Source organism: Lysobacter sp. TY2-98 (genome assembly GCF_003367355.1).
In the GTDB taxonomy this organism is placed as follows: Bacteria; Pseudomonadota; Gammaproteobacteria; order Xanthomonadales; family Xanthomonadaceae; genus Cognatilysobacter.
On the sequence record NZ_CP031413.1, the window covers coordinates 1,588,609 to 1,644,599 of the forward strand.

The window sequence follows — 55,991 nt, forward strand, 5'->3', positions numbered from 1 at the left end:
CCTCTACGCGGCGAAGATCTACTACGAACTGCTACCGACGCAGATCGACGCGCTCGCACCCGGCCTCGCCAACCTCACCCGCCAGGTGATGACGGAGATGCCGAACCTGATGCCCATCTTCACCAGCATCGGCTGCAAGCGCGAGAGCGGCAGCCAGCGGGTGACGTTCCTGCATCGTGGCCCGATGGCGGTATCCGCGCTGGGCCCGCTGATGAATCGCCTCGGCATCGGCCATCAGCTGCCGAGCCTGATGCGCATCGTCGGTGTCGCGCTCGGTGGTCGCTTCGAACTGCCGCCCGGCGGTGTGCTGGTGGGCGTGCGGGAAACGCCGGACGGCGCGGAGCTCAAGCTCGAGGTGCTGCTCGCGGCCATCCCCGACCTGCCGTCGCGCTTCCTCGACCTGCTGAAGCTCGGGCTCTCGGAACGTCCGCGGCAACTCGCGGCGCTCACGCGCTGGCTCGATGCGTTCGGCATGGACACGGGCGACGAAGGCCACTTCTCGGTGCTCAGCATCCGCGTCAATCCAATTTCGCCCGCACGCATCAGCCTGTACGTGCGGCCGATCGAGTTCGAGATGCGCGACGCCCTCGAAGACGCCCGCGCGATCCAGTAGCCCGCTGCACGCACGTACCGCGACGTTCCACCGCACGCCGATCCATCCGGAGCCCGCCATGTCCACCGTCCGTGCACCGCTGTTTCCACCCGGTTCGCGCACCTACACGCCGCCACCCGCCACCGATGCGCGGACGCCGGTGCGACAGGCCGTGCGCAACCTGCTGGAAGCGACGCCGGCGTTCCGCCAGCTTTCGCCCGACGCGCAGCGCAACCTCGCGCAGGGCATGGTGCGCATCGGCGAAGAGCTGGTCGCACCGCGAGGCGACGTCGCGCGACCCAGCGCTCAGGTGCGCGCGCTCGCGGGCGAGGAACCACCGGCGACACCGAAGTTCGATGCGCAAGGCGCGCGCGAAGGTGCGGCCGTCGCAGGCGCGCTGTTGCAGCAGGTGAATTTTCCCGACTTCTGCGCCGGCCTCATCAATGGCGTCTTCCATTCGATCGTGCAGACCTCGATCGAGCAGATGGAGGCCTACGCCAAGCTCGTGGCGGACGTGTCGAAGAGCCTCAACGATTTCCGCGACGAGAACACCACGCAGAACCAGGGTCGCGACCACCTGGTGCAGAACTTCCCCGATATCTTCCAGCTGCAGACCGGCGGCGATGATCCGTTCTCGTTCGGCTCCGGCTCGTTCGCCGACGCGCCCACCCCGCCCCAGCCGCGCGTGGTCTTGCGCGAGGACATCGACCAGGCCGCCGCCGTCACGCGCATCAACCAGTCGCTTCCGCTGGAGAAGCCGATCGACCACATCGACGACGAACTCGTCGAAGCCCTGCTCGTCCCGGCCGCGCGCACGCAGATCGCCAGCGGACGCCAGCAGCTGCTCGCGACGATGGTGATGCTCGGCATCAACCGCATCGTCGTCACTGACGGCGAACTCACCGCCAAGGTGATGTACGACTTCCAGGCGCGCGACAACTTCCAGTTCCAGCACACCGCGCAGTCGTTCGACTACGGGGACGCCACCGTCACCACCGAGCAGGTCGCCAACGGCGCGATCATGCGCAGCGGCCCGACGCAGACGATGATGCGCATGCCCGATGGCCGCGTCGTCGAACAGCGCCGCGATGCCAGCTTCTACACCAAGGGCGACTACAAGAGCGTCAGCCAGCCGCTGATCTCGATGCAGTCGGTGACGCAGACGCAGGGCGACGCGCAGCTCACCGCCAAGGCGTCGCTGGCCGGCACGATGAAGGTGAAGTTCAAGAGCGACTACGTGCCGCTCGACAAGCTCGCCAATCCCGAGTCGATCGCCGCGATCCAGATGAATGCGCAGCCCGGGATGGTCAAGACGCTGGCCGGACGACCTGCGCCCGCGCAGACGCCGTCACCTGCGTCCGCTGCCGCACCCACGCCCGCCCCCGCCGTCTGATTCCTGTCCCGGAGCCCGCCCATGTCCGCCGTCGCGCAACGCCTTCCCAGCAGCGAACCCGGCTGGCTCAGCGACGCCACGCTCGACGTCGTTCGCCCGCACGTGCGTCGCCTTCTGCAGTCCTCGCCCGGCTTCCGGGCGCTGCCGCCGAATGAGCAACAGGAAATCGCGCGCAACATGGTGCGCGTCGCCTCGTACATGGCGAACCCCGACGACCTTGCGCGCCAGGAACTCGGACCGCGTGGCGGCGTGCTCGCACGCGAAGCGCCGTCCGCCACCGCGATGCCGGTTTCGCGCGCGCAGGGCGTGACCACGCGCGCGCTCGACGCGGTCGAGAATGCAAAGAACAAGGCGTCCGACAAGATTGGCACGGCGGCCGGCGCGGATTTCGTCGACGCGTCAACCAGCAAGCTCGGCGCGAATGCGAAGAAGCTGATGGAGGCCGTGGATTTTCCGAAATTCGTTGGCGGGCTCATCCAGAACGTGTTCCAGGCGATCGTCGACGCCACCATCCAGCAGATGCGCGCTTATGCCGAGCTGCTGAAGTCGGTGTCGCAGTCGGTCGACGAGTTCGCGCAGGACAACATCAGCATGGACAACGCGCGCGACTACGTCGCCGGCAAGTTCCCCGATGCGATGCGCGTGCAGAAGAACCCCGACGGTGGCGGCAACATGCTGGCGATGAACGACGTCGAGGACATGGACGCGACGATGGCACGCATCAACGCCGAACTCGGCCTCGCGCAGCCGGTGGACGACATTTCCGACGCCGAGCAGGAAGCGCGTTTCGTGCAGGCCGCGCGCCTGCAGATGGCGCGCAGTCGGCAGCAGTTGCTGTCGTCAATGGTCATCCTCGGCATCAACCGCATCGTCGTCACCGACGGCCAGATCAACGCCAAGGTCGTGTTCGACTTCCGCGCCAGCGACGAGATGATGCGCGATGCACAGGCCGGCCTGACCGACACGCAGTCGAGCTACAACCGCAACAAGAGCGCGGCGGGCGTGCATTTCGGCTGGGGCGCCGCGGGCTCGGTGAACGAGAACGTGCAGCGGCACATGACCACGGTGTCGTCGTCTGTGGACGAGACGTCCGAGTCCAAGCAGGACATGAAGGCCAAGCTCACCGGCGAAGTGCGGGTGAACTTCAAGAGCGACTACTTCCCGATGGAGAAACTCGCATCGCCCGCGATGATCGCGGCGATCCAGGGCAATTCGACACCGGTCGACCCCAACCTCCCGCCGCCGCGCGCGGGCGCCAACGCCGGCACCGCGACCACACCGGCCTGACGCCCGTCATGCGCCTCGCCCCGCCTCCGCCCGACGTCCGCCTGCCGTGGCGACCGGCGCACGCCGGACTGTTGCGCGCCCTCGCCTTCGCGACCGCGCAGGTGGCAGGCCACGAGCGCGCCGTTTCTCTTGCGCTTTCCGCCGATGCCCCCGGCGCCATCGATCTGCCCGAAGGCGCACCGAACGCCATGGACGCCGCGCAGCTGCGCGCGGCGGGGCCGTTGTATTTCGCCGCCGAACTCGAGGCCGCGGGCCTGCTGCGCTGCGGGGAACTCGTCGCCGGCCTGTTCGCGAGCGGCGCGATCACGCAGCCGCTCGGGCCGGTCGCGCAGTCGATCAACACCTTCTGGCGCGGCCGCCGCGATCGCCTGCAGCCCGGTGAACGCGAGGCGATCTTCAATCGCGTCGTGGAACAGCCGCACTTCGATCGCCTGATGATGGCGCTGTGCCGCGCGATCGTTGCGCAGGCCGACAATGCGGACGACCGCGGCGTGCGACCCGACCTGCGCGAACAGACGGGACTCGCCGTCGCTGCGCAATCGCTCGCCGAATTCCTCGCGCAGCGCATCGACGCCATGGCCTCGATCGCAGTGCGCGACGTCATCGACACGATCAACGCCGCGATCGGCTTCCTGCGCGACCGCATGCTGCAGTCCGCGTTCGGCACGCATTCGCTGTGGGCGCTGATCGCGACGGCCTCCAGCAGCGATGGCATGACACCGGGCAGCGCCACGACCGTGCAGAGCCATGCAGACCGCGGCCGCGCCGGCCAGGCCGTGCTCGCGTGGCTTGCGTCGAACTACCAGAGCAGGAACGTCACGCTCGATCCGCGCGCGCCGGCGGACGCCGACCTGATCATGTCCGCGCAGCGCTGGCTCGACGCCACGCCGTTGCAGCCCACGCAGGCGACGCCCGCCCTCACGCCGTCGCTGCCCATCGCCGCCTGAGGCCGCGCCATGCACGCGGCCACGCCCACTCGACGCCCTCCGCCGCCGCCAACGTCGACACGTGAGACGGCAGGAGCGATGGCTGTAACGCCGCCCGCCGCGCACGATCCGCCGCCCAGCTGGATCCGCGGCGCTGTACGTGACGTGCTGGAAAAGGCGCCCGGCTATCACGCACTGCATGAAGACGACCGTCGGTCGCTGGCGCACGCGATGGTGCGCGTGTCGTCGCTCGCCGCGCGGCTGATCGAGGAAGAAGGCGATGCGCATGCGGCCACCGCGCCACCGCGTAACGCGCCGCTCGCGCGTGCGCAGTCGCAACCGGACTTCGGCGCCTCGGCCGACCGCATCGCCGGCACAACGCAGAACGTCCTCAACGCGGTCTCGTTTCCCCGTTTCGTCACCGACCTCATCAATGGCGTGTTCCGCGCCATGCTCGATTCCAACCAGACGCAGATGCAGCAGTACGTCAACCTGCTCAACGCGGTGTCGGCATCGGCCGAGGGCTTCGAAGGCGCGCAGTTCGGGCTGATGCGCGTGCGTCAGTGGCTGGCGGACCACTTCCCCGAGGCCATCGAATACGAAGCCCCCGACGTCGAACCCGGCGAAGCCCCGGACCCCGACGAGATCGCCAATGCACGCCTTCGCCTGCGCAGCGGTGCGTCGATGCCGACGCCGGACATCATCCGCGCCACGCTCGGCATGGCGCCGGAAGATCCGCTGGAGGCGAGCAATCCGGAGCAGCTCGTCCCGATCGCGCGACGTTTCCTTGCGCGGCAACGCCAGCAGATGTTGGCGACCATGGTGATGATGGGCATGCAGCGCATCGTGATCGACAGCGGCAAGATCAACGCCGCGATGCGCTTCCACATCGATACGCGCAGTGCCGCGAACCAGGACCAGGGCAGCCAGACCAGCATCCAGAACCGCATCAAGGGCGGTGGCAGCTTCGGTTTCGGGCCGTGGGGCGCGAGCGCGGAGGTCGAGAACACGATCGGCTATGTCTCGACGCAGCGTTCGCAGTCGACCGAGGAAATGAACACCGATCTCGACCTGAATTCGTCGGTGGAACTGAACTTCCGCAGCGACTATCTGCCACTCAACCAGATGGCGAACCAGGCGCAGGCCGAGCGCATTCGCAACAGCACGATTAATCCCGCGGCAACGGTGGTCGAAGATCCGGCGGCCGCGCGCGCGACCCGTCAGGCCGCGCAGCGTGCGGCGGAAGAAGCGCGACGCGCGGCGACACCGATCGCGATGCCGACCACGCCTGCCGCGCCCTCACCATCGACGTCGACACCGGCGACGACCGCGCCTCCCAGCGCACCCGCCACCGGGGGCGCGACGTCGACAGCGCCCGGCGCGACCACGACAGCGCCCTCGACATCCGGAACCACGACCTCGACACCTTCGACGTCGGGCTCGGGGACGACGACAACGCCCTCGGCACCGGGCACAACGCCACCGCGACCGCCCGCGACGTCGGGAACAGGCGGCACGACGACGACGCCCAGCGGCTCGTCGACAGCCACTGCGCCCGCGGTCGCGCCCGGCACGGCCCCGCCTCCCACGTCGACGACGGCGCCATCCGCACCACCGTCCACCACGAGCGTCACCGCGCCGGCGCCGGCGCCGACATCGGGCAGCGCAGTGGGCACGCAGGTCGGTGCGACGGTCGGCGGCGCGGCAGGCACCGCGGCGGGTGGCGCGGTGGGTGGCGCAATCGGCGCTGCGGCGGGTGGCGTGGGCGCGGTGGTGGGTGCGCCGGTCGGCGCCGCGATCGGCGGTGCGGTGGGCACCGCCGCCGGCGGGCTGCTCGGCGGTGCGATCGGCGGTGCCATCGAATCGGGCCTGAGCGGAAGCTCAGGGACGCACTGAGCGGCCCGCAAGTACGCCTTCGCGCCGGCTCAACGCAAACGTGCGATCTAGGCCTGTACGCCGGGCATCGCCGGCGTTTGCGTCAGGCATCCCAGTGGAAATCGCATCACCACCTCGGTGCCCTGACTCGTGCCCGGGCTGTCGATGCGCACGTCGCCGCCGTGCAACTGCAGGATGCTGGAGACAAGACTCAGCCCCAGCCCGAGCCCCGCAACGCTTCGCGCCGGCTCGTACGAGGGTTTGAAGAACGGCTCGAACAGGTGCGGCAGCGAGTCACGTGCAATGCCGATGCCGGTGTCGCGCACCGTCAGCCATGCGTTCTGGTCACGCACTTCCAGATGCACGTCGATGCGGCCGTCCGGCGGCGTGCAGCGGATGCTGTTGTCGAGCACGTGCGTGAGGGCTTGGCTGACACGACGCGCTTCCCCCCAGATGTCGACCGCCGTGTCCGGCACCGACATGCCCAGCGTGATCTCCGCCAGTTCCGCTTCCGATGCGCGCCGGCGGACCACGTCGGCGACCATCCCGCGCAGATCCAGCAGGCGCGGGTGCAACTTGGCCTGGCCGGTAAGTAGCTGGCTGCCGTCCACGAGGTTTTCGATCAGGCGCGCCTGGCGATCCAGCTGCTCGGAGATGACTTCGGTCATGCGTGCGTCCAGCGCCGGATCGCGTGCTTGCCGGCGCAGATGCAACGACGTGCGCATCGGCCCCAGCGTCTCGCCAAGTTCGTTCGCCAGGCTGCTGAGGAACGCGTCCTTGCGCTCGCTGCTGCGCTTCAGTTCCTGCAGCAGCTGGACGTTCGCCAGCGCCAGCGCGGCCGAATCGGCGAGCGCACGCAGCGCTGCCATTTCCAGCGTCGTCGCCTCGTGTTCCGTCGCCCAGTAGACACCGAGCGCACCTTCCGGCTTGTCGCGGACGATGGGTGTCATCGCCATTGCGCGCACGAACGTCGCTTCGTACAAGGGCAGCGGAATGCGCGGGTCCTGGCGGATGTCCGGAATGATCACCGGCTCACCGGTGGTGATGCACCAACCGGAAATGCAGCTGTCGAGCGCGAAGTCCTGCCCTTTCCACAACGCACCGATCGCGTCTTCCTCGAGATACCGGCAGCGACCGCCATCGCGCATGACGACGGTGACACCGTCCGCGCCGATGAGGTCGCGCGTCGACCGCGCAAGGATGGAAACGATGCTCTGCGCGTCGGTGCATCCTGCCAAACGCTGGACGATGCCAACGAGGGAAAACTCCGAACTGACAATGCCTGTCACACTCACGTTGCGTTCGCCCCCGGCCAAGGACGCGGCATTTATACCCACTCGAGTGTCGCTCGATCGTGAGGGCGCGGTAGGGAACTGTTCATGCATCACGGAACTGCGACCTCGGCACGTGATGGGTGCGAAAGCAGCTCGAGAATGCGCTGCAGCTCCGCGAAATCAGCAGGCTTGCTCATGTGGAAGTCGAATCCCGCCTCGCGCGTACGCGCCTGGTCCGACAGCTGGCTCCATCCGGTGAGTGCGATCAGGCGGGGTCGCGCGTCGACGGCGAGTTCACGGATGCGGCGCGCTACTTCGTAGCCGTCCATGCCGGGCATGCCGATGTCGAGGAACACCGCGGTCGGGCGGTAGCTCTCGACCGCGCGCAGCGCGCTGCGTCCGTCAAACACGACGCGATTGTCGATCTCCAGCGTCTCCAGCAGCAGCCCGAGTGTCTCCGCCGAATCACGGTTGTCGTCGACGACGAGGATGCGCAACGATCGCGAATAGGCGCCGACCGCGCGCGCCGGCTCCGGTCCGCCTTCAGTCCACGCGCCGACCTGCGCGACGGGCAGCCGCACCTCGAACGTCGAGCCGGCCCCCTCACCTTCGCTGCGCGCGGTCACCGAGCCGTCGTGCAGTTGCACGAGCCGCTTCACGAGCGCGAGGCCGATGCCGAGCCCGTCATTGACCTGGCCGGGTTCGCGTGGTCCCTGCACGAACAGGTCGAACACACGCGGCAGCACGTCCGCCTCGATACCCAGCCCCGTGTCCTTCACCTCCACCACCGCATCAGCGCCATCGCGATGCACGCGTACTACGATGCGCGCATGCGGTCCCGAATATTTCGCCGCATTGTTCAGCAGGTTGCTGAAGACCTGCGTCATCCGAACGCGGTCGGCATCGACGATCATTCCGCGCGGCTCGATCGTGACGCTGACCTCGTGGCCCGCCTGCACCATCAGCGGCCGGCTCAGTTCCAGCGCCGATTCGATCAGCGCGTCCAGCATCACCGGGGCGCGGCGCATTTCCATGGTGCCGCGGGTCAGGCGCGCGACATCGACGAGATCTTCGACCAGCCGGACCATGTGGTCGGTCTGTCGCTGCATGATGTCGAGCAGTTGCTGCTCCGTCGGGCCGCCGAGCCCGAGCTGCCGAAGCATGTGTAGGGCGTTGCGGATGGGCGCGAGCGGGTTGCGCAGCTCGTGTCCGAGCATGGCGAGGAATTCGTCCTTGCGTTCCGCCGCCATGGCCTGCTCGTGACCGGCGCGTTCGAGTGCACTCAATTGCGAACAGATCTGATACTGGCGTTCGCGCGCTCGCAACGCGGCGCGCGCTGCGCTGGTGAGCGTGGCGATGCGCATCGGACGATCGATCAGCGTTGCGTTGCCGAGGCTCTCGAGCACTGCACCGATCTCGCCCGACTCCACGCCCGCGCGAGCGACGATCAGGATCGGCAGATCCGACCACGCGGGCTGTTGCTCCAGGGCCGTCCTCAACGCGCCGAGCGCGCCGAGCGACAGCCACTCCTCGCCGACCATCACCGCACCCGAGCGCAACAGTGCGGACGGGTCGAGGTCGGCCAGGCTCGAGCACCGGCGGGTGACAACGCCGGCGCGATTGAGGATGCGCGCGGTCAGCTCCGTGTCGCGCGGCGTCGGCAGCAGCAAACTGAGGTGCATGCCTCCGACGGCGGCCGAACCGGCGTTCATGGGGCAGGCCCGCCCGCGGGCGCGCGCTCCTGCGGAACGCCCGTGAGGACGCCGCGGAATTCGCTCAGCGGTTCGCCGATGGTGAAGCCGGACGCCGTGATCTTCATCGGCCGGATCGTGCGTTCGTGGCTGCCCGTCCGCTTCTTCAACACCGAGATCGCCTGCCGCACCTCGCCGATGGCCTCGAAGTAGCGCAGCAGCACGACCGAATCGGCGAGGTAGCTGACATCGACCGTACTCGTCATCGAGCCGATCAACCCGAGCTGGGCGCTCACCATCAGCGTGATCACGTCCTTCGCGCCGAGGTAGGCGAGCAACTCGTGCATCTGCAGCATCATGTGCTGCTCGTCGGGCATCGCGTTGAAGTAGCCATTGAGGCTGTCGAACACGATGACGCGCGCGCCCTGCTCCTCCACCGCGCGACGGATCAGCTGCGTGAATTCGCCCGGCGTGAGTTCGGCCGGATCGACCGCCCGGAGTTGGACAAGGCCGCTTTCGATGTAGGACTCCAGCGCCATGCCCATGCCGGCTGCACGCGTGAGCAGCGACTGCTCGCTTTCGTCGAACGCGAAGATCGCGGCGTGTTCGCCGCGCTGCGCCGCCGTGATCGCCACCAGCGTGGACAGCGACGACTTGCCCGTTCCCGCCGCGCCCACCAGCAGCGTGCTGGTGCCGCGATCGATCCCGCCACCGAGCAGCAGATCGAATTGAGCGGAGCCGGTCCCGACGGATTCCTTCTTGCCGAGGCGCCGGAAGTGCGCGGCCACCAGACGCGGGAACACACGCAGGCCGCCCGTTTCGATGCGGTAGTCGTGATAGCCGCCGACGGCGCGCCGTCCGCGGTACTTGCTGACGCGCACGCGATGCCGGTCGCCACCGAACTCGGCCGCAGCCGCCGACAGGTTCACGACGCCGTGCACGATGGTATGGACCTGCAGGCCGTGATCGGCGGTGCCGCTGTGGTCGAGCAGCAACGTCGTGCACTGGCTTCCCGCCAGCGCCTGCTTGAGCGACAGCACGTGACGCCGGTAGCGAAGCGCGGAGCCCGACAGCAGGCGCAATTCGGCCAGCGAGTCGAACACCAGGCGTTGCGGGCGCGTCTCGGCGACGCGCTTGAGGATGCGCTGCGTGGTTTCGGCCAGCTCGATCTCGGACGGATGGAACATCGTGTACGGCGCATCGCCGTCCAGATGTTCGTTCCCTTCGAGCATCTCGAAAATGTCGATGCCATCCAGCGACCACCCGTGCGACGCCGCCATTTCGTGCAGCTCGTCCACGGTTTCGGAGAGCGTGACGTAGAGCACGCGCTCGCCCTGGCGCAGGCCTTCGAGCAGGAACTGGATGGCCAAGGTGGTCTTGCCCGCACCGGGCGCGCCTTCGACCAGATAGAGACGGTTGGGCGTGAAGCCGCCGGACAGGACGGCATCGAGGCCGGGCACGCCCGAGCCGATCGCGCGTGGGACGACAGAAGAACGATTCATGAACGGTTTCACCAGCGAGACGGGCGAGCCAGCGACCGTGACCCCGCATGCACGACCGCTTGCGAAGAATCCCCTGCGAAGCGACCGCAGACCCCGCAGAAGCGGTCGGGTCGTAACAGGGCGGCTCAGTATCCGCGCCGCCTCCGTAACGGAGAAAGCGTCGGAAGCGTGGCTTCCATAAATTCTCCGTAACATTTCCTTGACGTATTGCGAGCATGGAGGGCGCGATGAAGAATTCGTCATTCCTTCGTTTCGCAGGCCCGACGTCTATGCGCATGCAGCGTTCGCGTGCGGTGTCGGGCGGGCTCGCACGCGCGTCCCAGCCCGTCCTGGTGATCGCCACGCTGGCCGCCCCGTTCGCCGTGTTCTTCTTCGACAGGCTGGAGCCCGCCAGCGTGCTTCGACCGGACGCGGTGGCCGCGTTGTATCTGCTCGGCATCGCATCGATCGGAACATCCGGATCGAGCCTGCATGCACTGGCCGCGGCACTGCTGAGCTTCGTGCTGTACGAGTTCGGCGCCGCCGAAGCCACGTCTACAGCGATAGCGCTCTCGTCCGGCGACTTCGTGGTGCTCGCCGCGTTCGTGGCGTCCGCCGCGATCGTGGCGTGGGTGGCGGCCGGGCGCACGCGCCAGGTTGCGTCCCTCACCGCACGGCAGGCCCACGGGACGCTCCGCCACGAGCTGTCCGAGCGCCTGGCCGAACACCACGACGAGGGCTCGGTCGCGCGTTCGGCGCTCGCGTTTCTCGAGCGGACATTCGAGAGCGAGATCGTCATGTGGCTCGGGGAGCGCGCCTTCCATTCCGGTGCCGGCACGCGCGTACCCCATCCGCCGTCCTATCTCGGCACGCCGGCTTTCGACGGCAAGTGGCTGTGGATTCCGCTCAATGGCGTCGACGGCCAGCTCGGTGCGGTCGCGCTCCAGCGCGGTCCGGATCATTCCTCCTTCGACGACGAGCTCGTGCATTCGCTGAGTGCCGACATCGCGCATTCGGTCGTGCGTGCGCGGCTGACCGGTGAGTTGCACCAGGAGCGCGTGGCCAACGAATCCGAACGCCTGTGCACCGCGCTGCTGGCCTCGGTCTCGCACGACCTGCGCACACCGCTCACCACCATCATGGGCGCCGCGGAAAGCCTGCGTACCTTCGGCGAGACGCTGCCGACGCAGGACCGTGGCGACCTCCTGTCGACCATCGAGGCGGAGGGTCGCCGGCTCGACCGCTACATCCAGAATCTCGTCGATGTCACGCGCATCGGCGACGGAAACCTGGCGATGGACGTTGCGACATCGACGGTCGACGAGATGATCGCGTCCGCGGTCGCGCGCCTGCGTCGCTACGACCCGGAGGTGCGGCTCGACGTGCACATCGATTCGGACGTGCCGCAGGTGCGCGTGCATGCGGCGCTGGTCGAACAGGCGATCTTCAACGTGCTCCACAACGCATCGAAGTTCTCGCCGCCGGGGCATCCGATCGTCGTGCACGCGGGATTGGACGACCACGTCGCGGTGGTGATCGAAGTCGTCGATGCAGGCCCCGGCATTCCGCATGCGGAGCGCGAACGCGTATTCGACATGTTCTACTCGGCGGACCGTGGCGACCCCGCACGCGCCGGCACCGGACTCGGCCTCGCGATCAGCCAGAGCATCGTGCGTGCGCATGGCGGTGAAGTGAGCGCGCACGCGGGCGGCGACGGCGTCGGCACGCGCATGCGCCTCGTGCTGCCGCTGGTGCCGGTGGGATGCGAGCCGTGCCACTGAAGTCCGAGGCGCTGGCGCCGACGACGCCTGCCCGCATCCTCGTCGTCGAAGACGAGCCGCAGATGCGGAAGTTCCTCGACATCAGCCTGCGCGCGCAGGGCTACGACGTCGTGCTGGCCGGCCTCGGCCGCGAGGGCGTCGAAAGCCTCGCGCTGCACGGCGCCGATATCGTCGTGCTCGACATGCACCTGCCGGACGGGGACGGTCGCCACCTGATCGGCGAGATCCGGCAATGGTCGGACGTGCCCGTGATCGTGCTGAGCGTGACCGATGACGAAGCCACGAAGGTCGAAGCGCTCGATGCCGGCGCGAACGACTACGTGACCAAGCCTTTCGGCGTGCAGGAGCTGCTGGCCCGTATCCGCGCACTCCTGCGGCTGCCGCAGCCCTCGACCACGCGTGCACCGGTGTTCGACGACGGCCTGCTGCACGTCGATCTCGCGCGCCGGCTCGTCACCGTGGGCGGCGTGCCCGTCCAGCTCACGCGCAAGGAATATGCGTTGCTGTCGATGCTGATCCAGCACGCCGGGCGCGTCGTCACCCAGAAGCAGCTTCTCAAGGAGCTCTGGGGGCCGAGCTACGAGAACGACACCCACTACCTGCGCATCCTGGCCGGCCGCCTGCGGAACAAGCTGGGCGACGACGCGATGGCGCCGCGCTGGATCGCGACCGAGCCGCGCGTCGGCTTGCGCTTTATTCCGGGCTGACGTCGGCCCGAGGGTGGCGCGCCGACGGCGACGCCACCCGACCGGCGACTTGGGTACGATCGAGCCCGCGCGATGGCGCATGGCTCGGGAACCTGCGGCCATCCGGTTCCCAATCGCCGGCGCCCGCAATGGATGGCCTGCCCGCTCCCGGAGCGCACACTCGTCGCGGGGTCGCAATGAACAACGTCGGACGGCTGGAGCCCTGCCCCTGCGGAAGCGGTCGACGCTTCAAGCACTGCCATGGCGCGCTCGGGGCGACCGACGTCGAGACCGTCGAGATCCCGCCGGCGCAACTCGAGAACCGCATCCGCGAACACGCGCTCGAATCCTTCGAGCTGCAGCGCCAGCAGGGCCGCACGCGTCCGATCATTTCGACCGTCGTCGACGGATCGCGTCACGTGTTCGTCGGCAACCGCGTCTTCCGCGGCCCGTGGACCACATTCACCACATTCCTCATCGATTACTTCAAGGACACGTTCGGCATCGACTGGGGCAATCGCCAGCTCACGCTGCCGGTGCATGCGCGCCATCCGGTGCTGCAGTGGATGGACGCGCTGCACGAACAGGTCGCCAAGCATCGCGGCAGCAATGACCGACACGTGTTCTCCGTGCCCGATGTCGGCTGCCTGCGCGCGATCCGCAACCTCGCGTATGACCTCTTCCTGATCGAACACCGCATCCGGCCCGATCAGGGGCAGCGCGCTTTCGACGATCTGCTCGATCGCCTCCGCGATCCCGACCGGTTCGACGCGGCCCGTCACGAAGCACGCGTCGCCGCCATGCTGCTGCGCGCCGGGTTCAGCGTGCTGTGGGAAGACGATGCCGCGCCGGACCGAGCCAGTCATCGCGGCGGATTCACGGCGACCTATCCCACAACGGGCCGTCCGTTCCGCATCGACTGGGCGGTCGGCGAGCACAAGCACGGTGGCGATGCGCTGGCGCTCGGCGATGTTCTCGCCGCGTCACTGCAGCAACCCGTCCCGCTTGAACGCGTTGTCGTCCTCGATCTGAATCATGCGGATGCGCCGGGCGTGCGCAAGGAGGACTGGCAGTCTCGCGCCGTCGAGCAGTTGCACGCGCTCGAACAGGACAGGTCGTACGCCGATCTCCCCGCGGCACTGGTCGTCCTGCTCAATGCGCCCGATCGCCACGCGCTCGACGAGTTGATCCCGGACCCGGGCATGGTGGTCGAGGGTTTCAGGATGGACCGGTTCAGGGTTGGCGATCGCGTCGCGCTTGCGCGCGAGGACGACCGCGCGATCGAAATGGAGCGCCTGCTGCAATCCCTTGGCGAATACGGATTCGTGCCCGTCACCTTCGACGGTTCGGTCGCGGGACTCGACGAATCAAGACGTCTGCTGTTCGGTGAGTTCTACGAGCTCCACGAGGCCAGCGGCGTGCTCGAGGAAGCCATTGTTGACGACGGCGAGTGCCACGCCATCGGCTTCGTGCGGACCGAAGCCGGCAACCTGCGCGCGTTGCGGGTCGCGCTCAGCGATCAGGAAATGTGGGCATGGCGCCGCCAGCCCGAATCCTTCTTCGGAATCCTGCATCGGCCGGATCGGCGCGCGCGAAAGCCGCTCGATCTCTATGAATTCCTGTACGCGATCTATCGCAGCGCGCCTAAGGACAAGCTGCTCGCGCTGATGACCGACCAGCCGGACACCGAGCGCCTGCGTGCGATGGATCAAGCGCACCTGGCCAAGCTCTACTGCTTCCGCGTCGCAGCGGAAATCGGCAACTCGCCGGATTCACCCGAGATGCCCGCATGGCTGCGGCACCTGCTCCCGCTCCAGCGTGACGATACGGACAGCGCCCCCGAGTAGCGGCCCCGGTCGTCTCAACCAGGAATCCGCCAGCGACTGCACTCCGAAGCCGTCGAGCTCACTCGACGGCTCCCAAGCCGGCTCAGATCACCACACCTCGCAGCGATCCGCCTGCGGACGCACCATCGCGTCGCCTTCCTTGCACTGGAACGCCTGGCGGAACTCCGGCAGGTTCGACAGCGGGCCGTTCACGCGGTACTTCGCGACCGGATGGGGGTCGCCCTGGATCATCGTGCGCTGCGTTTCCGGACGCGTTTCATCCCCGCGCCACTGGCCCCACGCGATGAAGAACTGCTGCTCGGGCGTGTAGCCGTCGATGGTCGGCTCCGGGCCCTTGCCCTCGCGCGACTTCAAGTACGCGCGATACGCGATCTTGGCGCCCGCGAGATCGCCGATCGACTCGCCCAGCACCAGCTTGCCGTTGTGGTGCAGCCCGGGCGCGATGAAGGTGTTGTCGAACTGCTTGACCACGCACTGGCCCTTCTCGGCGAATTGCGTGTTGTCCTTCGCCGTCCACCAGTTCTGCAGGCGGCCCTGCGCGTCGAACTGCGCGCCCTGGTCGTCGAAGCCGTGGCTGATCTCGTGGCCGATGACGACGCCGATGGCACCGTAGTTCACCGCATCGGTGGCGGTCACGTCGAAGGCCGGCGGCTGCAGGATGCCGGCTGGGAACACGATCTCGTTGAGCAACGGGTTGTAGTAGGCGTTCGACGTCGGCGGCGTCATGCCCCAGCGTGCGCGGTCGACCGGCTTGCCGATCTGGGCGCGATCGTCGTTGACGTTCCAGCGCATCGCGGCTTCGCGCGCGCTCCAGTACGAGTCGCGCGACACGCGCACGCCGTCGTAGGTCTTCCACTTGTCCGGATAGCCGATCTTGGGATTGAAGGTCGACAGCTTCTCCAGCGCCTTCGCCTTGGTTTCCGGGCTCATCCATTCGAGGCCGCCGATGGTGTCGTGCATGGCGAGCAGGATGTTCTTGACCATGTCCTGCATGCGCGCCTTGGCTTCCGGCGGGAAGTACTTCTCGACGTAAGCATGGCCGAGCGCATCACCGAGCACGGCGTCGGTGTCTTCCGCGCAGCGTTTCCAGCGCGGCTTCATCTCGGTCGCGCCGCTCAGGTACTTGCCGTAGAACGCGAACTGCTCGGCCACGAAGGGCTTGGGCAGCGTGTCCGATACGCCGGCCAGCGCCTGCCAGCGCAGATACGTCCGCCACTGCGCGATCGGCGTCGTCGCAAGCTCGTGGTTGAACTGCTGCACGAACTTGGGCTGGGTGACGTTGAGGTCGGCGCGCGGCATATGCGCGGCGTCGAAATACGCGGCCCAGTTGAACGCCGGCGCCAGCTTCTGCAGCTGGGCGAACGTCATCGTGTGGTCCTGCTGCTTCGGATCGCGCAGGGCGACGTTGTCCAGGGACGCCTCGGCGAGGCGCTTTTCGAACGCGAACACCGTGGCCGCATCGGCCTTGGCGGCGGCGGGTGTTTCGCCCGCCAGCACGAACATGTTGGCGACGTGCTCGAGATATTTCGCGCGCGCTTCGACGAAACGCGCGTCGGGCTTGAGGTAGTAGTCGCGATCCGGCAGGCCGATGCCGGCAGCGCCGATCTGCGCGACGACTTGCGTCGGGTTGTGCAGGTCCTGACCGGAATTGAGCGCGAAGGGTGCGGGGATGCCGAGGTCGTTGAGATGGCCGATCGTGCGCTGCAGGTCGGCGGTCGTCTTGATCGATGCGACTTCGTCGAGCAACGCCTTCGCCGGCGCGAGGCCGCGCTGGTCGATGCGGCTCTCGTCCATGCAGGCGGCGTAGTAGTCGCCCGACAACTGTTGCGCACTGCCCTGCGGCCAGTCGGTCTTCGCCGACACCTCGGTGAGGATGTCGCGCACGTGTTCCTTGTTGACCTCGCCCGACTGCCAGCGGCGGCTCCAGCGGTCCATGTAGTCGGGGATCGGATTCTCCTTGCGCCAGGTGCCGTTGGCGTACTCGAAGAAGTCGGTGCAGGCGTCGGCGCTGCGATTCACGTCCTGCGGCAGGATGCCGTGCAGCGGCCCCGCGGAAGCGATGCCGGCGGCGAGAAGCAGGGCGAGCGTCAGGCGGGAGCGTTGCATGGGCGCGATGTCCGTTCGGGCGAGTGCGCCGAGCATGGCCGCCGCGCAAGCCTGCTGCCTATGCCGGAGGTCCCGAACACGGCGGCGCGCGTGACCTTCTGACGAGCGGTCCACGTGCGATCCGAATACGTCGCGCGCTTGGGCGCCGCGTGGAAGCCGTCCTGCGGCAGCCTTGCGCGCGGTGACCTTGAGTACGCTATCGCCGACGCCGCCTGCGTCCCCCCTGCCCTGTCCCGAGGCTCGCCTTGGTCGTCCCCCTTCGTGTCCGGCTGTTCGTCATCGGCGTGGCCTCGATGCTGCTCGTCGGCATCATTGGCCTTGCGCTGATCCGCTGGAGCTTCGCGGGCGGTGCGAGGCAGCCGCTCGACTACGAGACGGACGAGGTCAACGCGATCGTCGCGGTGCTGTCGGCCACTTTCGATGCGGCCGGCGGATGGAAAGCGCTTCCCGCGACGTCGGCAGCGCGCGACGCCTGGTGGCGGGCGACCATCGCGCGTGCCGTTGAAACGTCCCCCACGCCGCCCGGACGTGCGACCTCGACGCTCGCCGATCGCGCCGCGCTGACCGATGCGTCCGGCCGGCTGCTGGCCGGTACGCAGCCCGGGGCACCGCTGGTGATGCTCGCATCGATCGACCGTCGCACGTGGACGATTCCCTCGCGCCACGGCATCGCGGGCCATCTCACGGTCGCCCTGCCGCGGAACCCCGACGATGCATTGACCATCGCCGTGCTCATGCAGAAGCAGCGTCATCTCACCGTGCTGGCGCTGATCGGAATCGCGTTGTCCGCGCTGGCGGCAGGCATGGTCGCGACGAGCCTACGCCGTCCGATCCATGCGCTGCTCGAAGGTGCGCGTCGGCTGGGACGGAGTGAGTTCGACACCCAGATCGACGCACGGCGTCGCGATGAATTCGGCCAACTTGCGCGTTCGTTCAACGAACTTGGCGCGCGGCTCAAGGCGAATGCGGGATCCCGCCGGCAATGGATTGCGGATACCTCGCATGAACTGCGAACACCTTTGGCCGTGCTGAAGGCGCAGCTCGAGGCGATGCAGGACGGCATCCGCCCCTTGTCGCAGGCGAGCCTGGCATCGATGGAGGCGCAGATCGCCTCGCTGCAGTCGCTGGTGGGTGACCTCGATCAACTCTCGCGCGGCGACACCGGCGCGTTGCATCTGGAACGCGAGCCGCTCGATCCGTGGACGATCGCGAAAACCACCTGGGACGATTTCGCGGAACGCATGCGCGAGCGTGGCCTGGATGCGCGGATCGTGCCTCCGACCTCGCCTGCAGTCGCCGTCGCCGACCCCGCGCGCCTCCGTCAGGTGATACGCAATCTTGTCGAGAACAGCGCGCGCTACACCGCGACAGGTGGCAGCGTCACCATGACCGGCGATGTCGAGGCGAGCCACTTTCGCTTGCACATAGACGACAGCGCGCCCGGCGTGCCCGCGACCGATCTGCCGCGCCTCGGCGAGCGCTTCTTCCGCGTCGACGCATCACGCAGCCGCGAACATGGCGGCAGTGGGCTGGGTCTCGCGCTCGCACGGCAGATCGTCGAAGCCCACGGCGGCCGCCTCGAATTTTCCGCCTCGCCGCTGGGCGGACTGCGCGCAACCCTGTCCCTGCCGCTGGTACCGACATGAGCGCGACCGTGCTGATCATCGAGGACGAGATCGAACTCGCCCGCATCGTGGCCGACTACGCACGCGCGGCGGGACACCAGGCTATCGCTGTCCACGACGGCCGCGAGGCACGCGATCGGCTGCCGACGTTGCGGCCCGACGTCATCGTCCTCGACCTGATGCTGCCGGGTGCCGACGGGCTGCAGCTGTGTCGCGAGATCCGTGCGGCTTCGGACGTGCCGATCATCATGACGACCGCGAAGGTAGAGGAAGTCGACCGCGTCATCGGCCTCGAATCCGGCGCCGATGATTACGTGTGCAAGCCCTACAGTCCTCGCGAGCTGATGGCTCGCGTCGGCGCGCAATTGCGCCGGTATCGCGGCGCGGCCGGGACATCCAATGCGATCGTCGTCGACGCGTCGACGCGGACGGTTCGCGTGCACGGAACGCCACTCGACCTGACGCCCACCGAGTTCGCCCTCTTCGCCGCGATGACGCGTCGTCCCGGCGTCATCTTCAGTCGCGCGCAACTGCTCGACGCGGTCGGTCGCGACAACCTCGACGTGACCGAGCGCGCGGTCGACAGCCACATCAAGAACCTGCGTCGCAAGCTTGCTGCGCTGTCGGCCGGCGATGATGTGATCCAGTCGGTCTACGGCGCGGGCTACCGCGTCGAGTTCTGACGCTCCATCGTTCCTCCACAATCGTGGCCGAGCCTGCGTACGTCGAATCACGACGAACGGAGACTCCACATGACCACGATGAAGCGCCGCACCGCCGCGATCGCCCGGCTCTGCGCCCTCGGCCTCACCCTGTCCAGCGTGGCCTGCGCGGCTTCGTCGGGGCCAGCGATGGACGCACGCACGCAACAAGCGGTGATCGCGAGCGCGATCGCCCAGCTCGACCGCGCGTACGTTTTCCCCGAGACCGCGAAGACGATGGGCGCCGATCTGCGCGCACGCCTGCAACGCAAGGAGTTCGAGGGTCTCGACGGCGATGGGCTCGCCGAAGCGATGACGAAGGCGTTGCGGTCCGTCAGCCATGACGGACATCTGGAAGTCCGCTACATCGTCGACGCGCCGTCGCCCGGCGCCGCACCGAACCCCGCATCGAAGGCGGGTGACGGCGAGCTCGTGCAGCAGCGCCGCCTCAATTTCGGCATGGCACATGTCGAGCGCCTCAAAGGCAACCTCGGCTACATCGATGTGCATCAGTTCGGTCGCCCGAACGGTGCGGCACCGCGTATCAGCGCCGCGATGGGATTTCTCGCCGACACCGACGCACTCATCATCGACCTACGCAAATGCGGCGGCGGCGACCCGGAGACGGTGATGGCGTTCGCCAGCTATCTCTACGACCGTCCGACGCACCTCAACGACGTCTACTGGCGCGACGAGAACCGATTGGAAACACGCTGGACGCAGGCGACCGTCCCCGGCAAGCGCTACGGCGCGTCGCGACCCGTGTTCCTGCTGACCAGCCGCGATACGTTCTCGGGCTGCGAGGATCTCGCCTACGCGATGAAGAACAACCGGCGCGCGGTCGTCGTCGGAGAAACGACCGGCGGTGGCGCGCACGCGGGCGGGCCGCAACCGCTGGCGGACCACTTCATGATGTTCGTGCCGACCGGCCGCCCCATCAATCCGGTGACGCACGGCGACTGGGAAGGTGTCGGTGTCGCGCCGGACGTCGCGGTGTCGGCGGATTCCGCGCTCGACGTGGCGCAGATGGCCGCGCTGAAGACGCTGGCCGCGAAGGAGACCGATGCAGAGTGGAAGGTGAAGCTCGAGGAGCGGATCAGCGAATTGAAGTAGACCGCGTCGTGGGCGACACCCGGCCGAACTGCAGTCGGCCGGGTGCGTTTTTTTGGTTGCGACGCGCGCCGCTCAGTGCTTCGTGTGCGAAGGCGCGACCCGGTCCAGAAGCCGCTTGGGCGCCTTGTTGCGCCACGCCGCGCGGATCAGGTGTTCGACCGCCTCGGGACGCGCTTCCTCCAACGCGACACGCAGGCCCACGACCCGCCTTCCCCACGCCAAGGGTTCGAGGCCGTCGGGATACATCGTCAGCGCCGTGAGACGCTCCTGCTCGTCGACGAATGCATGGATGTGCGTTCCACCGGGCGGCAGCGTGATGAAGAGCTTGCCGTTGACGCGGAACGACCCGAAGTCGAAATGTGGCATTTCGACGACCTCGGGAAGCGCAAGTGCAATGTCGCGCACGGCCTGCGTATCGAACGCGCGACGCTTGCGCCGGGAGGTCGACTGCACTTTCGAAGCAGCGCGGTCGCCCGATGCACGCGTGCTCATGACGTCGGCACCACGACGCGACCGGCGACCTCGCGATGCACACGCAGCATCGCGTCGACGCTGCGATCGACGTCCTCGGCCGTCGTCGCCCAGTTCGATACCGAAATGCGCAGGGCGGCGAGCCCATGCCAGGTGGTGCCACTCGCCCAGCAGGTGCCGTCGTCCTGCACACCGGCAATGACCGCGCGCGTGGTGGCGTCGTCGTCGCCAAACCGCACGAGCACCTGGTTGAGGACGACGTCATTGAGGACGCGCACGCCTGGCGCGTCGCCGAGCTGCTTGGCGAAGCGTCGCGCATGGGCGCAGCAGCGTTCGACCAGGTCGCCGACGCCAGCGCGACCTAGCGTGCGCAGCGCCGCATACACGGGAATGCCGCGCGCGCGCCGCGAGAATTCCGGCACCCAATCGACCGCATCGCGCTCGGCGCCGCGCGTCTGCACCAGGTACGCGGCGGCCACCGTCATCGCCGCGCGGTGGTCTTCGGCATGGCGAACGATGGCGACGCCGCTGTCGTACGGCACGTTGAGCCACTTGTGTGCGTCGGTCGCCCAGGAATCCGCGAGCTCGATGCCGTCGGCCACCTCGCGCAAGCCATCCGCCGCGCGCGCCCACAGGCCGAATGCGCCGTCGACGTGCAGCCACGCGCCGCGAGCGTGAGCGATCTCCGCGATGCCGCGCAGCGGATCGAACGCGCCGGTGTTCACGTTGCCAGCCTGCGCGCAGACGATCACCGGACCATCGAGCGCATCCATCACCTCGCGCAGGCGATCAAGCCGCATGCGGCCCTGCTCGTCCGAGTCCACGCGCACCAGCGACCGCGTGCCGAGCCCGAGATAACGCAGCGCGACGTCGACGGTGACATGTGCTTCGGCCGACGCAACGACATGGATGCGCGGCGCACCCATCAAGCCATCCGCTTCGACGTCCCAGCCGACGCGGCGCAACACGCCATGCCGCGCGGCAGCCAGGCAGGTGAAATGCGCCATCTGGCAGCCGGTGACGAAGCCGGCGCCGCTGTCGCGCGGCAGGTCGAACAGCTCGAGCAGCCAGCGTGCGGCGATCTCCTCGACCGCGGCGGTCAGTGGCGAGATGACGTGGATGCCGGCGTTCTGGTCCCACGTCGACACCAGCCAGTCGGTGGCGAGTGCGACCGGCACCGTGCCACCGATGACGAAACCGAAGTAGCGCGGCGCGGCGCAGGCCTGAGTGCCCCGCGGCGCATGCATGGCGAGACGATCCAGCACCGCGTCGGCGTGTTCGCCCTGCACCGGCAGAGGACCGTCGAACGCCGCGATCATCTCGTCGCGCCCCGCACGTGCGCCGACGAAGCGTTCGGGCAGCGCGTCGAGGAACGCCGTCGCATGCCCATGCGCACGCCTCAGCAACGGACCGAAATCGTCGAACGTCATCGCGGACTCCGAGGATTCAAAGGCCGGAACGGCCTTCGCCGATTATGCGACGGCGGCGGGCGGCATCGCCCCCGCCAGCAGCCGTAAGCGGACCGCCCGGCCACGCGTACCCCGCTACACTGCGCGCCCCCTTGCCCGTCCCTTCCGATGACCGAACCCGTTCGCCTCTCGCGACGCGTCACCGAACTGATGGGCTGTTCGCGCGCCGACGCCGAGCAGTTCATCCGCAACGGCTGGGTATCGGTCGACGGGCAGGTCGTCGAATCGCCGCAGCATCGCGTCACCACGGAGCGGGTGACGATCGACCCGAACGCGCAATTCGAGGCGGTGGAACCGGCGACGCTGCTGCTGCACAAACCGGCCGGCGTCGACGCGATCGATGGGCCGCATCCGGCGACGGCACTCGTCACGCCCGAGACCCGATGGGTCGACGATCCGTCCGGCGTGCGCCTGCTGCAGCGTCACTTCCATCGACTCACGCCGCTGCTACCGCTGGATCGCGATGCCAGTGGGCTGATGGTGCTGACGCAGGACGGTCGCGTCTGGCGTCGACTTACCGAAGACGGCGACGACATCGAGCACGAGTACCTCGTCGAGATCGACGGTGATCTCGCGCCATACGGCATGGCGCGCCTCGCGCATGGCATGGACTACCGGGGCCGCGTGCTGCCGCCATGCAAGGTCAGCTGGCAGAACGAGAACCGCCTGCGTTTCGCGATCAAGGGCGCGCGCGACGGCCAGCTGCGGCACATGTGCGCGCAGGTGGGCCTGCGTGTGCTGTCGATCCGCCGCCTGCGCATCGGTCGCATCGGGCTCGGCAAAGGGCCCGACGGCGCGATGCCACCGGGCGCATGGCGCTACCTGCCGGTGGGCGAGAAGTTCTAGTCTCGCGCGGCGCGCTCGCTCACTTCACCGGAATCATCAGGTGCTGGTAGGGCGTGCCGGGCCACATCACGTACGGCATCGACGTATCGGGTTGCGCGTCCTTCGGATACGCCGCGTAGAACTCCGGGTCCGCGCCGACGACCATGACGTGCGGGCCCGTCTTGACCCAGTGGTTGGCCGACGTCGGTGCCTTCGCATAGGGATCGGTGTTGCTCGCGTCGGTGCCGCCTTCGAGCATGTACATGAAGCCGACGCGGCCGGCGGGCGGCGCGGTATGCGTCATCCACGCATGCGCCCATCCCATTGCCGACGCGTCCATGCACATCGGATCCGGACCGGGCGTCGTCGGGTTGTCGGGCATGCAGGTGAAGCCGCCCGTGCCCTTGCGCAACGTGCGCATCGAGCCGTCCTCTTCCGCAACGACGATCGTCGCCGCCTCGCCCACTTTCTTCGGCGCGGCGGTCATTGCGCTGCGGATCATCGCGGCGTCGTCGGGTTTCGCTTTCGCCTTGGCGGGCGGCGATGCCAGCGCGCCCGGACTCGCGGCCATGGCAGTGGTGATGGCAAGAACGCAAAGACGCTGCAGTCGGTTCATGACGTGTCTCCTCGGAGGTTGGCTGCAAGCGGCCGCGCCCCGCACGCGCCGTCGCGTCACTATCCGCCGGCCGCGCCTCGACCGTGTGCGGCACGCGACCTCCCGTCGGCACGCGCCCGGCAATGACGACGAATGGCAGCTGCTTGCGGCGCGATTTCACACGCGACAGTGGACGGCCGACTTGGTGACGCCGACCGCCCCGCCTGCTGCGCCGATCGGCGGACTCCCGACCTGCTGGTCAGCCCCACGCTTTTTTGCACAATGCGACCAAGCGGCCCGAAGGGGCGGTCCGCCGTGACGATCGACGCCGCCGGGGATCCCGACCATGACGATGCGTTCGTTGTTCTTCGCTCTCGCGTTGTGGACGACCGCGTCCGGGGCGCAGGCTGCCGGTCGCGACATCGAGGCGCGCTACGGTCTCGACGAGATCGCGTTCCGCAAGGCGAGCGCGGACCTCTTCGCCGCGGGCTACCGGCTCATCGACATCACCGTCGCCGAAGTGAAAGGCGCGCCGGTCATCGGCGGCGTGTTCCAGCGCATGGACGGCGGCCCGACCGGCCCCGAGCGCGCCACGCAGCTGCAGGATCTGCTGTTCCTGCACCAGACACGCGATCAACTCACGGCCACTGGAGCGCGCGTCGGCCCGCAGGGTTCGCAACTCGACGTCATCGACGCCTACGAATCGAACGGGCAGACGGTGTTCGCCGCGTCGTTCAGTCCGCCGGGTGAGCCAACGATCGCGACGGTGGGCGTTTTCCTCACGCAGCCGCAGGCGGCCGATATGCGCCGTCAGGCGCGTGCGAGTAACAACGACCTCGCACGCTGGGACGTCTACCAGGACGGTGACCAGCTGCGCTATCTGCCTTCATTCGTGCCGCGTGCAAATGCGGAGATCTCGTCGCTCACCGCCGACGGCTCGATCCAGTTCAACGCGAACAGCATCGCGCGCGATCTCGGCAACGAATCGCCGCTGAGCATCTCCGCCTACATCACTAAGACCGGCACGATCGGCTATGCGGGCCTGTTCGACGACCAGGCCGGCCGTCGGTCGGTGATCGGCCTCACGCTCGACGAGTTCCACAAGAAGATGGATCCGTTGATCGCGGGCGGCGCGATGATCGTCGACCTCGACAGCGCGACGCTGGGCGATACGGTCTTCTACTCGGCCGTGTACGTGCCGGCGCGATAGCTCTCGCTGCGTTCGCATCGACGCGCTGCCGGGTACGGAGCAGCGCCAGCCTAGCGACGGGGCAACGGCCGGCGATATTGCCCTTCGAGGCAGCAACGGCCGCCCCGAGGTGCGTCACCGATATCTCCACAAGCGGGCGCGGAGACCGGAGAATCGACGGCAGACCCGCAGCCCACCGCAGCGCTGATGCGATGACCGACCCTTCCGACCACGATGCCCGCCGCAGCGACCTGATCGCGCGTCGCGATGCGCTGTATGCCGAACAGAAGGCGCGCGATGAAGCACGCGAACGTGCAGGCACGGTCGCGGAATTCCTGCGCTGGCATGCGGCGGACCTCGCGAACGTCTCGCACGCGTTGCATTGGCCATGGGAGCCGGACGGCGTGCGATTCCCGGCGTATCCGTGGGCGTTCTCCGGCATCGACTGGGCGCGCGTTCCGGGTGCGAACACGCGCTACGGCGGTACGGAGGAAGTGCTCGCCGAACTGTTCACCGACGCACTGGACGCTCTCGGCATCCCCGCCGATCGCCGGTTGCGCCTGCAATGGGGCGTCGCGCATCTGCCCGACGTCACGCTGGCCCGTGCAGACGCCGAACGTCTCGCCGAACGCTTGATGCGATGGAGCAGCGATCTCTGGATCCACGATCCCACCGACGTGTGGGCGATCGAGATCTACCACGAAGGCACGCTCAGCTACGCACGCAGGCCGCCGGATGACGGCGGCTCCGGTTGACGCCGCATTAATGCCGGCGGGCGCTCATTCGCCCAGCGACAACGCTCTCGGTTCTTCCCCGCGATACCTGGAGTCAGCGCCATGAACGTGAAACCGCACTGGGCTTTGGTCGCGCTTTTGCTCGCCACGCAGACCGGCAACGCGGGTGAAGCGAAACACGGGCACTGGGCCTATACCGGCAGGGAAGGCCCGGCGCACTGGGCGTCGCTCGAGCCCGGCTTCGCGACCTGCGGAAAGGGGCACAGCCAGTCGCCGATCAACCTCGCGCATGCGGTCGACACCGCGCTGCCACCGATCGACTTCGACTACCGGCCTGACGGCTACCGCGTCGTCAACAACGGCCACGCGATCCAGGTCGACTTCAAACCGGGCAGCCACATCCGCATCGACAACACCGACTTCGAACTCAAGCAGGTCCACTTCCACGTACCGAGCGAGCACACGGTCGACGGCAAGCGATTCCCGATGGAAGCGCACCTGGTGCACGCCGACGCACAGGGGCGTCTCGCGGTCGTCGCCGTGCTGTTCAAGGACGGTGCGAACAACGCGTGGCTGGAGAGCATCTGGCCGAAGGTGCCGGCGAAGGCCGGTGGGAACGCCAAGCTCCCAACCGCGGTGAATGCGGCGGCTCTGCTGCCCTCTGGACACGACTACTACCGCTACAGCGGATCGCTGACCACGCCGCCGTGTTCCGAGCAGGTGCGCTGGCTCGTGCTCAAGCAGCCTGTCGCCGCCAGCGCGAAGGAAGTCGCTTTCGTGCACGACGCGGTGGGCCAGAACAACAACCGCCCCGTGCAGGCGCTCGGCGCGAGAACGATCCAGCAGTAGCGCGAACCTCGACGGAAACGCCCGACACGCGCAGCCGTTTCGCATCGGCAGCAGTCGCAAGACTCCAGTCGACGATGGCGCGGGAGCACATGGCGATCGATGCCGTGCGCGACCGCCTCTCGCGCATCATCCATCAGCGCTGCTCTCGCTATTCGCTGCGCCATGCCGCGCGATCGGCGTCGCGTCTCGCGACGGCGCTCCCATGCGAGTCGTGCAAGGTTCCCGCGCTGTCGTCACGACTGCGGATCGAACATGAATACGCGAAGCTCCTGCTCGCAGCGGCAGGCCTTCGCGATGCGCGCAGCCCAGTCGATCGCGGCTTCGCGCGACGGCAGCTCGAGGACAGTGAAGCCACCATTGAGATTCGATCCGTCGGCGTAGCCACCCGACGTGATACCGCCGTCCGCGGCAACGCGCACCACCGGCACGGCTTCATCGAGTCCGCCGGCGAACACGTAGACGCCAGCGGCTTTCGCCTGTGCGATCACCGCGTGCGATTCGCGGACAACGGTGTCCCATTCGCCGTCAGGCACCACCATCGCCGCGCTCGGAAATGAAATCAGGTATTTCGCCATGCCGCCCTCGCCTCTCGTCGACGCTGCGTAGCCGTTCGACTCACATGTTCGTACTTTCACCCGGCGCGGTGCTGCCCACGGGTGGCGCGCCTTCCTCATCGCCGAGAGCCGCGGTCGGCGGCCCATCGACGGTGAAACAGGTCATGGACAGGGAACCGTAGGCATAACCGTCGATCAGCACCTCGAGCGGCCGACCGGCCTGCGCGGAAACGCCAGCGATGTACACGAACGGAAGGAAGTGCTCGGGCGTCGGCGCAACCTGCAGGAACGCCGCATCGGTCGTCAGTGATGCGACGTCGCCGGGGCGCGACGTCGCGAGATCGATCGCCTTCTCGTTGAAGCGCCGCGCCCAGTCGAAGCCCGTGTCGATCGCACGCCGATCCATCGCGCGCAGGTTGTGCACGACGTTGCCGCTGCCCATCACCAGCACGCCGCGCTCGCGCAGCGCTGCCAGTTTCGCGCCGAGCGCCAGGTGCCAGTCGGCGGGCTCGGCCGCGTTGATCGAGAGTTGCACGACCGGAATATCAGCGTCGGGAAACGCGTGCACCAGCACGGACCAGGTGCCGTGGTCGAGCCCCCAGCTCTCGGTGTCGGCACCGACGTAGTCGGGCTGGACGGCGTCGGCGACTTCCTCGGCCAGCTCGGGCAGCCCCGGCGCGGGATAGCGCACATCGAACAGCGCCTGCGGAAATCCGTAGAAGTCGTGGATGGTGCGCGGACGCGGCATCGCGGTCACCGCCGTGGCGTTGACGAACCAGTGCGCGGACACCATGAGGATCGCGCGCGGCCGTGGCACCGCAGCACCGAATGCGCGCCAGGCGTCGGTATAGCGATTGCGCTCCAGCGTGTTCATCGGACTTCCGTGACCGATGAAGGCGGCAGGCATGCGGGACGTGGCCATGGTGGGTCCGCGGGCGGCCGGGGCCGGTGTGTCGCAGCTTGCCGCGGCATCTGTTCATGCGTTGCGATGCGGCGGCCATGGGACATGCTGGCCGTGCGTCGAAATGCATGGGCCACGGGCCTCGCGCAGGCATGCTCCGATGCTGCGCCGACGCATGCCAATCCCACGCCCCGGGGCCATACTCGGGCCATGACGACGCTCGCCCTGCTGGACCCGCAACCGTTGAGCCACGCCACCGCGCTTCCGGCGCGGTTTTATGTCGATGCCGACATGCCGGCCTGGGATCGCAGCGTGGTGTTCGATCGCACCTGGCAGTTGCTGGCGCACGTCTGCCAACTGCGCGATGCAGGCGATCACGTCATCGGTGACTTCGCGGGTCTGCCGGTGATCGCCGTGCGCGGTGCGGACGGCGAGATCCGCGTGTTCCACAACGTCTGCAGGCATCGTGCCGGCCCGATCGCCACCTGCGACGGACTGGCGGCCAAGTCGCTGCGCTGCCGCTATCACGGCTGGACGTACGGCCTGGACGGCGTGCTGCGTTCGGCACCGGAGATGGGCGGCGCGCAGGATTTCGACGTCGCCAACGTGCGCCTGCCGCAGCTCGCCGTGCGCATCTGGCACGGCATGGTGTTCGCCGCCGTCGACGAAACGAAGGCGCCGGATTTCGACGCATTCACGGCCGGCATCGACGAACGCCTGGGACCGACGCGCGGTCTCGAACGCTATGGCCACCACCGGCGCGTGAGCTACGACGTCGCCTGCAACTGGAAGGTCTACGTCGACAACTACCTCGAGGGTTATCACGTCCCGCACATCCACCCCGGCCTCAACCGGTTGCTCGACTACCGCAGCTACGTCACCGAAACCGCCGAGTGGTATTCGTACCAGTGGAGCCCGCTGGAAAGCGGTGATGCGCTGTATGGCGACGGCGACGCGCTGTACTACTGGATGTGGCCGAACACCATGCTCAACATCCTGCCGGGGCGCCTGCAGACCAATCGCGTGGTGCCGCGCGGTGTCGATCGCTGCCGGGTGGAGTTCGACTTCTATTACGCGCTGGACGACAGCGAACAGGGTCGCTCGCGACGCGAGGCGGACCTCGTCTTCAGCGACGAAGTCCAGCTGGAAGACCTGACCATCTGCGAGGACGTGCAACGTGGGCTGGCTTCGGGTTCGTACGTGCCCGGCCGCCTGAATCCGTTGCGCGAGAACGCGGTGCATCACTTCCACGAGCTGCTGCGCAGGGCGTACCGGTCGCCGCGTGAGTAACGCGCGGCCGCTCGGCCTGTGGTCGGCCACCGCCCTGGTGGTCGGCAGCATGATCGGTTCGGGCGCCTTCCTGTTGCCGTCGGCATTGGCGCCGTTCGGGCTGGCGAGCCTCGCCGGTTGGGCCGTGACGTTGTGCGGCGCATTGCTGCTGGCCGCCACGTTCGCGCGCCTCACCGCGCTATGGCCGCAGAGCGGCGGGCCCTACATCTACGCGCGCAATGCGTTCGGTGAGTTCGCCGGTTTCACCGTCGCGTGGAGTTACTGGGTGTCGGTCTGGTGCGCCAATGCTGCGATCGCGGTGGCGTTCGCCGGCAGCCTCGGCGCGCTGGTGCCCGCCACGACGGCGACGCCGCTGCGTGGCGCCGCGTGTGCATTAGCGGCGTTGTGGATCTGCACCCTGGTCAACCTTGCCGGCGTGCGCGAAGCGGGACGCATGCAGGTGGTCACGACCGTGCTGAAGCTGGTGCCGCTGCTGCTGTTCGGCGTCGTCGCGGTGTGGTCGATCGATCCGTCGTCGCTGAGGTTCAATCCGAGCGGCGGTTCGTTCGCCTCGGTCACGCAGTCGACCGTCGCGCTGACTCTGTGGGCGTTGCTCGGCCTCGAAGCCGCGACCGTTCCGGCGGGCGCGGTTCACGATGCCGAGCGCACGGTGCCGCGCGCAACGCTGCTGGGCACGCTGCTCGCCGGAATCGCGACGGTGCTCGCGTGCAGCACCGTCGTGGCGTTGCTGCCGGGACCGCAACTCGCCAGCTCATCGGCACCGATGGCCGATGCGGCGCGTCTGCTGTGGGGGCCGACCGCCGGAATCGCACTGGCCGCGGTGATGGCGGTTTCGTGCTTCGGCGCACTCAACGGCTGGGTGCTGGTGTGCGGACAGGTCTCCCTGGCCGCCGCACGCGACGGCGTGTTTCCCTCGCCGTTCGCGCGTTGCGATGCACGCGGTACGCCCGTCGCCGGCGTGCTGATCGGCACGCTGCTCTCCAGCGTGCTGGTGCTGTCGAACTACAGCCATTCGCTCGTGCAGCTGTTCACGTTCTCGATCCTTCTGTCGACAGCCGCGACGCTCGTGCCGTACGTGGCCAGCACCGCGGCGTGGCTGCGACAACGCGGACAACCCGGTCGCGTGCTCGCAGCGCTCGCACTGATCTACGCGCTGTACGCGCTCGTCGGCACCGGCCGCGAGGCACTGGCCTGGGGCGCAGTGCTCATCCTCGCCGGCATGCCGCTGTACGCGTGGCGCCGGTTTGCGGCGCGGGCGCGACCGACGTAGGCGACGACGCGGATCGCGACATGCGACCGACACCCCGCATCTGCCGCGCACGTCGTCCCGTCAGTTCGATTCAACGAACGCCTTCAGGCTGCCCAGTGCGACATCCCATTGCTGGCCGATGATCTCCAGCGTGCGACGCGCGGCTTCGAGTTGGCGCGGATCGAGTTGCCACAGGCGTTCGCGCCCGGAGCGCACGTCCTGCACCACGCCGGCCTGCGCCAGCACTTCGAGATGCTTGGTCACGCCCTGGCGGCTCATGTGCGTGGTCGCCGTCAGCTGCGCGATCGACAACGCACCGCCCGCGCACAGCAGCGTGACCAGCCGCAGGCGCGTGGGATCGCCGAGTGCGGCGAACACGCGCGCGAGCGACTCGCTGGCTCCGGCGATGTCGGGCAAGGCGGTAACGCCCTGCCCGTTCGGGTCAGGCTTGGCTCGCATGGCGTGCGAGGTTCTCCAACTGGGCCGCCCAGCCGCGATCGTTCATGCGGAACGCTTCGAGGCGGCGATGCGGCGGGACGTCGTCGAAACCGGATTCCACCACCGTCACCAGCGTGGCATTGCCGGGGGCGTCCTTGAGCGTAAAGGTCACCAGCGTCGGCGTCTCGGCGTCGTAGTCGATGGACGGATCGACGGGATACGGATGCCAGCGGTAGGCGAACACGCTTTCGGGTTCGACGCGCTCGACCACCACGTCGAAATTCACGTGCTCGAAGCCGCAGTGCGTGATCGGGCCGCGCACGCGCTGGCCGGCGGCGAAGCGCTGGTCCTGGATCCGGGTGCCGAACTAGGTACTGAAGTCGCGTGTATCGGTCAGCGCACGCCAGACGCGATCACGTGGGGCATTGATGACGATGCGGCGCTCGACGACGTCGCTGGCACCGGTGGAAACGGGCATGTCCATGGGAATCCTCGTGGGCGAAAGGGACGTCGCGGATGCGCACGGCGCGCGACGGCAGAAGGCGATACGCAACCATTAAGTTGCGCGACCTACGGTACGCCGATGCAACCCTTTGCGCAACCTTTCAGTTGCCGTTTGTCGGACAAAGGCTCAAGGGGCTCGCGCCGTACCGAGTCACTCAGGAGACACTGCTTCCGCACGAATCGCCGGCAGCGAGACTTCGAACAGGCAGCCACCGCCTTCGCGCGCCAGGCAGCGAACCGCACCGCCGTGCTCCGCGCTGATCTGCCGGACCAGCGCGAGGCCCAGCCCCCACCCGCTCCCGCTCTCCCGCGTGTTCGCGGGCCGGTAGAACGGTTCGAAAATCAGCTCGCGCTCGGCCTCCGCGATGCCCGGCCCGCGATCGGCCACCTGCACGATGCGACGCCCTTCGCCGTCGACGAACACGCGTGCATCCACGCCGGTCTGTCCGTGGTTCAGCGCGTTGTCCAACAGGTTGCGGATCATGCGGCGGAGCAGCCGGGCGTCGCCACGCACCGGCGCGTGTTCGACATCGAACGGGATGTCCAGCCGCGCGCATTCCTCGGCGAGCACGGCCGCGAGATCCAACTCGTCCACGCGTTCGAGGCCCACCGCCTCAAGTTTGCTGGCGAGCAGGATCTCCTCGAGCTGTGCATCGATCTCGGCGCAGTCCGCGCGGATGCCTTGCAGCAGTTCGGCGCGTGGCGCGGTGTCGTGCAGCTCCAACGCGAGGCGGATGCGCGCCAGCGGCGAACGCAACTCATGCGACGCATTGGCCAGCATGCGGCCATGTGCCGACATCAGGGACGCAACGCGGTCGGCCATCGCGTTGAAGCTCGCCGCGAGGTGCGCCACCTCGTCGGAGCCCGTCACCGATGCGCGCGTCGCCAGATCGCCCGCGCCGAACCGGTCCATGCTCGTGGCCAGCGCCTCGATCTGGCGGGTCAGCGCGCGCACCAGCGGATACATCGCGAGTCCAACGGCCAGCGCGACGATGACGATGACGGCGAGCCCGTCGACGTGCAGGTGCAGCGCATCCGAATGCAGCCGTCGCAGCATCTGCGGGCCACCCGGGCGTCCCCACATCACGGACGATGCGAGTGCGAAGAGCGCGACGACGGTCGCGAGCGCGCCCAGCGTCGTCAGGTAGATGCGCAGGTAGAGCCGGCGGATCATGCCGGCGTGTCCTCGTCCTGCACGCGCGTGAAAAGATAGCCGACGCCGCGCAAAGTGAGGATGCGGCGCGGCTGTCGCGGGTCGTCCTCGATCGCCGCGCGGATGCTCGAGATGTGCACGTCGACCGTGCGATCGAACGTGTCCAGCACGCGACCGCCGATGGCGTCGAGCAGTTGCGTGCGACTCACCACGCGTCCCGCGCGCTCGGCCAGTGTGATCAGGATGTCGAACTGATGCCCGGTGAGTGGGCGCGGCTGGCCGTCGATGCGCGCCCGCCGCGCTTCCCGGTCGATCTCGAGACGACCGAAGCGCATCACGGGATTGATCGCATGCTGGCCGCGGCGGAGCACGGTGCGCAGGCGCGCCAGCAGTTCGCGCGGCTCAAAGGGCTTTGGCAGGTAATCGTCAGCGCCGAGTTCGAGGCCGACCACACGATCCATCGGGTCGCCGCGCGCGGTGAGCATCACCACCGGTACGCCACTGCGCTGGCGCAGCCGCGTGCAGACGTCGAGGCCACTGGCATCCGGCAACATCAGGTCGAGGATGATCGCGTCGGCCGGCGTGCGGCGCTGCTCCGCCAGCCCATCGGCCGCCGTATGCCGCGACGTGACGCTGTAGCCGCCCTGCGCGAGATACTGCTCGAGCATCGCGCACAGGCGCTCGTCGTCGTCGATGATGAGGATGCGTTGCGACATGGAAGGCCTGCATGCGGATGCGGCTGCCGCGTGGTGCGCGGCAGCCGCGGGTTCGCGTCACCCGCCGTGATGATGCCCGATCTGCTGCGCCATCAGCCGGTCGATCTCCGCGCCCAGCGCCTGGCGTTGCGCCGGCGTCAGCACGCGCGCCGATCGCGTCAGCGTTTCGGTGATGCGGCGATTGGTGTCGAGCAGGAGCTGGTCCTGGTCGCTGCGCACGCGCTCGACGGCGAGGCTGTCGATCTGCGACGCCGTCAGCAGCGTCTTCATGCGGCCCATCGTGGCGTGGTAGCGCGCCATGTCGGCGTGCTCGGCGGTCATGGCCTCCTTGAAGATCGCGTCGATCTGCTGCCTCTGTGCATCGTTCGCGCCCGCGCCTGTGAGCACCTGCTCGAAGTGGGCATGCATGTCGGCGTGGGAATGCAGGTGCTGCATCAGCGGTGTGCCTGCAAAATTCTCGGCAACGGTCGATGCGAATGCCGACGGCGCGGTGGCGGCGTACGTGGCGAGGCCGCCGATGCAGAACGCGGCAGTGAGGGCAAGGCCGCGAACGAGCGCGCCGGTGGAGCGGGCACGGGTCGAACGGAGGGAACGGTCGGAATCCTGGGTCATGAGTGCACCTGTTCGATGAGGAATGGGCGTCCGGATGGACAGGTGCAGGGTCGCGTCGCCGCATTCAGCGTCGACGAGCGCTTTGTGTAGTTTTGTAAAGGCGCAGCGTGTGCAGCGAGTGCGGTGCCCGCGCGGAAGCGCCGCTGGGACCAGGCGCCAACGCACGTTCGTGGGCTGACGACGCACCCGTGCCGTCAGCGGATCGACGCCACCTCGACACCGTGCCGCTGCGCATAGGCTTCGAGCGTGCGTGACCACGCCGGGCGGGCGAACGCGCGGCCGTAGAAAGCCTGCACGGCGGGGTAGCGATCGAGCAGGTCGGTCTTGCGGATCTCGCGCAACACGGCGGCCATCAGCAGATCCGCTGCGGTGAACCCGGCACAGGCGATCCACTCGCGTCCGTCGAGACGGCCCTCGAGGTTGCCGAGCACGCGTTCGGCCCAGGCCACCAGCCACACGCGCAACTGCGCATCGCCCTTGCCGAAGTTGTCGAGCATCTGCAGTTGCGCCAGCGGCAGTTCGACCGTCGCGAGTGCGGCGAAGCACCACTGCGTCACGCGCGTACGGCCCTGAAAATCCGGCGGAATCAGTCGACCGGATTTCTCGGCGAGATAGAGCGCGATCGCGGCGGACTCGGACAGAACGAATCCCTCGTCGTCGATCACCGGCACCTGACGGAAGCAGCTGATGTCGCCATAGGCGTCGCCGTCCAGCTCGCCGCCCGTGTGGTCGAGGCCGTGCAGACGGTACGGCAGGCCCGTTTCCTACAGCGCCCAGAGCACGCGCAGGTCGCGCGTTTCACCGATGACTGCCGGGTGGACGCGACCGAAGCCGTAGACGGTGATCATGGGATTCCTCGTATGGCGAGACGGGCGGGCTGGACGGCCGCAGCGACGCGCCGCATGAGCGCATGTCCGGCGGAACAGCTGCTACTTCGCGAATTCCGGAAACGCGGGCAGCTTGGCGATGTCGCGCGGATCGTGCTGGATGATCACCGTCGCATGCAGATTGCGCGCGATCCTGCGGAAGCGATCGAGCGAGGCCAGCGAGTCGGCGCGGCTCGTATTCCACGCCGGCACGCCGTCGGTATCGTAGTTCTCGTGGAAGTGGGTGACGTCGCCGCTCAGCAGCACGTAGCCCGACTTCTCCAGTTTCACGAGCAGACCGGAGTGGCCCGGCGTGTGCCCGGGCAGGCTGATGATCACGACGCTGCCGTCGCCGAATACATCCTTGCGATCGCCGCGCACCGGATCGACCTTGGCGCCGCCCGACAGCCACGGCGCGAACGGGGCGCGACGCGATGCGAAGGCTTTCGCGTCGACGCCCACTGGCGGTTCCATGGCACGGATCGCGTCCCAATCGCCACCGCCGATCAGCAGCGTGGCCTCGGGCAAGGACGCCAGCTGTCCGGTGTGATCGTGGTGGTAATGACTGATGCCCACATAGTCGACCGCATCGACCGGCACGTGCGCCTGCGCGAGCAGGTCGACCAGCGCCGTCTTCGGGGCTTCGGGTTCGCCGTCGCGCGGATTGCCGGTGTCCCAGACGATGTAGCGGTCGCCATGGCGGATGACGTAACAGCTGTAGGTCAGCGGCAGCTTGAGGTCGGGATACGCCAACGTGTCCGAGAACGACGCGACGCTGACCGGCTGGGGCTCGTTGCCGCAATCCAGCCGCGCGAGTGCGACGTCGGCGGCATGTGCCGGCGCGGTCATGGCGCCCGACAACCCGAGCGCGGCGAGGAACAGTGTCTTCATCGAAATGGCCAGCCGGTGCATGAAAGCCCTCTTGGTTGCGGCGCAGGGTGATCGAAATCAAAGACGTCGGGTGATGCGAGGCGACCCGGGAAACACGATGCATTTGGCGAAACGAAACGCGCCAAGACGACGTTGGTCTCAGCCACCCGTCTGCATGTTCGCGTCTTCTACCCGTGCTTCGCCCGGTGACGATCGAGCGTACGCGACACGCGCCCCAACGCCGCCTCGACTTCACGCGTGAAGCCGCCCGCCGGCAGATGCCGTACCGCCGAATGCGCGGCGCAGACGATGCGAGTATCGGACCAGCGCGTCGCCAGCCCACGCGCCCACGCGGCGTAGGCGTCGGCCGCGCCTGCCGTCGGCTTGAGCGCACGCGCGAGCAACGGATGCATGCGCAGCGACGACTGCGGCAGCAGCTTGTTCAGCGCGCCCTGCCCGGCCAGGACATTCAACGTGTCGTCCACATGGATGATGCCGCTCGCCCGATGGCGCACGAGCACCGAAGCCACGTGCACGCGCTCGTCGAGGCAGACAAAGTTGACGCCGTCCGGAATCGACAGGTCGAAGACGTCGGCGAACGGGTGGTCATCGCCCCAGTCCTCGATCGGCACGTCCGACCAGGGCAGCGACGGGGCGCGTCGACGGTGGCGCGCGGTGCCGTGCAATGCCGCTTTCGGAAACAGTCGATGCGTCGCGTCCACGTACATGGTGTGGAACGGATGCACATGCACGACGGCGTCGACCTGATCGCCGTTCGACGTGAGCGCCATGACCGCGTCGCGCTGCGCATCGTCGAGGCCGCAGCCGTCGATGACGACGAAGCGGCCGTTGTCCCGGCGCACGAGCGACATGTGCGTGCCGATGTTGAGCACGCCCCCAACCCGGTAGGTGCCGCGGAGATTCCAGAAGTTCTCGGCGAATTTCTGCATGGCGGAAGCCCGTTTGCGCGGTGGAAACGTCGAGGCAGGACGGCAGTAGACCCTACCCGCGGTGTCCGTGACGTGCGGGGCGACGAACGGCCTGCGACTAAAACGCTCCGATCACCATCATCAGATCGAGCGCCCTGTGACCTGCCGACCCGCAGTCGCCGCGATCACTCCCCGTAGAAGAAGGAACGTCGATGCGCCAGCTCGCCCTTGCGGTCGCCCTGTCGTCCGCTGCCCTTCACGCGCACGCCGCCGATTGCAGCGGGTCGCGCACGCCCGATCAACACAAGGACGTCGACACGCTGCAGCGCATCGAGCGCGGCTGGCTCGCGGCCGAGGCACACGGCGATACCGGCTTCCTCGACTGCCTGCTCGACCCCGCCTACTCGGTCATCGTGGCGCGGGACAACGCGGTGCGCAGCAAGGCCGACCTGCTGGCGCGCGTCGCGACGAACCGCGGCAAAACCGGTGACGTTCCGCCGCTCGACACCACCGTCGTGATCAGCGGCGACTACGCGACCGCGTATTCGGTGATGCACGGTACCGGGAAGGGTGGACAGCCGTACGACGCGCGCTACGTGGACTCGTACCGGTTCGAGAACGGCGCATGGCACACATTCGCCGGCGTGGACCTCTGACGACGCATCACCGTCGCCCGCACAGTACGCCGCAGTCGGACAGCGACGCCTACTTCGCCAGCAGGCGCTCCATCTCGGTGTCCTTGTCGCGCCACACGCTGTTCATCCACTGCTGGAAGCGCGCCCGGAATGCCCGATCGTTCTGGTAGTCACCGCCCACCAGCGTCTCGGGAATCGCACGCTGGCGCACCTGCAGGCGCACGGTGGGGACGCGATCGGCGAGCAGGTCCATCAGCGACGGGCGCCCGGCGGGATACGCGATGGTCACATCGAGAATCGCGTGCAACCCCTGCCCCATCGCATCGAGCACGAAAGCGACGCCGCCCGACTTCGGCTTGAGCAGGTGCCGGTAGGTCTCGCCCTGCCGTGCGTGCTTGTCCGGGGTGAAGCGCGTGCCCTCGACGAAATTGACGATCGTCACCGGAATCGCGCGGAACTTCTCGCAGGCGCGGCGCGTTGCAGCGATGTCGCGCCCGGCGAGTTCCGGACGGCGCGCGATCTGCTTCTTGGTGTAGCGCCCCATGAACGGGAAATCGAGCGCCCACCACGCGAGGCCGAGCAACGGCACCCAGATCAGCTGGCGCTTGAGGAAGAACCGCATCAGCGGAATGCGCCGGTTGAACACCTTCTGCATCACGACGATGTCGACCCAGCTCTGATGATTCGCGAGCATCAGGTAGTGGCCGTCCGCAAGGAGCGCTCCGTCCACTTCGACGTCGACCTGCGTATGGGTGAACCGGTCGAGCATCCAGCTGTTCACGCCGATCCAGCTCTCCGCGATGCCGGTCAGCAGCGCATCGAAGCGCCGACGCAGGGCGTCGATCGGAAGCACGGCCTTCAGCAGCGCCGCCGCCAGCAGGGGCACGACGTGGGTCACCGTGCTGACCGCGATGAGCAGGAAGATGAGGAACAGGCGGAGCAGCGTCATGGCATCACGGGTACGGCGGGGGTGCCCATTGTGCCGGCCCGCGCCTCACGGAGCCGACAACGACCTGGAACAAGCCTTGCCGATGTCGTGCGCAGAGCCGATCAGCCTGCGCTACTTGAGCGCATGCCAATTCGTCTCGAACCTGGCCAGCGTGTCGCCATGGAAGATGAAGCGCAGCTCCAGCGCGACGGGATGGACGCGCGTCCCGCCCTTCGACGCCGGGTCGTCCGCCATGCAGTCCGCGATCGGCGGATCCAGCGACGAGTGGAAGCATTCCAGCGACATCCCATAGCGCCCGACCAGCGCGTCGACTGCGTCCTTCGACGTACCGGTCGGCGCTTCCTTCGCGATCGTCTCCCGCCAGAACGCATCGCGTTGCTTCAGATTCCCGCGGTCGAACATGCCGTCCACAAGCCCCGTCGACCACAGCAGCAGGAGACTGACGGCCACACCGATCAGATAGACGATTGCTTTTCCCACGCGTAATTCCCCTCTTCTGGCGTGATGGGATTGCGGTATCAGCGCGCGACGACCGATATGCGAAACAGCCGCAAGACCGGCCCGGTCACCAGCGCACCCAGAATGGCGGACGGCGTGCCCCACAACAGCACACCGACATAGATCATCGACGCGCCGCCGCCGGTGTACGGACGTACGCAATCGGTGTAGTACGCGAACGCCAGCCACGGCGCGAACAGCGCGCACGCGCCGACGGCACGCAGGGGATTGGCTGTCATCAGCGAGACGAATGCGGGGATCAGCGGGATGAGGACGAAGAACGCCCAACCCGACAGGAACTGCCCGAGCGTCGCGTCGTAGCAGGTGAAACTGTTGAACGCCTGGAGCGCGGTGACGCCGCCGATCGCGGCGACCCCGGCAAGCACTGCGGACCTGCGACCGAGCTGCATCACGGCGGACACCGGGTCGGCCTCGTGCGGAGGCGGTGGCGCGATAGTCCGGCGGACACGACCCGTGGTCAACCGCTACCGGCTCGCGCGGGCGAGCGACTCGCTGTGCTTGGAAGTGCGCTCGAACCAGCCCCGCAGGCGGCCCTCCGCAGCCCCCAACGTGCCGCGCGACTGGCGCGGACGGAGCGACGTCGAGCGGCCGCGGAACTTATCTGGGATTGCGTGCCGCGCCGACCGCCGTCTGAAGCGTGCGGATGTACACCGCGCGCTTCGGCTCGGCCTGGGCCGCCGCGCTTTCCAGCGCCTCGATGTACGCCGCCGTCAACGTGGCGCCGTTGTACTGCTCACGAAATTCATTCAGCGTGCCGGTCACCGCGCCGCGCAGATACCAGTCCACGTTGACGCCCTTTTCGGCCTGGTTGGCGAGATCGATGACGCGCAGGACATGCGGCGTTACGAGACCGACGACGGTGGCGTTCATGGGGTCATCCCTGCTTTCGACTTGGGGAAAGGTTAACTCGACGCACAGGAGGTGGCACGGCGTCATGACGCGCCGTCATGCACTCCTCCCGGCCACCCCGACCCGCCACGCCGCGCACGGTGGCGCGATCGCCACGGTCGCGGGCTAGACTCCCGCATCGGCCGCACGACGGGGCGCGCACTAGCGCGACGTGGGCCGCACGGGTAGCAGGGGAGCACGCCATGGATGCAACGCCAATCGATACCACCGCGCCGACGCACGATGCGCACCGGCTGACCTTCGCCTACTTCGCGCACCAGCTGCAGCACTACCTGCATCTGGACAAGGGACTGCCGCGCACCTTCGTCGACCTGATCTGGCGCCCGGGTACGATGCTGCGCGACTACTTTGCCGGCACGGCGCGTGCGCGCTATACCAACCCGATCGCATACAGCCTGCTGGCCGCGGCAGCCTCGCTGGTGGCATATGGGTGGTATCGCGCGCCTTACATCGCGTGGATGCGCTCGCAGATGCTGTCGGGGCTCGATCCGCGTGTCGACACGTTCGTGCGCGCGCTCGCCGAAAACATCTTCGCCGCGACCGAGCACATGGCGCTCGTCAGCGGCTTGCTCGCCGTGCCCATGGGTGTGCTGCTGTGGCTCTTCTTCCGCAGTCCACGCTTCAATCTCGCCGAGGCGCTCGCGTTCGCGCTCTACGCCACCGGCACGTTCCTGTTCGTGCACGCGCTGCTGATCGCCCCCCTCATGTACTTCACCCACGCCTGGCAGACTGCCCAATCGATCGGCATGTCCGTGCAGATGGCGACGATGCTCACGATGGGCCTCGGCCTGTTCGGCCGGCGCTGGGGCAATGCTGTCCGCCTGATGCTCGCATTCGGCCTGAGTTTCGCGGTGTGGTTGGTGGCCCTGGGCCTCGGCGTCTACGCGTACACCGCGGCAACGATCTAAGCCCGGCGCGTAACGCCAAGGTAGGCGTCTTCGCAAGCGACCGCGACGACCACCGGCGAAGCTGCCCCCTAACCGCGACGCGCAAGGCAATCGACTTATTCGCTCGACGTGCCAGCGGGCTCCGCCGCATTCACGGCGAAGCCCGCATCGCATCAATGCCGCGTGCTGCCGTGCATGCGGCCGAGCATCACGGCCAGCGCCATGCCGCCGAGGGACTTCACCAGCGTCGGGTGCTGCGCATAGAACTGGCTCATCTGCCCGACGATGCCGGGGTTCTGCTGCTGCGCCTGCTGCGCGATCTGCTCCACCTGCTGCGGGGTCGCCCGCGCTGGAGCATTCGGGTCGATGCCGGCCTGCTGCACGACCGGATGGCTCGCACCGCCGAGCCCGCCGAGCAACGCGCCCAGGATGCCGCTTTTCTGCTGCTCGTTCGCGTGACCGAAAAGCTGGCCGACCATCTGCGCGAACGGCGGCGTCTGGTCGGAATTGAAGGCGTCCTGCAGCCCCGCGCTCAAGGCCTGCGGCGGCGCCTGCTGCACGATCTGCTCCACCTGCTGCCGCGCTTCCGGTGGCACCGGCGCATTGCCGTGCGTGGAGAGCTGCTGCGCCAGGCTTTCGAGATTGCTGTTCATCGCGTGTCCTCCTCCGCTGGGGGCGCGGAGTGGGACGCAGCATTTGACCGCAGGCGTCGACACCGCGCGAAGCCGCCCCAGTGCGACTTCAGGACGAGTGACGGGTGCGCTGCATCGGGCGCGTCATTGCTCGTTTCGACGCTGACGTCCCGCGATTACGGCTTGAGCCAGGCGCTACACTTGTCCAGTTCGTCGACGGCGCCCATCAGCGGAAGATCGAGATGGAACTGCTTCAGCTTGCCGTCGATCAGAAGGGACTGCGAAAGGCGCAGGTTCTGTCCATTCGCGCGCATCTGATTGATCAGTGCCGCCGTGTTCTTGCGCGACATGGTCGGAAAGCCGCCGTCGAGCACGGGATTGGCGTCCACCTGCAACGTCAGATCCATCGGTGTGGCGTCGGACCCCTCGAGCGACAGCTCCCCGCTGCTCTCGCGCCCGTAGAAGAAGATCATCGGGAAAGGCTTCGTGCGCAGCGGGTACACCGCGCACGTGCGCGTGCCGGCCGGGTCGGTCGATTGGTGCGACACCCATTTGGGCGCGGTCGCGTCGGCGGCAGGCGCGTCCTGCGCGAATACAGCGGTCGGGAGAAGCGCGATCGGGGACAGTAAGCAAGCGGTGCGAAGGCGGAACATGGAGGGGTCCGATGAATGTTGCGACGGAAATGAGCCGCGAGCGGGCTGCACGCATAGGCGCAGGGTCGCGGCGGCGTTCGTGTCGCTAACGGCCAACGCGGCAAATGGTGTAGTCGGGACAGCCGTGCGGGTCGGCAACATCGAGCTCAGCCGCGATTGTCTGCAGCGTCCGTACGCAGCGCGATCGATGCTCCCGCGCCATGATTGAGCGCCCGCCGCACCCTGCCCGGTCGGCGAGCTTGGACACGCCGGAAGGGCGCGGCGCAGACGGGTCAGGACGAAACTCGCTGGTGCCCCGGCTTCGTTGTTTCTCGATTGGCAGCCACGCTCTCGACGGACCTACTCTCGCGACGACTCCCATTCCGCGAGCTGCGCCTTCCGCACGAACGACATCGCGCCGATGTACAGGTTCCAGTACGCCGGCTTGCCGCGCTTCTCGTAGAAGGCCGACGCGGCCTCCGAGCAGCTGTCGTGTCGGAGATCCGTCCAACACTCGCCGCTCCACACCACGCGCGACCCCTGGTGCTGGACCGCATCCAGCCGCGCCAGCACCAGCCCCGGCACGTAGTGCTGCTGGGTCGGCCATGGCTTCGAGCTGCTGTTCTCGACGACGGTGATGACGTTGTTCTTGACCTCGATCGTCACCTTCTCACGCGTCGCGTACCACTTGCCCTGGAGTTCCTGCAACGTATTTCCCTCATCCGCCGCGCGCAGGTCGCCCGCTACCGATAACGCAGCGAGCAACACGCCCAGCGCCAACATCGAGATGAACTTCGTCGCCATGTCGCCCCCATCTGAGTTGCGGATAAAAAGCTTGCAATCGAACCCGACGCTTTTTCGCGCTCAAAGCGATGTCAGGTTCGTCCGACCGCCGACGTGCACCACGTATTCGAAGTTCTGCACCATCGTGCCGTAGCCACGATCACGGCCGGAGTCGTAGTTCGCACCGACCGTAATGACATGCCGTCCGCGGGGCAGCGGTCTGAGAAACAGCCAGTAACCGTCCGCCGCGGCGTTCGCGTTACGCGCGGCGAGTTCGAAGCAGCGCCCGCTTCTCACGCGAAAAGCGGTGACGTCAGGCACCTTGACGCCATCGACCAGGACAACGGCACTCGCCAGGTTGTCGTTGTTCACCGCGGCGGATCGACGCAGACCCTCGCAGGCCGCGCTACTCAGATGCGCTGTCGCGGGAACGCGCATCTGCACCATGTTGATGATCGGAATCAGCAGGTACTTGCCTTCCGGCACCACGCATTCGCGGTGTGCGTCGAACGAGCCGTCCGTGCCGGCCAGATACCAGACCGGGCCGTCCTGACCCCGATCACAGATACGACCGTCGGGATCCAGGAACGGCTCGATGGGCTGCGACAGCGCCCAGTTCCACCACCGCCCGGTCCATTCGCCAAAGCTCGCACCTTCGACCACGGTGTCTGCGGGCAACAGCCAGGAATTTGCTGCGGGCGATGCAGCACGCTCAACCCGCGCGCCTGCGCTTGCCGAAGTCGCAGCCATCACCGCAGCGAACGTGGCCCCCGAAAATCGTGCACGTCGATTCATCGCTTCCCCCTAAGCGGCCCATATGCCCGACGGCCGTAAGGCGCTCGGTTCGGACCCGGCCCCACCTGGGTCCGGACGTCAACCTAATCCAGCTCGATATTGGTGGCAATGCGGATTTGTCAGCCGTTGCTGCGCGGAAAATCACCGCGGCGTCCGCGTTATCTCTCTTAGCCCAACCCGGCTGCGGTAGGGGCGGAGTTCCCTGTCGTTGCATGTGCGCAGTCGCTCGCTCACGACACCATTACGGCCGCTTGGCACGCTGTGCTGCCTCCAAGCAGCCGATAGCGCGATGGATTTGAAGAGCGGCTACCCGTACTGGGCGATACGCAGCGGCCTCATGCATGCGTTTCCTCGCATGGAGGCGGACACGCGCGTCGATGTCGCGATCATCGGCGGCGGCATCACGGGTGCGCTGATCGCGCATGAGCTCGCGAGCGCAGGCCATGCCGTTGCCGTGCTCGAACAACGCGACGTCGCGTGGGGGAGCACGGCCGCGAGCACCGCGCTGTTGCAATACGAGATCGACGCGCACCTGACGGATCTCTGCAGGCGCTACGGGGAGCGCGACGGCGTGCTCGCGTACCGCGCGTGCAGCGAAGGCGTCGACCGGGTGGCCGAGCTTGCAAAGTCCGTCGGCAATGTCGATTTCCGCGCGCAGCAAAGCCTCTACTACGCGAGCAAGGCGCGACACGTCGAACCGCTCAAGGCCGAGGCGGCGCTGCGTGCACGCCACGGCTTCGACGTCGAATGGCTCGACGCCGCGCACGTGCAGGCCCGCTATCGCATCGATGCACCCGGCGCGATCCTCAGCGCGCAGGCGGCGCGCATCGATCCCTATCGCATGGCGTACCGCCTGCTCACGCAGCTGATGAGGCGCGGCGTCGAGGTCTACGACCGCACCCGGGTTGAACGCATCGAACCGCGGCGTGGTGGCGTGCGGCTCACCGTCACGACAGGCCAGGCGATCGAGGCGTCACACGTGGTGGTCGCCGCCGGCTACGCCTCGCAGCAGTGGTTGCCCAGCGGCCTGGCGAAGAGCCGCTCGAGCTATGCGTTCATCACCGATCCGCTCGACGCCGAACTGATCGGCGAGTTGCGCCACGCGGTGGTGTGGGAATCCGCACGCCCGTATCTATACGTGCGCAGCACGGGTGACCACCGGCTGCTGATCGGTGGCGACGACGATGCGGTCGACGTTCCGGCGCGACGGGACGCACGCGTGCAGAAGAAGGTGCGCTCGCTGTGCAAACAGGTCGCCGCGCGCATGCCGCACCTGGACCTCACGCCGGCCTTCGCCTGGGGTGGCACGTTTGCCGAAACGTCCGACGCGCTGCCGTGGTTCGGCCCACATCCGACATGGGGCCCGCGCGTGCAGTTCGCCATGGCCTACGGCGGCAACGGCATCACCTACAGCGCGGTCGGCGCACCGCTGCTACGCGCGCTGATCGAAAAACGCCGCCATCCGCTGGCGGCGCTGTTCGGGTTCGGGCGATTGGAGCGGATGTAGCGCGAGCTCAGCCCTTGCCCAGCAGCGCGATCAGCGCATTCGCGGCGTCGGCGGATGACGCCGGGTTCTGCCCCGTGACCAGGTTGCCGTCGATCACGACGTGGCTGGCGAAGTCGGCCCCTTTCTCGTAGCGGCCACCCTTCGCCTTCAGCATGTCCTCGACCAGGAACGGCACCACCTTGGTCAGGCCCACCGCTTCCTCTTCGCTGTTCGTGAAGCCGGTGACCTTGCGCCCCTGCACCAACGGCGCGTCGTCGATGGCCTTCGCGTCCCGCAATACACCGGGCGCGTGGCATACCAGGCCGAGCGGCTTCACCGCCGCGTACGTGGACTGGATCAGCGAAATCGAATGCGGATCGGAGACGAGATCCCACAGCGGGCCGTGGCCGCCGGGATAAAACACCGCGTCGTACTCGCTCGCCTGCAGGCCCGCCAGCTTCGCCGTGTTCGCCAACGCCTGCTTCGCCGCGTCGTCCCCGGCGAAACGACGCGTGGCGTCCGTCTGCGCGTCAGGGGCATCACTGCGCGGGTCCAACGGCGGCTGGCCGCCCTTGGGCGACGCCAGCGCGACGTCGAAGCCGGCGTCCTTGAACACGTAGTACGGCGCCGCGAATTCCTCCAGCCAGAACCCCGTCTTCTCGCCCGTGTCGCCCAGGCGGTCGTGCGACGTCAACACCATCAGGATCTTCATGGCCGGCAGTTACGTGAGGGAGGGAGGGCCGCGCACGTTACGCCGGCAGGCGCTAAGCGGTCGTGAGGCGTCGCAGCAGGCGCCATCGCGCGCGCATCGGCGAGTGCGCGATGCCGCCGTCATCCGCGCCCCGCCGCATCGCCTGAAGCGCGCCGATGCCGCGGCGCGAAAAAGGATTCGGTTCAATTTCCTCGACGCCGCGGCACGAACTGGCACCTGACCCCATTTCTGCGGACGCCATTTCTCCGTTGACCCACGCCTTCGATCTTCAGCGCGACGGATCCTGCACGAAGCATCCCGCATCACTGAACCAGTGCACCGTCTGTTGCAGCGGCTTCGTCGGGCTGTCCTTGAGGGTGAGCGTGCACTGCAGTTCCGTCGCATCGCCCGACCGCCCCGGCACCACGGCGCTGGCGGGACCCGTGCGGCCGACGACGCAGCGATACGCCGTTGCAGTCGAGATGTTGATGGCGCCGCCATCCGTCGTGCGCAGGCTGGCGGTGTAGCCGAAGGTGTGGCCCTCGACCAGCGGGAACGGCTGGCCCTCCAGCGCGTCGATCGACGTGACCTGCGACCTGAACTCGTGCGGGCCCATTTGGCTCTGCGACCGCATCGTTCCGTCGAGTGCGAGCAGTCCCGCCCACGTCGTACCGTCATACCGGGTTTCGACACCGCCGGCGCTCGACGTGGTGTGCACGCGGCAGAGGTTGGACGCCGGCTCGCGCTGCGCACGCAACGTCAGGTTGACCGCAAGCGATCCGGTCTTATGCGAGCCGGACCGCTCGACGCTTCCACCGCCCGACGCAGGCAGCTGGAAGAACGGATCCTTCGCGATGCGCGACGCGATGGCGTCCGGCACGGTCGCAGCGTTCGTCGACGCGGCTGCCGAGGCCCCCGTACCGCCGGATTCGCCGCGCAGGCGACGGGCTTCGAGCCGCGCGATCGGTGCATGGCGGCCCTGCGGAAACGACGCGAGATAGTCGTCGAAGTCCGCGGCCTGGCGGCTGCCGCTGATGCGTCGCCAGAATTCGGCTTCGACGTCGTCGTCGGCGGCCTTGGCGCCTTTGGCGGACGACGAAGCCGTCGGCGCCGCGGCAGCCGCGGTCTGCCGCGCGGCCGGCGGTGCGGATGCATCGGCCGCATCCGGCACCCACGGCATCTCGATGTTCTTCACCCGCGAGAACCGGAACGCCTTGCGGTAGTCCTCGAGGTCCTTCGTAGCCTCCGCAGCGGTGTCGCTCGCGATGCAGTTGGGCGACTCGTTGACGCGATACGCCGCTGCGGCCTGCGCCCCGAACGCCTTCTGCCAACGCTCGAGCGTGCTGAAGTGCGCCATGTCCTGACGCCCCGGCATCTGCACGGGAATGACGGCGCTCGTCACCATCGTCCGCGTTTCGACATCGACCATCCGGCAGTAGACGTACTGCGTCGAAGCACCGCGCGGCACGGGTGACGCCGCCGCGTAACGCGACGCGTCGGGCGTCCACGGCACGTCATGCCAGGTGTAGACGCGAATGCCGAACACGCGCTTGCCCATGATCTCGGCCACGCGCGCACGCGTGGCATCCACGGTGGCGCGGTCGGCCACCACGCACTGCTTCATGCCCGCGCCGCCGAGCGTGCCGACATACGTGTGGAAGTCGGTGGCGAGGTCGTCCGCGCTGGCCGACGGCGGCGGCGTGAACACTGACGACACCCAGATGTGCCGGCCACCCGAATCGTCCACGGTGCAATAAGCCGACGACGCCTCCGCAAATGCCGCGAGCGGGCAGCCGGCCAGAATTGCCAGAGCCAGCAGCACGACACCCGCACGTGCCTTGCTATTCGCGGCTGACAGGCCGCGACGTTCGTCATTGCGCATCATCGTTTTCCCCTTGAACGATTCGCGACGGTGGCCGCCGCAGCGAGCCCCCGCCCGCCTTGAGGCGCATATTGCCATCGGCAGGCAATGCTCAGCCGCGCGAAGAAAAAAATGACGGGCGACCTCGCGCCGCGATCACTGGGGCCCGCATTTTCCCGGCAAGACGCGGACCCGTCGCCGTTTCCCCCTCTTCTATGCGTACGCGCCCTGCCTGAGAGAAATGGACCCTGGCCCGTTTCCGTCTGGGTCAGGGCGGTGTTTCGGAAAGTGTCCTGAAATGGAGGCTGACCCCATTTCTTGGATCCATTTCTCTGCGACCGCGCTTGCTTCAACGCGGCGGATGATCCGCCAGGAAACTGCCGACCGCTGCGCTTCGTGCCGCGTCCATCTGCGGGGACGCCACGGCCGATGTCGGCGCCGGCGCGACATTGCGCGAGGTGGAGGACACTGCACTCGTCGACGACGTGCGGACGTCGACGGTGGATCGCGCACGAGACGTCACCGGTGGCGCGGCCGACGTGCGGACAGCGGAACGCGCCGCAACCGGCACCGGCGCGCGGCCGATCACGACTCCGGGGAACAGCCACAGGTCGCGCTGCCGCCGGCCGTGCTTCCAAGCCTTGGCGTACTCACCATGATCATGACGATGACCATGGCCGTGTCCGTGCTTGCCGTGCTTGGCATCGACCACCGTGGGTGTGCACAACGCTGCCGCGACCAGCACGGCGACGACGCGAGGAAAGAGAGGTGCGGTTCGAGTCATCGCACGACCCTGCACCGCACCGGCTCAACGCCCCGTCGAATCCGCCGGGACGTCCCGCCGCCCGGCCGGTCTCCGTTCGGGTTGGCCCAGCGGACGTGAAGAGCGGGACCGGGGGAAACCAGACGGCCGGGGGCAGCGGGCTTTCCGACCGTGGACTTCGGCGCTTCTCGTCAGACAGGCGCGCGACGTCGACGGACGACGGGCGTCGTCGGCGAAACGGAGCGGAGGCGCCAGGTGATGGTCGAGAAGGCACTGGAATGTCCGGCCGCGGTGCGGGCGCGACCGGCGCGTGCTTAACCGCGCCCGTCGACATTCGGGGTCGGTCGACACCGACCCTGTTGTCTTCGCCAGCCTCGTTCAGGCGCGGGCGCTGCGCGGGTGCTCGACCGGCGGCGAACCTGCGTGGAAGCTGCGGCGGATCATGCTGCGCAGCTCGGGCGTGTCGTGTTCGCCATGTGCAGCCACTGCGTGGTGCACGGCGGCGTCTTCAAGCTCCCGCTCCGAGTCCGCGGCGATCGCGACGGTGCATCCGGATTCGCTCGGCATCTCCCGGCAGTCGACGTACTTGCGTGTCATGGCGTACTCCCATAACGGCGGCCAATCCGCCGGCCCAATCTAGGCCTGGGTTCTTGGACACAGCAAGCACGACCGTTGGACTACCAAGGCGCGGCCATTTGTCGGAGCAACGGGCCAGGCTCAATTGCGCGAGGAGATGAACCTGACCCCTTCTTTCTGCGATCCCGCGATGCCGTAGGACCAGCATGCGAAGGGATCTGACCCATTTCTCTGGGAATTTGCACTCTGCGCCGTGTTTAAGCCGTTCTACACATGGATGTGCGGCTGCTCCGACTGCGGCGCTTGCTCCGAGTCCGGATCGACCACCGACACCTGATCGGGATCAGTGATGATGACGTGCGTCTGGTAATAGAACGCACCCGATGGCATGCGCATCTCATTCATGAAATCGATGCGAACGCGCTTGGCGAATCCCGCAACCAACAGCGTCTTGCCGGTCAGGTCCTGCTTGGGATCGCTGCCGTGCTTCTGGCGATAGCGCGCCACCGCCTCCGGAGTAAATTCGATCGTGAGGCAACGTTGGTCGCGATAGTCGGACTCCGAGTTCAGGAAGGCACTTCCGCCGAGCAGCGCGCCGCCCTTCGCCTCCAACGCGAAGATGCCCGCGAAGGCGTACGGCGCCTTCTCGGCCGCGACAAGTACTGCCGCAACGGGCGGCAGGACGGTCCCCCGACGGGCATCGCGTAACGTCTTCAACACGGGCAGCACCCAGTCCTCGTTGCAACTGTCGTCGAGGATTTGCGCGGGATCGCCGGGTAGCGCCGCCTGGGCTGACGCCCATGCACGCTCCGCGGCGGCGCCATCACCCTTGCGGTAGGCGAGCGACCACTGGCGATAACGCGCGGCAGCAAGGTGGCGGTGGGCGAGCCCGTAGTCCATGCGCTCCAGCGCGGCCATCAACTCCCGCTCGGCGTCATCCGGACGATCCCGTGTGCACAGCAGGAAATGGCCATAGTTGCCATGGTTCCAGGCCGAATCCGGGTGGGCGGCGATGAAAGCCTTGTGGAGCCTTTCGACATCGTCGACGCGGCCCAGCCCCTCGTAGGAGTCCATGAGACAGCCATTGTTGGGTTCGCCGTCGTCGCCCTTTGCACGCTCGCAAAGGGGAATCGCCTCCGCGTAGCGTCCCTGCGCCTGCAGCAGAAACGCCCTCGACTGAGCGACGAGCCCTGCATCACTGCCCAATGCCTCGGCATGTTTCAGCGCCACCTCCGACTCCTCGAAGCGTCTTTGCAGTCGATCAATATCCGATCGCAGCACGAACGCGTCGCCCTTGGTGGGCTCGAGCTCGATCGCCCGATCCAACGCCTTCTGCGCTCGCGCCAACCCGGCCTCGTCGTAGTGGTCCGAAGTCTCCATCGCGTCGAGCATTTCAACGCGCGCCAACCTGCGATAAGCGCGCGACGATTTCGGATTGCGTTCCAGCGCGGCCGCGAGCAGCGAGCGCACCTTGGCGAGCACCGCACCGTCCCCTCCCCAGTGATCCATCAGCCGCGTCGCTTCCAGAATGTCCGGATCGGTCTCCGGCGGACTGGATGCGGGCATCGCGGCCGGCTTGGTTGGCACCGGCTCAGCGGCAAGTGCGCGGTGCAGCCCGACTGCAAACGCGAACACCAGGCAGACCAGGACGACGGCGGACTTCGTGGTGCGGGCGATTGTGCGTTCCATTTCAATTCTTTTCTTTTGGCTACAGCCTTCCGACTGCGGTGCGATGGTGAGGCCGGGATAAGACGAAACGCGTCGAGCTACATCTCCGGCGTGCTCGACTCGATGAGACGTGCAGCGTCGTTCGCCTTGCGCTCGGAGGCGACGCCGCTCTGCCCCCCATGCTGCTGCGCGGCATGCTCGGCACGAATTTCGGGGGAGAGCACGTCCAGCTGACGGCGCTCCTGCAGCAACGCACGGTCGCCTTCGGCCAGCTGGCAATTCCGGGACACCGTTTCCAGCTCGTCGCCCGTGCGCGCCACGCGACTCTGCAGATGGACGACAACGGCGAGTGTGTCACCCAGCGGATCCAACTCGCGACAGATCGCGTCGACGGTCTCCATCGTGCGCTGTTCATTGTGATCCACGAGCGCGAGCAGGTTCGAACGGTCCACCCACACCACCGAATGCACGCCCGGCACGCGCTTGGCGGCAACGCGCGCTGCTTCGCGATCGATGGGCCGTCCCGCGTCTGGAAGCTTCATCGAGCGCCGGAGGTCATCCTGCATGGCATCGGCTTCGCGCCGAACGCCCTCCTGATCGCCCATGACCGCGTGCGCGCGAATCTTCGCGACGCGTGCAGCCATCTCGAGCGGGTCGAGCGGCTGACCTGCACGGGACGGTGGCGCGCCTTCGCGCGACGCCGCATCAGGGCTAGATGAATTGCATCCCGCAAGAAAACAGGCCAGTAAAAGCCCTGTGGCACGGATCGCGATCACGGCGACGTTTCCCCAAACGTTGGCCGGCAGTCTAGCGAACACGCCCAGCCGATGGCGGCGCTTCGGTTGAAGGGCGCCCGATCACTCTCCGTGGGAAAAGAACCGGCGAGTTTTCGCCTGTGGGAAGAAATTGGACCTAACCCCGCTTCTCGTAGGCCCAAATAGAACCTGACCCCTGCTTTCGAGCAATCAACCCGCTTGGCTGCATCCACCCCCTTTCGCGACACATCGGCAGTGAGCAGGCGCGGATCGCATCAGCCCGTTGTGGCATCCCGCACACGATCACGACCGGCGACCTTCGCCATGTACAGCGCACGATCGGCGCGCGACAGCGTCTGCGCGATCTCATCGCCGCGCTGATGGGTCGCAACGCCGATCGATGCGGTCAGGCCGAACGTCGCCGCCCCGAAACTGACGGGTGAAGCCGCGACGCTTGCCCGGATACGTTCGGCCGCGTCCACGGCGTGCGCCGGATCCACGTCCCGGAACAGCAGCACGAACTCCTCGCCGCCCCAGCGCGCCACCGCGTCGCAGCTGCGCATCGCCTTCGTGCAGACGCGGGCGACGACGCGCAACGCTTCGTCGCCCGCGGCGTGTCCGTGCACGTCGTTGATGCGCTTGAAGTGGTCGATGTCGAGGATGGCCACGCACCACGCATGCCCCGCGCGATCCGACCGCTGCCGCTCGCGTTCGAGGAGTTCGGACATCGCGCGGCGGTTCAGCAGCCCGGTCAGGTCGTCGGATGTCGCCAGCAGGCTGATGCGCTCCAGCGCCGCGGCCAGTTCCGCGCGCTGCGCGCGGAGCCGGTCGCGCATGGCCGAGACGCGCTGGCTGACCGCCGTCAGACCGCATACGAACAGGATCAGGCAGATGAAATACGCGAGTTGCACGCGGGGGTCGTAGATGTCCGGACGCGCGCGGACGCCGGAATACATGGCGAGCCCGAACGCCAGAACCGAATAGCCGCCGATCAGCCACGCCTGCACCGCGCGCAGTCCGAACATGCCGAACATCAACACCACCGAGACCATCAGGAGCGGCGCACCGTGTCCCGCGCCCGCGACCCGATAGGCCGACGCGCTGCACGCCACGGCGAACAGCAACTGCACGACCGTCAGCGATGGATCCTTCAGACGCGCCGACCAACCGAATCGGATCGCCGCGAACAACGTGACGATGCAGGTGACCGACGCCACCGTCCACGGCCACAGCCCTTTGCCGTCATTGACGCCGAACGCGGCCATGCCATGCATCGCCGCGACGGCCGCGAGCAGCAACACCGACGCCAGGCCCGAATGCGCGAGGCGGATGCGCTGCTTGGCATCGCGGGTCAGCACGAGGTCTTTCAGTGAGCCGAGCATATCGAGGGGCCTCGTCGGCCCCACCTCCGGGACTGCGTCGCGTCCGTTAACGGTCGCGCGCGGGCCTCCTTGAGCGACAACCGGGACAACCGGGGTCAGAGTGGTGTTTTCCGAAACTCAACTCTGACGCGTGTTTCGGACACCGTGCAGGAAAGTCACGTATGAAAAAGGCCGCCCGAGGGCGGCCTTTGCACTCACCTCGTCGGCGCGGCCGCAAGCGGCGTCGCGCCGGCGTGCCGTCAGCAGTGGATCGAGTAGAGGTGCACGAAGTACCACTGCTGAGACGTTCGGCGGTATCGCGCGACGGTCATCAACGGCTGCGCGTCGTTCCCGTAGTAGCCGTAGCTGACGACGAGGTGGCGTTCGCAGGTGCTACCCCGCGGTGAGCAGTCGCCTGTGAGCCAGCTGTCGCCCACCTGACGGCACGCGGCGTTGGCCGACGCAGGCAGCATCAGCGCCGCGCCCAGAAGGGCCGTGGCGACGGTGGTGGAGAACGACGGGAAACGATGAGTCATGGGCTGCGCCTTATGTGTTGGGGGATGTGCAACAGGTGCAGCGGCAGGCTAGCCGACGCGCGCCAACGCGAAGTGATCAATGCGTTGCGGCCGCGGTCACCACGGGGCGAAATTGCACTCTGACCCCTGCTTCATTCGAGCGTCGACCAGAGCGAAATTCGACTCTGACCCGTGTTCTTACCTGCTTTCCAGCGGGCAGCTCAGTCAGCAATCGACTCTTCGAGCAGGTCGATGTACGTGGAGAGGCGGACGCGTAGTCCGACGAGCGCCCATCCCATGACGTACAGCAGGGCAATCGCCCAGATCAGCAAACCGCCTACGAGGTGGACGTCGAACGCAGCCGCCCAATCGCCAAACTTCCAGTTTCGGAACTGAAGGTACAACGCAACCAATATCGGGAACACGCCAAGGCGTTCGACGCCGCCAAGCGCAAGACCCAACCGATAGGTCATGCCTTCTCGCAATTGCTTGGCAAAGCTGAGCATCTGCTCGCGCTGCGATCGTGGAAAGGCGCGCATTTCGGAGATGAGATCACGCCATAGGTGGAACTCGCGATCCATCTCCGCAGCATGATTCGCGCGCAGTCGGCGCCAGTGCGGCACCTGACGCCAGAGCATCCGAATGGCTGCCACCGCGCCTCCCAAGCACTCACATGCCAGAGCGACCTTCATTACGTTTAGCGCTGCCGGCGGCGAGAGGACGGCCGGAGACAACATGGCGGCTAGCAAGCCAACCCCGGCGCTAGCGAACGCCAACCGAGTGGCCCACCTTTCAGTGAGGGATGGACTTTCGGAAGATGTCTTGTCGACGTACGCGCTAACGCGGCGGTAAAGCCACTCGAACGACAGTCGATCAACCGATTCCTCTGTTGCGAGGGACTGCTCTAGCTCGACAGCGTCAGAGTTCATGCGCTTATCTGCGACGACTGGAGCGAAAGATCAAAGCGCGATTCGCACGAAAATGGAACCCGACCCCATTTCTTGAAATTCGACTCTGACCCCTGTTTCTGGAGAAATGCAATCTGACCCGACTTCTGGAAACTGACCACTTCTCCCCGGTTACATTTTCGACGCCGCTTGCCATCCCTCACGGACACCGCGATGACCGCCTTGCAAGAGAGAGCCGACCGAAACCTGCAAGACCTCCAATTTGCCGGCGAACAGGCCAGCCGACTCCGGATGCCAGGATCCATGCCTGAGCACCATCGCACGGCACTCGCGCTGCTGCGCGCGGCGTACGACGACGCAGTTGCGATCAACATGCTTGTTCTTAACTCGAGCGGGGAACTCGCTGGCAGCGCTTTCAGCCTACTTCGCCCCATGAACGACAAATTCAAGCGAGGCTCTTGGTTCCTTCTCTGCGGCGACGAGGAAAGCGCTCTAGATTTCCTCAAGAATGACAATGCGCCCAAGGGCAATTTGGCTCAACAGATTGAGGCGCATCCTCCCTTCGATCAATTCAGGATCTTCTCGGAGCTATATCAGAACGCATTCGGCTTTTTCCATTCATTCACCCACGGCGGTAACCAAATTGCGAACGGTTACATTGCCAGCAACGGAATCGGTGCGTCCTACCCGGAATCCAAAATCATCCAAGCCATTGATCACGCTCAAGCCGTCGGCATTACCGCCGTACAGGTCATGGTGATGCTTGGCGGAGAATACGACTCAACCACGGGGAACGACATTCTGGATCAGCTTGGAGCCAGATTTGTGCCGCGCCCTGCCGGAACTCACACGGATTGATTCCAACGAGTTTTCGCTCGCTGTACACCGACCGTAGAAGCCGTCGAGCAGCGACCCCGTCAGGACGAAGCCCGAGGTGCTCTCAGGCCACGCACCGAGCTGCGGTCCGCTGCGGCGGCACGGCGATCAGCGGGGGATGCGAGCTAAACCCTATGTGCTACCTGCCTGTAGTGCAAAAACCTGTGCACGCGCCTAGTGACTATCGCTTCGAAGGCTCCACTTGAAGCCAAGGTTGACCAGTCGGGCTTTCGAACAACAGGGCTCCCAACTCTTCCATTTTAAGCAACTGGTCCGCGCCGCATTGAGGCGTAGTCCAAATCGTCGATTGCATGGCAACAGCGATTTCGCCGACTTCGGGTGGGTGGCGTATAGCAGCTGACGAAGCGACTAAGACGCCACACAGACGCTTCGCGGCGATGTAGCCGGCCAGCCGCGTGTGATGACGGTTTAAAAAATCGATGTTGTGGTTATCTAAGAAGGCGACGGCATCATCAGGAGACCGAGCCTCCACGATGCAGTAGGGCGGCAGCAGATCGTCAACGCACACGGCCAAGAGCCCGGGCACCGTAGCGTTTGAAATCTGCCTCACTCCAGTCGACAACTGCAGTTCCGCGTTTTTCGCCGAATAGATACGCTTGCATGCAATTGCCAACTCGCCGGACGGCAACGCAACCATAACGTCCGGCTCACGCAGTTCCGCCGTTACGTTTCGACTTCTTAGCAGATGCAAAAGCTCCAACTCCCACAACTTATCCTTGGCTCTTGAAGGGCTGCGATCACCCGGGCCGATAGCGCCCTTCTTCAACGGCCAAAGGTGGGTCTTCGAATCCGGATGTCCCGTGAGGACGCTCGCAGCTTGTGCCAATCGATCAACGTGCTGCCCATTTAGCAGTGCGCGCACGTGCCCCGGTTCGTCTGACGGTGGCAACCCGTTCTCGCTGTAGTCGATTGCAAGCTCTATTAGTCGACCGAGATCGGAGGCGGGATTGATGGCAATGCCTACATCAGCAAATTGCGTTCGCAACCTGTCAGCCGCTCGAGCGGCCGCCGTGAGAATATCGAAGACTGAAACAACGCGCTCTTATCGTGAGAACTGGGCACGCCAACCCCCGTGGTGCTGCTTCAGCTGCAGATCGCGAGGCTAAGGTGCTAAGCACATTCCGCCGAGCGTCGGACTAGGCCTTACGGTCGATGCTCCGAAAAGCGCTATCCGGAA

Annotated in this window: 55 protein-coding genes (1 of these 55 running past the window's edge); 21 read left to right on the forward strand and 34 right to left on the reverse strand. The window is 67.1% G+C overall.

The window, feature by feature from the left end:
• The 5 genes from DWG18_RS07550 to DWG18_RS07570 all read left to right on the forward strand — a co-directional run.
• Nucleotides 1-613, forward strand: the 3' portion of a protein-coding gene (locus tag DWG18_RS07550; protein WP_115646636.1) for a hypothetical protein. Its footprint begins 449 nt before the window's first position; 613 of the gene's 1,062 nt are visible here — the last part of the coding sequence; its start codon lies off the left edge, out of view; its stop codon occupies nt 611-613.
• 58 nt (nt 614-671) lie between these two features.
• Nucleotides 672-1,985: a hypothetical protein gene (locus DWG18_RS07555; protein WP_205289320.1), complete on the forward strand. Its 1,314-nt coding sequence runs from the start codon at nt 672-674 to the stop codon at nt 1,983-1,985.
• A 21-nt stretch (nt 1,986-2,006) separates the two neighbouring features.
• Nucleotides 2,007-3,272 carry a hypothetical protein gene (locus DWG18_RS07560; protein ID WP_115646637.1) on the forward strand — a complete coding sequence of 422 codons (1,266 nt, stop codon included), beginning with the start codon at nt 2,007-2,009 and terminating at the stop codon, nt 3,270-3,272.
• Nucleotides 3,273-3,280: 8 nt separating this feature from the next.
• Nucleotides 3,281-4,219, forward strand: a complete 939-nt coding sequence (locus DWG18_RS07565) for a hypothetical protein (RefSeq protein WP_115646638.1) — start codon at nt 3,281-3,283, stop codon at nt 4,217-4,219.
• Between the two features lie 78 nt (nt 4,220-4,297).
• Nucleotides 4,298-6,094, forward strand: coding sequence for a hypothetical protein (locus DWG18_RS07570; protein WP_115646639.1), 1,797 nt, complete (start codon nt 4,298-4,300; stop codon nt 6,092-6,094).
• Between the two features lie 47 nt (nt 6,095-6,141).
• Here the strand turns inward: DWG18_RS07570 and DWG18_RS07575 are convergent, their stop codons facing one another.
• The 3 genes from DWG18_RS07575 to DWG18_RS07585 all read right to left on the reverse strand — a co-directional run bounded on the left by DWG18_RS07575 (nt 6,142) and on the right by DWG18_RS07585 (nt 10,540).
• On the reverse strand, nt 6,142-7,311 hold the full coding sequence (locus DWG18_RS07575) for a GAF domain-containing sensor histidine kinase (protein WP_162823753.1): 1,170 nt from the start codon (nt 7,309-7,311) through the stop codon (nt 6,142-6,144).
• Nucleotides 7,312-7,457: 146 nt separating this feature from the next.
• Complete coding sequence (locus DWG18_RS07580; RefSeq protein ID WP_205289321.1) at nt 7,458-9,029, reverse strand: hybrid sensor histidine kinase/response regulator; 1,572 nt, start codon at nt 9,027-9,029, stop codon at nt 7,458-7,460.
• 26 nt (nt 9,030-9,055) lie between these two features.
• Nucleotides 9,056-10,540, reverse strand: a complete 1,485-nt coding sequence (locus DWG18_RS07585) for an ATPase domain-containing protein (protein WP_115646642.1) — start codon at nt 10,538-10,540, stop codon at nt 9,056-9,058.
• Between the two features lie 275 nt (nt 10,541-10,815).
• Between DWG18_RS07585 and DWG18_RS07590 the strand changes: the two genes are divergently transcribed.
• From DWG18_RS07590 to DWG18_RS07600, 3 genes are all read left to right on the forward strand, one after another.
• A complete protein-coding gene (locus DWG18_RS07590; protein WP_162823754.1) occupies nt 10,816-12,300 on the forward strand; it encodes an ATP-binding protein in 1,485 nt (494 codons plus the stop codon).
• On the forward strand, nt 12,282-13,007 hold the full coding sequence (locus tag DWG18_RS07595; RefSeq protein ID WP_115646644.1) for a response regulator transcription factor: 726 nt from the start codon (nt 12,282-12,284) through the stop codon (nt 13,005-13,007). Before DWG18_RS07590 ends, DWG18_RS07595 begins: the two co-directional genes overlap by 19 nt.
• Before the next feature lie 176 nt (nt 13,008-13,183).
• Nucleotides 13,184-14,833 (forward strand): SEC-C domain-containing protein, encoded by a 1,650-nt coding sequence (locus DWG18_RS07600; RefSeq protein ID WP_162823755.1) that lies wholly within the window; start codon nt 13,184-13,186, stop codon nt 14,831-14,833.
• Nucleotides 14,834-14,920: 87 nt separating this feature from the next.
• Here the strand turns inward: DWG18_RS07600 and DWG18_RS07605 are convergent, their stop codons facing one another.
• Entirely contained in the window at nt 14,921-16,939 is a 2,019-nt protein-coding gene (locus DWG18_RS07605; protein ID WP_162823756.1) for a M13 family metallopeptidase, read from the reverse strand.
• 245 nt (nt 16,940-17,184) lie between these two features.
• Between DWG18_RS07605 and DWG18_RS07610 the strand changes: the two genes are divergently transcribed.
• The 3 genes from DWG18_RS07610 to DWG18_RS07620 all read left to right on the forward strand — a co-directional run bounded on the left by DWG18_RS07610 (nt 17,185) and on the right by DWG18_RS07620 (nt 20,378).
• Nucleotides 17,185-18,585, forward strand: a complete 1,401-nt coding sequence (locus tag DWG18_RS07610) for an ATP-binding protein (protein WP_115646647.1) — start codon at nt 17,185-17,187, stop codon at nt 18,583-18,585.
• A complete protein-coding gene (locus DWG18_RS07615) occupies nt 18,582-19,247 on the forward strand; it encodes a response regulator (protein WP_115646648.1) in 666 nt (221 codons plus the stop codon). Before DWG18_RS07610 ends, DWG18_RS07615 begins: the two co-directional genes overlap by 4 nt.
• Nucleotides 19,248-19,316: 69 nt before the next feature.
• Entirely contained in the window at nt 19,317-20,378 is a 1,062-nt protein-coding gene (locus tag DWG18_RS07620) for a S41 family peptidase (protein ID WP_115646649.1), read from the forward strand.
• Nucleotides 20,379-20,450: 72 nt separating this feature from the next.
• Here the strand turns inward: DWG18_RS07620 and DWG18_RS07625 are convergent, their stop codons facing one another.
• A complete protein-coding gene (locus tag DWG18_RS07625; protein WP_115646650.1) occupies nt 20,451-20,870 on the reverse strand; it encodes an MmcQ/YjbR family DNA-binding protein in 420 nt (139 codons plus the stop codon).
• A complete protein-coding gene (locus tag DWG18_RS07630; protein ID WP_115646651.1) occupies nt 20,867-22,279 on the reverse strand; it encodes an aminotransferase class V-fold PLP-dependent enzyme in 1,413 nt (470 codons plus the stop codon). Before DWG18_RS07630 ends, DWG18_RS07625 begins: the two co-directional genes overlap by 4 nt.
• 147 nt (nt 22,280-22,426) lie before the next feature.
• Here DWG18_RS07630 and DWG18_RS07635 point away from each other — a divergent pair, with 147 nt between their 5' ends.
• Entirely contained in the window at nt 22,427-23,164 is a 738-nt protein-coding gene (locus DWG18_RS07635; RefSeq protein WP_115646652.1) for an rRNA pseudouridine synthase, read from the forward strand.
• Nucleotides 23,165-23,183: 19 nt separating this feature from the next.
• On the opposite strand, the gene DWG18_RS07640 is transcribed toward DWG18_RS07635, so the two are convergent.
• The gene (locus tag DWG18_RS07640) at nt 23,184-23,759 is read right to left on the reverse strand and encodes a hypothetical protein (RefSeq protein ID WP_115646653.1); all 576 of its coding nucleotides are present in this window, start codon (nt 23,757-23,759) and stop codon (nt 23,184-23,186) included.
• Nucleotides 23,760-24,084: 325 nt separating this feature from the next.
• Here DWG18_RS07640 and DWG18_RS07645 point away from each other — a divergent pair, with 325 nt between their 5' ends.
• The 3 genes from DWG18_RS07645 (at nt 24,085) to DWG18_RS07655 (ending at nt 26,510) form a co-directional block, all read left to right on the forward strand.
• Nucleotides 24,085-24,948 carry a hypothetical protein gene (locus DWG18_RS07645; RefSeq protein ID WP_115646654.1) on the forward strand — a complete coding sequence of 288 codons (864 nt, stop codon included), beginning with the start codon at nt 24,085-24,087 and terminating at the stop codon, nt 24,946-24,948.
• A gap of 191 nt (nt 24,949-25,139) precedes the next feature.
• On the forward strand, nt 25,140-25,682 hold the full coding sequence (locus tag DWG18_RS07650) for a hypothetical protein (protein WP_115646655.1): 543 nt from the start codon (nt 25,140-25,142) through the stop codon (nt 25,680-25,682).
• Nucleotides 25,683-25,763: 81 nt separating this feature from the next.
• Nucleotides 25,764-26,510 (forward strand): carbonic anhydrase family protein, encoded by a 747-nt coding sequence (locus DWG18_RS07655; RefSeq protein ID WP_115646656.1) that lies wholly within the window; start codon nt 25,764-25,766, stop codon nt 26,508-26,510.
• Nucleotides 26,511-26,743: 233 nt separating this feature from the next.
• Here DWG18_RS07655 and DWG18_RS07660 read toward each other — a convergent pair whose 3' ends face one another.
• The gene (locus tag DWG18_RS07660) at nt 26,744-27,085 is read right to left on the reverse strand and encodes a transcription initiation protein (RefSeq protein ID WP_115646657.1); all 342 of its coding nucleotides are present in this window, start codon (nt 27,083-27,085) and stop codon (nt 26,744-26,746) included.
• A 40-nt stretch (nt 27,086-27,125) separates the two neighbouring features.
• Complete coding sequence (ygiD, locus tag DWG18_RS07665) at nt 27,126-27,986, reverse strand: 4,5-DOPA dioxygenase extradiol (protein ID WP_240318483.1); 861 nt, start codon at nt 27,984-27,986, stop codon at nt 27,126-27,128.
• 189 nt (nt 27,987-28,175) lie between these two features.
• Here ygiD and DWG18_RS07670 point away from each other — a divergent pair, with 189 nt between their 5' ends.
• Complete coding sequence (locus tag DWG18_RS07670; protein ID WP_115646659.1) at nt 28,176-29,255, forward strand: aromatic ring-hydroxylating dioxygenase subunit alpha; 1,080 nt, start codon at nt 28,176-28,178, stop codon at nt 29,253-29,255.
• The gene (locus DWG18_RS07675; RefSeq protein ID WP_240318484.1) at nt 29,248-30,525 is read left to right on the forward strand and encodes an amino acid permease; all 1,278 of its coding nucleotides are present in this window, start codon (nt 29,248-29,250) and stop codon (nt 30,523-30,525) included. Before DWG18_RS07670 ends, DWG18_RS07675 begins: the two co-directional genes overlap by 8 nt.
• A gap of 60 nt (nt 30,526-30,585) precedes the next feature.
• On the opposite strand, the gene DWG18_RS07680 is transcribed toward DWG18_RS07675, so the two are convergent.
• The 8 genes from DWG18_RS07680 to DWG18_RS07715 form a co-directional block, all read right to left on the reverse strand.
• The gene (locus DWG18_RS07680) at nt 30,586-30,963 is read right to left on the reverse strand and encodes a metalloregulator ArsR/SmtB family transcription factor (protein WP_115646660.1); all 378 of its coding nucleotides are present in this window, start codon (nt 30,961-30,963) and stop codon (nt 30,586-30,588) included.
• Nucleotides 30,947-31,264 carry an SRPBCC family protein gene (locus DWG18_RS07685; protein ID WP_240318485.1) on the reverse strand — a complete coding sequence of 106 codons (318 nt, stop codon included), beginning with the start codon at nt 31,262-31,264 and terminating at the stop codon, nt 30,947-30,949. The genes DWG18_RS07680 and DWG18_RS07685 overlap by 17 nt, the downstream gene beginning before the upstream one ends.
• A gap of 333 nt (nt 31,265-31,597) precedes the next feature.
• Nucleotides 31,598-32,620, reverse strand: a complete 1,023-nt coding sequence (locus DWG18_RS07690; protein WP_115646661.1) for a HAMP domain-containing sensor histidine kinase — start codon at nt 32,618-32,620, stop codon at nt 31,598-31,600.
• Nucleotides 32,617-33,315 (reverse strand): response regulator transcription factor, encoded by a 699-nt coding sequence (locus DWG18_RS07695; RefSeq protein ID WP_115646662.1) that lies wholly within the window; start codon nt 33,313-33,315, stop codon nt 32,617-32,619. The genes DWG18_RS07690 and DWG18_RS07695 overlap by 4 nt, the downstream gene beginning before the upstream one ends.
• A gap of 57 nt (nt 33,316-33,372) precedes the next feature.
• Nucleotides 33,373-33,927, reverse strand: a complete 555-nt coding sequence (locus DWG18_RS07700; RefSeq protein ID WP_115646663.1) for a periplasmic heavy metal sensor — start codon at nt 33,925-33,927, stop codon at nt 33,373-33,375.
• A gap of 194 nt (nt 33,928-34,121) precedes the next feature.
• A complete protein-coding gene (locus DWG18_RS07705; RefSeq protein WP_304466098.1) occupies nt 34,122-34,682 on the reverse strand; it encodes a glutathione S-transferase family protein in 561 nt (186 codons plus the stop codon).
• Nucleotides 34,683-34,856: 174 nt separating this feature from the next.
• A complete protein-coding gene (locus tag DWG18_RS07710; RefSeq protein WP_115648094.1) occupies nt 34,857-35,684 on the reverse strand; it encodes an N-acyl homoserine lactonase family protein in 828 nt (275 codons plus the stop codon).
• Nucleotides 35,685-35,851: 167 nt separating this feature from the next.
• On the reverse strand, nt 35,852-36,613 hold the full coding sequence (locus tag DWG18_RS07715) for a hypothetical protein (protein ID WP_115646664.1): 762 nt from the start codon (nt 36,611-36,613) through the stop codon (nt 35,852-35,854).
• Between the two features lie 191 nt (nt 36,614-36,804).
• Here DWG18_RS07715 and DWG18_RS07720 point away from each other — a divergent pair, with 191 nt between their 5' ends.
• Nucleotides 36,805-37,248, forward strand: a complete 444-nt coding sequence (locus tag DWG18_RS07720) for a nuclear transport factor 2 family protein (RefSeq protein ID WP_115646665.1) — start codon at nt 36,805-36,807, stop codon at nt 37,246-37,248.
• Nucleotides 37,249-37,297: 49 nt separating this feature from the next.
• Here the strand turns inward: DWG18_RS07720 and DWG18_RS07725 are convergent, their stop codons facing one another.
• The 4 genes from DWG18_RS07725 to DWG18_RS07740 all read right to left on the reverse strand — a co-directional run bounded on the left by DWG18_RS07725 (nt 37,298) and on the right by DWG18_RS07740 (nt 39,565).
• A complete protein-coding gene (locus DWG18_RS07725; protein ID WP_115646666.1) occupies nt 37,298-38,176 on the reverse strand; it encodes an acyltransferase in 879 nt (292 codons plus the stop codon).
• A gap of 111 nt (nt 38,177-38,287) precedes the next feature.
• Entirely contained in the window at nt 38,288-38,656 is a 369-nt protein-coding gene (locus DWG18_RS07730) for a hypothetical protein (RefSeq protein ID WP_115646667.1), read from the reverse strand.
• Between the two features lie 38 nt (nt 38,657-38,694).
• Nucleotides 38,695-39,084 carry a Na+:solute symporter gene (locus tag DWG18_RS07735; RefSeq protein WP_115646668.1) on the reverse strand — a complete coding sequence of 130 codons (390 nt, stop codon included), beginning with the start codon at nt 39,082-39,084 and terminating at the stop codon, nt 38,695-38,697.
• Nucleotides 39,085-39,292: 208 nt separating this feature from the next.
• Nucleotides 39,293-39,565, reverse strand: coding sequence for a hypothetical protein (locus DWG18_RS07740; RefSeq protein ID WP_115646669.1), 273 nt, complete (start codon nt 39,563-39,565; stop codon nt 39,293-39,295).
• Nucleotides 39,566-39,786: 221 nt separating this feature from the next.
• Between DWG18_RS07740 and DWG18_RS07745 the strand changes: the two genes are divergently transcribed.
• Nucleotides 39,787-40,512: a DUF3667 domain-containing protein gene (locus tag DWG18_RS07745; RefSeq protein ID WP_162823757.1), complete on the forward strand. Its 726-nt coding sequence runs from the start codon at nt 39,787-39,789 to the stop codon at nt 40,510-40,512.
• A 152-nt stretch (nt 40,513-40,664) separates the two neighbouring features.
• Here the strand turns inward: DWG18_RS07745 and DWG18_RS07750 are convergent, their stop codons facing one another.
• The 4 genes from DWG18_RS07750 to DWG18_RS07765 form a co-directional block, all read right to left on the reverse strand.
• Complete coding sequence (locus DWG18_RS07750) at nt 40,665-41,144, reverse strand: hypothetical protein (RefSeq protein WP_115646671.1); 480 nt, start codon at nt 41,142-41,144, stop codon at nt 40,665-40,667.
• Between the two features lie 155 nt (nt 41,145-41,299).
• Nucleotides 41,300-41,776: a hypothetical protein gene (locus DWG18_RS07755; RefSeq protein ID WP_115646672.1), complete on the reverse strand. Its 477-nt coding sequence runs from the start codon at nt 41,774-41,776 to the stop codon at nt 41,300-41,302.
• Nucleotides 41,777-42,115: 339 nt separating this feature from the next.
• A complete protein-coding gene (locus DWG18_RS07760) occupies nt 42,116-42,559 on the reverse strand; it encodes a hypothetical protein (RefSeq protein ID WP_115646673.1) in 444 nt (147 codons plus the stop codon).
• Nucleotides 42,560-42,619: 60 nt separating this feature from the next.
• The gene (locus tag DWG18_RS07765) at nt 42,620-43,216 is read right to left on the reverse strand and encodes a hypothetical protein (protein WP_240318486.1); all 597 of its coding nucleotides are present in this window, start codon (nt 43,214-43,216) and stop codon (nt 42,620-42,622) included.
• Nucleotides 43,217-43,622: 406 nt separating this feature from the next.
• On the opposite strand from DWG18_RS07765, the gene DWG18_RS07770 reads away from it, so the two are divergent.
• Entirely contained in the window at nt 43,623-44,840 is a 1,218-nt protein-coding gene (locus DWG18_RS07770) for an FAD-dependent oxidoreductase (RefSeq protein ID WP_115646675.1), read from the forward strand.
• Between the two features lie 7 nt (nt 44,841-44,847).
• On the opposite strand, the gene DWG18_RS07775 is transcribed toward DWG18_RS07770, so the two are convergent.
• The 8 genes from DWG18_RS07775 to DWG18_RS15485 all read right to left on the reverse strand — a co-directional run bounded on the left by DWG18_RS07775 (nt 44,848) and on the right by DWG18_RS15485 (nt 53,701).
• On the reverse strand, nt 44,848-45,531 hold the full coding sequence (locus DWG18_RS07775) for a type 1 glutamine amidotransferase domain-containing protein (protein ID WP_115646676.1): 684 nt from the start codon (nt 45,529-45,531) through the stop codon (nt 44,848-44,850).
• Nucleotides 45,532-45,799: 268 nt separating this feature from the next.
• A complete protein-coding gene (locus tag DWG18_RS07780; RefSeq protein WP_162823758.1) occupies nt 45,800-47,392 on the reverse strand; it encodes a hypothetical protein in 1,593 nt (530 codons plus the stop codon).
• A 1,120-nt stretch (nt 47,393-48,512) separates the two neighbouring features.
• Nucleotides 48,513-48,731, reverse strand: coding sequence for a DUF1059 domain-containing protein (locus DWG18_RS07790; protein WP_115646679.1), 219 nt, complete (start codon nt 48,729-48,731; stop codon nt 48,513-48,515).
• A gap of 246 nt (nt 48,732-48,977) precedes the next feature.
• Nucleotides 48,978-50,399, reverse strand: a complete 1,422-nt coding sequence (locus DWG18_RS07795; protein ID WP_115646680.1) for a hypothetical protein — start codon at nt 50,397-50,399, stop codon at nt 48,978-48,980.
• Nucleotides 50,400-50,476: 77 nt separating this feature from the next.
• Nucleotides 50,477-51,154, reverse strand: a complete 678-nt coding sequence (locus DWG18_RS07800) for a hypothetical protein (RefSeq protein ID WP_162823759.1) — start codon at nt 51,152-51,154, stop codon at nt 50,477-50,479.
• A gap of 254 nt (nt 51,155-51,408) precedes the next feature.
• On the reverse strand, nt 51,409-52,515 hold the full coding sequence (locus DWG18_RS07805) for a GGDEF domain-containing protein (protein ID WP_115646682.1): 1,107 nt from the start codon (nt 52,513-52,515) through the stop codon (nt 51,409-51,411).
• Between the two features lie 239 nt (nt 52,516-52,754).
• The gene (locus DWG18_RS07810) at nt 52,755-53,030 is read right to left on the reverse strand and encodes a hypothetical protein (RefSeq protein ID WP_115646683.1); all 276 of its coding nucleotides are present in this window, start codon (nt 53,028-53,030) and stop codon (nt 52,755-52,757) included.
• Between the two features lie 200 nt (nt 53,031-53,230).
• Entirely contained in the window at nt 53,231-53,701 is a 471-nt protein-coding gene (locus tag DWG18_RS15485) for a hypothetical protein (RefSeq protein WP_240318487.1), read from the reverse strand.
• A gap of 429 nt (nt 53,702-54,130) precedes the next feature.
• On the opposite strand from DWG18_RS15485, the gene DWG18_RS07820 reads away from it, so the two are divergent.
• On the forward strand, nt 54,131-54,775 hold the full coding sequence (locus DWG18_RS07820) for a hypothetical protein (protein WP_115646684.1): 645 nt from the start codon (nt 54,131-54,133) through the stop codon (nt 54,773-54,775).
• Between the two features lie 199 nt (nt 54,776-54,974).
• On the opposite strand, the gene DWG18_RS15265 is transcribed toward DWG18_RS07820, so the two are convergent.
• Nucleotides 54,975-55,799, reverse strand: coding sequence for a hypothetical protein (locus DWG18_RS15265; RefSeq protein ID WP_162823760.1), 825 nt, complete (start codon nt 55,797-55,799; stop codon nt 54,975-54,977).
• Between the last annotated feature and the right edge of the window lie 192 nt (nt 55,800-55,991).

What these genes read in the sequence shown, in the direction of transcription:
- DWG18_RS07570 (WP_115646639.1), top strand. Translation starts at nt 4,298, where the DNA reads ATGGCTGTAACGCCGCCCGCCGCGCACGATCCGCCGCCCAGCTGGATC.
- DWG18_RS07810 (WP_115646683.1), bottom strand. Translation starts at nt 53,030, where the DNA reads ATGACTCATCGTTTCCCGTCGTTCTCCACCACCGTCGCCACGGCCCTT.
- DWG18_RS07600 (WP_162823755.1), top strand. Translation starts at nt 13,184, where the DNA reads ATGAACAACGTCGGACGGCTGGAGCCCTGCCCCTGCGGAAGCGGTCGA.
- DWG18_RS07735 (WP_115646668.1), bottom strand. Translation starts at nt 39,084, where the DNA reads ATGCAGCTCGGTCGCAGGTCCGCAGTGCTTGCCGGGGTCGCCGCGATC.
- DWG18_RS07590 (WP_162823754.1), top strand. Translation starts at nt 10,816, where the DNA reads ATGCAGCGTTCGCGTGCGGTGTCGGGCGGGCTCGCACGCGCGTCCCAG.
- DWG18_RS07605 (WP_162823756.1), bottom strand. Translation starts at nt 16,939, where the DNA reads ATGCAACGCTCCCGCCTGACGCTCGCCCTGCTTCTCGCCGCCGGCATC.
- DWG18_RS07750 (WP_115646671.1), bottom strand. Translation starts at nt 41,144, where the DNA reads ATGAACAGCAATCTCGAAAGCCTGGCGCAGCAGCTCTCCACGCACGGC.
- DWG18_RS07795 (WP_115646680.1), bottom strand. Translation starts at nt 50,399, where the DNA reads ATGGAACGCACAATCGCCCGCACCACGAAGTCCGCCGTCGTCCTGGTC.
- DWG18_RS07690 (WP_115646661.1), bottom strand. Translation starts at nt 32,620, where the DNA reads ATGATCCGCCGGCTCTACCTGCGCATCTACCTGACGACGCTGGGCGCG.
- DWG18_RS07660 (WP_115646657.1), bottom strand. Translation starts at nt 27,085, where the DNA reads ATGGCGAAATACCTGATTTCATTTCCGAGCGCGGCGATGGTGGTGCCT.
- ygiD (WP_240318483.1), bottom strand. Translation starts at nt 27,986, where the DNA reads ATGGCCACGTCCCGCATGCCTGCCGCCTTCATCGGTCACGGAAGTCCG.
- DWG18_RS07595 (WP_115646644.1), top strand. Translation starts at nt 12,282, where the DNA reads ATGCGAGCCGTGCCACTGAAGTCCGAGGCGCTGGCGCCGACGACGCCT.
- DWG18_RS07715 (WP_115646664.1), bottom strand. Translation starts at nt 36,613, where the DNA reads ATGCAGAAATTCGCCGAGAACTTCTGGAATCTCCGCGGCACCTACCGG.
- DWG18_RS07650 (WP_115646655.1), top strand. Translation starts at nt 25,140, where the DNA reads ATGACCGACCCTTCCGACCACGATGCCCGCCGCAGCGACCTGATCGCG.
- DWG18_RS07615 (WP_115646648.1), top strand. Translation starts at nt 18,582, where the DNA reads ATGAGCGCGACCGTGCTGATCATCGAGGACGAGATCGAACTCGCCCGC.
- DWG18_RS15485 (WP_240318487.1), bottom strand. Translation starts at nt 53,701, where the DNA reads ATGAAGGTCGCTCTGGCATGTGAGTGCTTGGGAGGCGCGGTGGCAGCC.
- DWG18_RS07585 (WP_115646642.1), bottom strand. Translation starts at nt 10,540, where the DNA reads ATGAATCGTTCTTCTGTCGTCCCACGCGCGATCGGCTCGGGCGTGCCC.
- DWG18_RS07725 (WP_115646666.1), bottom strand. Translation starts at nt 38,176, where the DNA reads ATGACGCTGCTCCGCCTGTTCCTCATCTTCCTGCTCATCGCGGTCAGC.
- DWG18_RS07770 (WP_115646675.1), top strand. Translation starts at nt 43,623, where the DNA reads ATGGATTTGAAGAGCGGCTACCCGTACTGGGCGATACGCAGCGGCCTC.
- DWG18_RS07580 (WP_205289321.1), bottom strand. Translation starts at nt 9,029, where the DNA reads ATGCACCTCAGTTTGCTGCTGCCGACGCCGCGCGACACGGAGCTGACC.
- DWG18_RS07720 (WP_115646665.1), top strand. Translation starts at nt 36,805, where the DNA reads ATGCGCCAGCTCGCCCTTGCGGTCGCCCTGTCGTCCGCTGCCCTTCAC.
- DWG18_RS07820 (WP_115646684.1), top strand. Translation starts at nt 54,131, where the DNA reads ATGACCGCCTTGCAAGAGAGAGCCGACCGAAACCTGCAAGACCTCCAA.
- DWG18_RS07680 (WP_115646660.1), bottom strand. Translation starts at nt 30,963, where the DNA reads ATGCGAGCCAAGCCTGACCCGAACGGGCAGGGCGTTACCGCCTTGCCC.
- DWG18_RS07695 (WP_115646662.1), bottom strand. Translation starts at nt 33,315, where the DNA reads ATGTCGCAACGCATCCTCATCATCGACGACGACGAGCGCCTGTGCGCG.
- DWG18_RS07755 (WP_115646672.1), bottom strand. Translation starts at nt 41,776, where the DNA reads ATGTTCCGCCTTCGCACCGCTTGCTTACTGTCCCCGATCGCGCTTCTC.
- DWG18_RS07670 (WP_115646659.1), top strand. Translation starts at nt 28,176, where the DNA reads ATGACGACGCTCGCCCTGCTGGACCCGCAACCGTTGAGCCACGCCACC.
- DWG18_RS07700 (WP_115646663.1), bottom strand. Translation starts at nt 33,927, where the DNA reads ATGACCCAGGATTCCGACCGTTCCCTCCGTTCGACCCGTGCCCGCTCC.
- DWG18_RS07740 (WP_115646669.1), bottom strand. Translation starts at nt 39,565, where the DNA reads ATGAACGCCACCGTCGTCGGTCTCGTAACGCCGCATGTCCTGCGCGTC.
- DWG18_RS07780 (WP_162823758.1), bottom strand. Translation starts at nt 47,392, where the DNA reads ATGCGCAATGACGAACGTCGCGGCCTGTCAGCCGCGAATAGCAAGGCA.
- DWG18_RS07565 (WP_115646638.1), top strand. Translation starts at nt 3,281, where the DNA reads ATGCGCCTCGCCCCGCCTCCGCCCGACGTCCGCCTGCCGTGGCGACCG.
- DWG18_RS07630 (WP_115646651.1), bottom strand. Translation starts at nt 22,279, where the DNA reads ATGACGTTCGACGATTTCGGTCCGTTGCTGAGGCGTGCGCATGGGCAT.
- DWG18_RS07710 (WP_115648094.1), bottom strand. Translation starts at nt 35,684, where the DNA reads ATGAAGACACTGTTCCTCGCCGCGCTCGGGTTGTCGGGCGCCATGACC.
- DWG18_RS07640 (WP_115646653.1), bottom strand. Translation starts at nt 23,759, where the DNA reads ATGAACCGACTGCAGCGTCTTTGCGTTCTTGCCATCACCACTGCCATG.
- DWG18_RS07745 (WP_162823757.1), top strand. Translation starts at nt 39,787, where the DNA reads ATGGATGCAACGCCAATCGATACCACCGCGCCGACGCACGATGCGCAC.
- DWG18_RS07625 (WP_115646650.1), bottom strand. Translation starts at nt 20,870, where the DNA reads ATGAGCACGCGTGCATCGGGCGACCGCGCTGCTTCGAAAGTGCAGTCG.
- DWG18_RS07655 (WP_115646656.1), top strand. Translation starts at nt 25,764, where the DNA reads ATGAACGTGAAACCGCACTGGGCTTTGGTCGCGCTTTTGCTCGCCACG.
- DWG18_RS07805 (WP_115646682.1), bottom strand. Translation starts at nt 52,515, where the DNA reads ATGCTCGGCTCACTGAAAGACCTCGTGCTGACCCGCGATGCCAAGCAG.
- DWG18_RS07790 (WP_115646679.1), bottom strand. Translation starts at nt 48,731, where the DNA reads ATGACACGCAAGTACGTCGACTGCCGGGAGATGCCGAGCGAATCCGGA.
- DWG18_RS07775 (WP_115646676.1), bottom strand. Translation starts at nt 45,531, where the DNA reads ATGAAGATCCTGATGGTGTTGACGTCGCACGACCGCCTGGGCGACACG.
- DWG18_RS07560 (WP_115646637.1), top strand. Translation starts at nt 2,007, where the DNA reads ATGTCCGCCGTCGCGCAACGCCTTCCCAGCAGCGAACCCGGCTGGCTC.
- DWG18_RS07555 (WP_205289320.1), top strand. Translation starts at nt 672, where the DNA reads ATGTCCACCGTCCGTGCACCGCTGTTTCCACCCGGTTCGCGCACCTAC.
- DWG18_RS07760 (WP_115646673.1), bottom strand. Translation starts at nt 42,559, where the DNA reads ATGGCGACGAAGTTCATCTCGATGTTGGCGCTGGGCGTGTTGCTCGCT.
- DWG18_RS07635 (WP_115646652.1), top strand. Translation starts at nt 22,427, where the DNA reads ATGACCGAACCCGTTCGCCTCTCGCGACGCGTCACCGAACTGATGGGC.
- DWG18_RS07620 (WP_115646649.1), top strand. Translation starts at nt 19,317, where the DNA reads ATGACCACGATGAAGCGCCGCACCGCCGCGATCGCCCGGCTCTGCGCC.
- DWG18_RS07645 (WP_115646654.1), top strand. Translation starts at nt 24,085, where the DNA reads ATGACGATGCGTTCGTTGTTCTTCGCTCTCGCGTTGTGGACGACCGCG.